This window comes from Gluconobacter sp. ESL1110 (assembly GCF_058107395.1).
This window is the reverse complement of sequence record NZ_JBYLUK010000006.1, coordinates 223,926-265,017: the sequence shown is the minus strand read 5'-3', so window position 1 is coordinate 265,017 and position 41,092 is coordinate 223,926. Positions and strand designations below refer to the sequence as shown.

General features: G+C 53.3%; 41 protein-coding genes, 1 tRNA gene and 2 pseudogenes (1 of these 44 running past the window's edge). 24 read left to right on the top strand and 20 right to left on the bottom strand.

What is annotated here, in order from left to right; all coding sequences use genetic code 11:
• Positions 1-1,424 (bottom strand): TonB-dependent receptor plug domain-containing protein (locus tag AC3B6F_RS04100; RefSeq protein WP_489823463.1); only part of this gene is annotated, 1,424 nt, incomplete at its 3' end.
• A 245-nt stretch (positions 1,425-1,669) separates the two neighbouring features.
• On the opposite strand from AC3B6F_RS04100, the gene AC3B6F_RS04095 reads away from it, so the two are divergent.
• From AC3B6F_RS04095 to AC3B6F_RS04035, 13 genes are all read left to right on the top strand, one after another.
• Positions 1,670-2,293: a biliverdin-producing heme oxygenase gene (locus AC3B6F_RS04095; protein ID WP_489823462.1), complete on the top strand. Its 624-nt coding sequence runs from the start codon at positions 1,670-1,672 to the stop codon at positions 2,291-2,293.
• Positions 2,294-2,325: 32 nt separating this feature from the next.
• Positions 2,326-3,282 (top strand): heme/hemin ABC transporter substrate-binding protein, encoded by a 957-nt coding sequence (locus AC3B6F_RS04090; RefSeq protein ID WP_489823461.1) that lies wholly within the window; start codon positions 2,326-2,328, stop codon positions 3,280-3,282.
• A complete protein-coding gene (locus AC3B6F_RS04085) occupies positions 3,279-4,307 on the top strand; it encodes a FecCD family ABC transporter permease (RefSeq protein WP_282860823.1) in 1,029 nt (342 codons plus the stop codon). The genes AC3B6F_RS04090 and AC3B6F_RS04085 overlap by 4 nt, the downstream gene beginning before the upstream one ends.
• Positions 4,304-5,146, top strand: a complete 843-nt coding sequence (locus AC3B6F_RS04080) for a heme ABC transporter ATP-binding protein (protein ID WP_489823460.1) — start codon at positions 4,304-4,306, stop codon at positions 5,144-5,146. The genes AC3B6F_RS04085 and AC3B6F_RS04080 overlap by 4 nt, the downstream gene beginning before the upstream one ends.
• The gene (gene hmuQ / locus AC3B6F_RS04075; RefSeq protein WP_023943402.1) at positions 5,131-5,442 is read left to right on the top strand and encodes a heme-degrading protein HmuQ; all 312 of its coding nucleotides are present in this window, start codon (positions 5,131-5,133) and stop codon (positions 5,440-5,442) included. Before AC3B6F_RS04080 ends, hmuQ begins: the two co-directional genes overlap by 16 nt.
• A gap of 32 nt (positions 5,443-5,474) precedes the next feature.
• Positions 5,475-6,188 (top strand): tonB-system energizer ExbB, encoded by a 714-nt coding sequence (exbB, locus tag AC3B6F_RS04070; protein ID WP_489823468.1) that lies wholly within the window; start codon positions 5,475-5,477, stop codon positions 6,186-6,188.
• 8 nt (positions 6,189-6,196) lie between these two features.
• Positions 6,197-6,688, top strand: a complete 492-nt coding sequence (exbD, locus tag AC3B6F_RS04065) for a TonB system transport protein ExbD (protein ID WP_489823459.1) — start codon at positions 6,197-6,199, stop codon at positions 6,686-6,688.
• On the top strand, positions 6,639-7,502 hold the full coding sequence (locus AC3B6F_RS04060; protein WP_489823458.1) for a TonB family protein: 864 nt from the start codon (positions 6,639-6,641) through the stop codon (positions 7,500-7,502). The genes exbD and AC3B6F_RS04060 overlap by 50 nt, the downstream gene beginning before the upstream one ends.
• 429 nt (positions 7,503-7,931) lie before the next feature.
• Positions 7,932-8,396 carry a helix-turn-helix transcriptional regulator gene (locus tag AC3B6F_RS04055; protein ID WP_489823457.1) on the top strand — a complete coding sequence of 155 codons (465 nt, stop codon included), beginning with the start codon at positions 7,932-7,934 and terminating at the stop codon, positions 8,394-8,396.
• The gene (locus AC3B6F_RS04050; RefSeq protein WP_489823456.1) at positions 8,396-9,379 is read left to right on the top strand and encodes a toll/interleukin-1 receptor domain-containing protein; all 984 of its coding nucleotides are present in this window, start codon (positions 8,396-8,398) and stop codon (positions 9,377-9,379) included. The genes AC3B6F_RS04055 and AC3B6F_RS04050 overlap by 1 nt, the downstream gene beginning before the upstream one ends.
• Positions 9,380-9,600: 221 nt before the next feature.
• Entirely contained in the window at positions 9,601-10,791 is a 1,191-nt protein-coding gene (locus tag AC3B6F_RS04045; RefSeq protein WP_489823455.1) for a replication initiation protein, read from the top strand.
• A gap of 580 nt (positions 10,792-11,371) precedes the next feature.
• The gene (locus AC3B6F_RS04040) at positions 11,372-11,707 is read left to right on the top strand and encodes a plasmid mobilization protein (protein WP_489823454.1); all 336 of its coding nucleotides are present in this window, start codon (positions 11,372-11,374) and stop codon (positions 11,705-11,707) included.
• A complete protein-coding gene (locus tag AC3B6F_RS04035; protein WP_489823453.1) occupies positions 11,697-13,655 on the top strand; it encodes a hypothetical protein in 1,959 nt (652 codons plus the stop codon). Before AC3B6F_RS04040 ends, AC3B6F_RS04035 begins: the two co-directional genes overlap by 11 nt.
• 97 nt (positions 13,656-13,752) lie before the next feature.
• Here AC3B6F_RS04035 and AC3B6F_RS04030 read toward each other — a convergent pair whose 3' ends face one another.
• From AC3B6F_RS04030 to hisB, 10 genes are all read right to left on the bottom strand, one after another.
• Positions 13,753-14,532, bottom strand: coding sequence for a site-specific integrase (locus AC3B6F_RS04030; RefSeq protein ID WP_489823452.1), 780 nt, complete (start codon positions 14,530-14,532; stop codon positions 13,753-13,755).
• Entirely contained in the window at positions 14,495-14,896 is a 402-nt protein-coding gene (locus AC3B6F_RS04025; RefSeq protein ID WP_489823451.1) for a hypothetical protein, read from the bottom strand. Before AC3B6F_RS04025 ends, AC3B6F_RS04030 begins: the two co-directional genes overlap by 38 nt.
• Before the next feature lie 96 nt (positions 14,897-14,992).
• Positions 14,993-15,068, bottom strand: a tRNA-Glu gene (locus AC3B6F_RS04020).
• A gap of 50 nt (positions 15,069-15,118) precedes the next feature.
• Positions 15,119-15,484, bottom strand: a complete 366-nt coding sequence (locus tag AC3B6F_RS04015; RefSeq protein ID WP_023943393.1) for a histidine triad nucleotide-binding protein — start codon at positions 15,482-15,484, stop codon at positions 15,119-15,121.
• Between the two features lie 13 nt (positions 15,485-15,497).
• Complete coding sequence (locus AC3B6F_RS04010) at positions 15,498-15,872, bottom strand: phosphoribosyl-ATP diphosphatase (protein ID WP_034880569.1); 375 nt, start codon at positions 15,870-15,872, stop codon at positions 15,498-15,500.
• A 4-nt stretch (positions 15,873-15,876) separates the two neighbouring features.
• The gene (gene hisF, locus AC3B6F_RS04005; RefSeq protein WP_099213110.1) at positions 15,877-16,638 is read right to left on the bottom strand and encodes an imidazole glycerol phosphate synthase subunit HisF; all 762 of its coding nucleotides are present in this window, start codon (positions 16,636-16,638) and stop codon (positions 15,877-15,879) included.
• Positions 16,632-17,981, bottom strand: coding sequence for a 1-(5-phosphoribosyl)-5-[(5-phosphoribosylamino)methylideneamino]imidazole-4-carboxamide isomerase (gene hisA, locus AC3B6F_RS04000; RefSeq protein ID WP_489823450.1), 1,350 nt, complete (start codon positions 17,979-17,981; stop codon positions 16,632-16,634). The genes hisF and hisA overlap by 7 nt, the downstream gene beginning before the upstream one ends.
• The gene (hisH, locus tag AC3B6F_RS03995; protein WP_489823449.1) at positions 17,978-18,616 is read right to left on the bottom strand and encodes an imidazole glycerol phosphate synthase subunit HisH; all 639 of its coding nucleotides are present in this window, start codon (positions 18,614-18,616) and stop codon (positions 17,978-17,980) included. The genes hisA and hisH overlap by 4 nt, the downstream gene beginning before the upstream one ends.
• Positions 18,601-18,993 (bottom strand): hypothetical protein, encoded by a 393-nt coding sequence (locus AC3B6F_RS03990; protein WP_489823448.1) that lies wholly within the window; start codon positions 18,991-18,993, stop codon positions 18,601-18,603. Before AC3B6F_RS03990 ends, hisH begins: the two co-directional genes overlap by 16 nt.
• Positions 18,968-19,603, bottom strand: a complete 636-nt coding sequence (gene hisB / locus AC3B6F_RS03985) for an imidazoleglycerol-phosphate dehydratase HisB (protein WP_489823447.1) — start codon at positions 19,601-19,603, stop codon at positions 18,968-18,970. Before hisB ends, AC3B6F_RS03990 begins: the two co-directional genes overlap by 26 nt.
• A gap of 176 nt (positions 19,604-19,779) precedes the next feature.
• Here hisB and AC3B6F_RS03980 point away from each other — a divergent pair.
• The 3 genes and pseudogenes from AC3B6F_RS03980 to AC3B6F_RS03970 all read left to right on the top strand — a co-directional run bounded on the left by AC3B6F_RS03980 (position 19,780) and on the right by AC3B6F_RS03970 (position 22,668).
• Positions 19,780-20,413: pseudogene (locus AC3B6F_RS03980) on the top strand (nitroreductase family protein).
• A 5-nt stretch (positions 20,414-20,418) separates the two neighbouring features.
• Positions 20,419-21,638 (top strand): annotated as a pseudogene (gene ubiM, locus AC3B6F_RS03975) (5-demethoxyubiquinol-8 5-hydroxylase UbiM).
• A 19-nt stretch (positions 21,639-21,657) separates the two neighbouring features.
• Entirely contained in the window at positions 21,658-22,668 is a 1,011-nt protein-coding gene (locus tag AC3B6F_RS03970; protein ID WP_489823446.1) for a zinc-binding alcohol dehydrogenase family protein, read from the top strand.
• A 56-nt stretch (positions 22,669-22,724) separates the two neighbouring features.
• On the opposite strand, the gene AC3B6F_RS03965 is transcribed toward AC3B6F_RS03970, so the two are convergent.
• From AC3B6F_RS03965 to AC3B6F_RS03955, 3 genes are all read right to left on the bottom strand, one after another.
• Positions 22,725-23,210: a hypothetical protein gene (locus AC3B6F_RS03965; protein ID WP_062503182.1), complete on the bottom strand. Its 486-nt coding sequence runs from the start codon at positions 23,208-23,210 to the stop codon at positions 22,725-22,727.
• An 86-nt stretch (positions 23,211-23,296) separates the two neighbouring features.
• The gene (locus tag AC3B6F_RS03960; RefSeq protein WP_489823445.1) at positions 23,297-25,675 is read right to left on the bottom strand and encodes a DUF3772 domain-containing protein; all 2,379 of its coding nucleotides are present in this window, start codon (positions 25,673-25,675) and stop codon (positions 23,297-23,299) included.
• A gap of 175 nt (positions 25,676-25,850) precedes the next feature.
• A complete protein-coding gene (locus tag AC3B6F_RS03955; protein ID WP_489823444.1) occupies positions 25,851-26,924 on the bottom strand; it encodes a quinone-dependent dihydroorotate dehydrogenase in 1,074 nt (357 codons plus the stop codon).
• 103 nt (positions 26,925-27,027) lie between these two features.
• On the opposite strand from AC3B6F_RS03955, the gene AC3B6F_RS03950 reads away from it, so the two are divergent.
• The gene (locus tag AC3B6F_RS03950) at positions 27,028-27,243 is read left to right on the top strand and encodes a hypothetical protein (protein WP_489823443.1); all 216 of its coding nucleotides are present in this window, start codon (positions 27,028-27,030) and stop codon (positions 27,241-27,243) included.
• Between the two features lie 2 nt (positions 27,244-27,245).
• Here the strand turns inward: AC3B6F_RS03950 and AC3B6F_RS03945 are convergent, their stop codons facing one another.
• Positions 27,246-28,091: a sugar phosphate isomerase/epimerase family protein gene (locus AC3B6F_RS03945; RefSeq protein ID WP_489823442.1), complete on the bottom strand. Its 846-nt coding sequence runs from the start codon at positions 28,089-28,091 to the stop codon at positions 27,246-27,248.
• Between the two features lie 4 nt (positions 28,092-28,095).
• On the bottom strand, positions 28,096-28,905 hold the full coding sequence (locus AC3B6F_RS03940; protein WP_489823441.1) for an alpha/beta fold hydrolase: 810 nt from the start codon (positions 28,903-28,905) through the stop codon (positions 28,096-28,098).
• Positions 28,906-29,033: 128 nt separating this feature from the next.
• Between AC3B6F_RS03940 and dusB the strand changes: the two genes are divergently transcribed.
• From dusB to hflX, 6 genes are read left to right on the top strand one after another with little or no spacing between them, the layout of a single operon-like run.
• Complete coding sequence (dusB, locus tag AC3B6F_RS03935) at positions 29,034-30,125, top strand: tRNA dihydrouridine synthase DusB (protein WP_010502322.1); 1,092 nt, start codon at positions 29,034-29,036, stop codon at positions 30,123-30,125.
• Positions 30,126-30,170: 45 nt separating this feature from the next.
• Positions 30,171-30,899, top strand: coding sequence for a sigma 54-interacting transcriptional regulator (locus AC3B6F_RS03930; RefSeq protein ID WP_489823440.1), 729 nt, complete (start codon positions 30,171-30,173; stop codon positions 30,897-30,899).
• A complete protein-coding gene (locus AC3B6F_RS03925; RefSeq protein ID WP_489823439.1) occupies positions 30,896-33,262 on the top strand; it encodes a sensor histidine kinase NtrY-like in 2,367 nt (788 codons plus the stop codon). Before AC3B6F_RS03930 ends, AC3B6F_RS03925 begins: the two co-directional genes overlap by 4 nt.
• Positions 33,252-34,658 (top strand): nitrogen assimilation response regulator NtrX, encoded by a 1,407-nt coding sequence (gene ntrX / locus AC3B6F_RS03920; RefSeq protein ID WP_010502315.1) that lies wholly within the window; start codon positions 33,252-33,254, stop codon positions 34,656-34,658. The genes AC3B6F_RS03925 and ntrX overlap by 11 nt, the downstream gene beginning before the upstream one ends.
• A 54-nt stretch (positions 34,659-34,712) precedes the next feature.
• Positions 34,713-34,970 carry an RNA chaperone Hfq gene (hfq, locus tag AC3B6F_RS03915; RefSeq protein WP_489823438.1) on the top strand — a complete coding sequence of 86 codons (258 nt, stop codon included), beginning with the start codon at positions 34,713-34,715 and terminating at the stop codon, positions 34,968-34,970.
• Positions 34,967-36,274 (top strand): GTPase HflX, encoded by a 1,308-nt coding sequence (gene hflX, locus AC3B6F_RS03910; RefSeq protein WP_489823437.1) that lies wholly within the window; start codon positions 34,967-34,969, stop codon positions 36,272-36,274. The genes hfq and hflX overlap by 4 nt, the downstream gene beginning before the upstream one ends.
• Here hflX and AC3B6F_RS03905 read toward each other — a convergent pair.
• From AC3B6F_RS03905 to AC3B6F_RS03890, 4 genes are all read right to left on the bottom strand, one after another.
• Positions 36,247-37,413 carry an OpgC family protein gene (locus AC3B6F_RS03905; RefSeq protein WP_489823436.1) on the bottom strand — a complete coding sequence of 389 codons (1,167 nt, stop codon included), beginning with the start codon at positions 37,411-37,413 and terminating at the stop codon, positions 36,247-36,249. The genes hflX and AC3B6F_RS03905 overlap by 28 nt on opposite strands.
• Positions 37,414-37,595: 182 nt before the next feature.
• The gene (locus tag AC3B6F_RS03900) at positions 37,596-38,021 is read right to left on the bottom strand and encodes a cupin domain-containing protein (RefSeq protein ID WP_211568372.1); all 426 of its coding nucleotides are present in this window, start codon (positions 38,019-38,021) and stop codon (positions 37,596-37,598) included.
• Positions 38,018-38,644 (bottom strand): cupin domain-containing protein, encoded by a 627-nt coding sequence (locus AC3B6F_RS03895; RefSeq protein ID WP_489823435.1) that lies wholly within the window; start codon positions 38,642-38,644, stop codon positions 38,018-38,020. The genes AC3B6F_RS03900 and AC3B6F_RS03895 overlap by 4 nt, the downstream gene beginning before the upstream one ends.
• 85 nt (positions 38,645-38,729) lie before the next feature.
• On the bottom strand, positions 38,730-40,184 hold the full coding sequence (locus AC3B6F_RS03890; RefSeq protein ID WP_489823434.1) for a SulP family inorganic anion transporter: 1,455 nt from the start codon (positions 40,182-40,184) through the stop codon (positions 38,730-38,732).
• Positions 40,185-40,370: 186 nt separating this feature from the next.
• On the opposite strand from AC3B6F_RS03890, the gene AC3B6F_RS03885 reads away from it, so the two are divergent.
• Positions 40,371-41,092 carry the 5' portion of an SDR family oxidoreductase gene (locus tag AC3B6F_RS03885; protein WP_489823433.1) on the top strand. It continues 142 nt past the right edge of the window, so 722 of the gene's 864 nt are visible here — the first part of the coding sequence; its start codon is at positions 40,371-40,373; its stop codon lies beyond the right edge, outside the window.

Sequence of the window (41,092 nt, the reverse complement as noted above, 5' to 3'; positions counted from 1 at the left end):
GCCGCATTGTTCGCATAAGTTGCCGTGTATTGTGGGCTCCGTTTGTAATAGTCAAAGCGGAACCCGGGAGTGATATGAAGCCACTCCATTTTCCCTACCCCAATACGATCCTGTACAATTGCGCCAAGGTCCGTGCCATGGACATCCGGCATATCCGACTGATTAACATGCAGAAATCTGCATGAGTAAATGGTTGCAGTACAGTTATCCAAGCCCCCGGCGTACTGACTGGTATCAGTGATGTATGCTTCACCGCCCAGCGTAATGACGTGGTGAAGGCGGCCTGTAAAGATATTTGAAGTAATTGACCCGGTCGTACCATAGGATTGAACGGCGAGATTACTGTTTCGGTCATACTCGCCGATCGGGGCAGTAAGACGATTAGCGGCGGTATCGTTGATCATGTTGACTTTCTGCCAGTAGGCAATGAGATGCGCCTCGCTGATGAATGCAGAAGGGTGTTCAGCCTTGTAATCGTAGCTACCGGAAACACGGGACCGCTTGCTCTCTTCCAGCGTGTGATAACGGCTATAGGTGGAACTGATGCTGCTCAATGTATTTTCGTTGTAATTGCGATCAAAGACTTCTCCGGTCAGACCGAAGCGATGGCCACCTTCGACATATTGATGAATTTTCCCAAGAAAATTACCCTGTGTGTAAGAAGCGGGATCTTTGTCAGAACGTGTTGTGCCTACACCGCCGGTGCCGCCCATATTTCCAGTTTGGCTTCCTGTTTGATAGCCACCCTGAACAAGAATCATTGTGTTATGATAACGTCCAGCGAGAGCTTGATTGAGGTATCCGCTTTCGCTTGAGCCGTCATAGGTGAGTTTTGTCAGACCGCCGAAAGCCTTATTTCCCGTTAGGATATCTTCCGGATCCAAGGTTTTGAGGGAGACGACACCACCGAGAGCACCCGTTCCGAAAAAGCCGGAATTTGCGTTTTTGACAATGTCGATCGAACCAAGCGAATTAAAATCGTAAGATGATACGCCGCCATCTACACCACGGGCGCCGTCGTTGGCCCAGATTGTCCGGATACCGTCGATCGTGGTGAGGATACGGTTCTGATCCAATCCACGCATGTTAATACTGAGATTGTTGTTGTTGTAATTTATCCCGGCATCCACACGCCGTGCATAATCTGAAATACTATCGATCATGCGCGACTGAAGCGTTTTTAACGTCACCGTTGTCGTCATGACACGAGGCTTTCCGACAGCGCTATAGTCAGCGTCCGGATCAACTTTCATCGAATTGATAACATCTGCTGACGCCTGTCCGCGCACATGAAGCGGGCGGAGTTTGATCGTTGGGGGGGGGCTTGTTTCCACGATTGGTGTTTCGTTGATGGGTGTTGGTGTCTGGGCGTGCGCAACAGGAATGGCAGCCATTCCCCAGGCAAGAGCAGATGTTGCCAGCATTGTCTGGCGCCTGTGACGTATCAGAGCCGGGATATGTCGAATCATTTTCAGCCTCTAAATGAGAATTGTTCGCATTAAATCGTTCAGAGTTTATGTAGCGTCAATCCAATTGATATTGATTCTCATTTTCATTGAAGTGGGGATGCAAATCTGCCACATAGAAAGTGAACTGACTCTTCAAATCTAACGACAGAGCCTCGGTTTTTGAGGTTATGATGTTGAAAGACAAAAGGAAAACACCAGTTATGTGTGCTTTTTTTTCGGAAAATACGCTGTCGTTTGCATTGCGTGAAAAGACAAAGTCCATTCATGACCGAATAGATCATCGGATCATGTCGATGGGACTGTTTTCAAGCCTGAACGGTTACAGAATGTTCTTGATATCACAATATATTTTCCATCGTGATGTGATGAAAATTTACGAAGATGTAACATTGCGTCGTCTTCTTCCTGATCTGGAAGCGCGTAACCGCTTTGCATACATAGAGGCAGATATGCAGGATCTTGACCTGCCACAACCTCCAGTCAGTGGTGGGGATGTGATCCCATTTAATCCCTCGGTCGCAGTTGGTTGGCTGTATGTTGCGGAAGGGTCGAAGCTTGGTGCCAATATCCTGTCTCGCATGTCATTGGCGTTGGGTTTGACAGAGAGCTTTGGGGCACGACATCTTGCCTCGGCTCCAGAGGGACGTGGTCAGTCATGGAAGGTGTTCAAGGCTGCGATTGATGGAGCCGAACTTGACCGGAATATGTGTGTAGCTGCGGCAGAAGAGGCTTTTACACGCTTCTCGAGGTGTCTGGATCTCGCCCAGAAGCTGGGGGCAGAAGCTGGAGCGAACGAGAAGGTGAAAGGTCGGGTTGCGTTTTAGTTGAGAACGAATATCATTATCATGAATGACATATGAGATGTTGTTCGTTGTTGAAAAAAGGAAGAGCAGGCGTGAAGAGTAATCGTGACCTTGGTCGTCGTGGTTTTTCTGTTCTGCTTTTGGCTGCGGCACTTGTGCCCGCTGCTGGTTGGGCGCAGCCCCGCCTCATAACGGATTGTCGTGGACGTTCTGTTTCAGTGTCAGGAGCGTCTCGTATTGCCTGCATTGGAGGCACCATTACCGAAACGCTTTATCGGCTTGGTGTATCTGAACGCATTGTTGCCGTTGACACTACTTCGACCTGGCCGGAGAGCGCGCTTAAAGAGAAGAAATCTTTAGGGTATATGCGCGCCATTTCTGCAGAAGGCGTGTTGTCCGTTCGGCCAGACCTCATTCTGGCTATGAATGCGTCAGGGCCGGCTGATGCGATGGATCAAATTGTTGCATCCGGTATTCCAGTCGTTTTCGTTGATTCTACATCGTCACCGGATGCCATTCTGAAACGAACGAAATTTCTGGGCACAGTGGTGGGACGCGAGCGGGCCGCAGACGAAATGTGCCGGGATATTCAAAGCCATTTCGATGCGCTGGAGCGGTGGCGGGCGAGTCATTCTGGTGCTCCCAAAGTTCTGTTTGTCATGCGAATGACCAATAACCGACCGATGGTTGCCGGTCAGGGCACTGCGGCTGATGCCGTGATCCGACTTGCTGGTGGCATCAACGTCGGAGCCGATTTGCAAGGATACAAGCTGCTCAACACGGAATCTCTCGTAACCCTTCGACCGGATATCATCCTGACAATGAGTCAGGGAGGAGCAGAAATCCGGCAGGCTCTTTTGAACGATCCGGGTTTTAGCATGACACCCGCAGGTCAGAAGAAAGCAATCGTGGAAATGGAAGGCGAACGACTTCTGGGCTTTGGGCCTCGCACTCCTGAAGCTGCTCTCGATCTGGCTCATATGATAGCCAAAGCAGGAAAACCAACATGATGAACGTGCGACGGCACGTGAATTTGTGGCTTCTGGTTCTTGTTCCAGTTCTGGCACTGGTAATGCTGTGTGCTCTGGACGTTGGGGCCAGTGGCATCGGAATTGGCTCATTGCTCCACGGTTCCGAGGGCGCAGGACAGTCATTATCCTGGATGGTCATGGCGCATATCCGTGCCCCACGGGTTGTTCTCTCTGCAATGGCAGGCGCAGCGCTTGGAACAGCAGGAGCCATTATGCAGGGCCTGTTTCGGAACCCATTGGCCGATCCTGGTCTGATTGGTGTGTCTTCTGGTGCGGCGTTGGCTGCAGCCTGTGTCATTGTTTTGGGCGTTGATATCGCCCAGCCAGGGTTTCTCAATGGATGGGCGGTTCCGATCGCCGGAATGGCAGGGAGCTTTCTGGTCACGATCCTGCTGTATGTATTTGCAACCCGGGCAGGCATTACCTCCGTCACGACAGTTCTGCTGGCTGGTGTTGCTTTCGGGGCTTTTTCCGGAGCTTTGACGGGCATCCTTATTTTCCGTGCCAATGATACGGCGTTGCGGGATTTGACATTCTGGACGCTCGGGAGTTTTTCCGGTGCGAACTGGGAGCGTATCGGACTCCTCACGCCTTTTCTGCTTGTTTCAGGGATTATTGCTACCCGTATTGCCGCCCCCTTGAATGCGATGTTGTTGGGGGAGGCCGATGCCGCGCTGATGGGGTATCCCGTTGAGCGTACCAAGCGGCTGTCCATGTTGGCTGTTGCTGCGTCCATTGGGCCAGTCGTTGCGTTTGTTGGTGCCATCGGATTTATCGGTGTTGTCGTTCCGCATCTGGTGCGACTGGTAGCGGGACCGGATCATCGCTTTGTCCTTCCAGGAAGTGCTTTGCTTGGAGCGATCCTTCTCACTGCGGCAGATACGGTATCCCGCGTTATTGCGGCACCGGCAGAACTGCCGGTTGGCATTATAACGGCAGCTCTTGGAACACCGGTTTTCGTCTGGCTTCTTAGTCGCATTCATGGAGCGGATATTCCGTCATGACGCTTGAAATCCAGAATGTTTCCACGTCCGTGAACGGACGAAGTCTTGTCCGGAACCTCGACCTGTCACTGGCTGCCGGAGAGATTGTTGCCGTCATCGGACCGAATGGAGCGGGGAAAAGCACGCTGCTGAAACTGGCCTGCGGGTTGATGCCCTTGCAGCGGGGCTCTGTGAGTTTCGGGGGAAAGAACATTAATCTTCTCTCAAATGGCGAGCTTGCAAAGCGTCGGGCGTTATTGCCACAGGACTGTCCCATGCGGGTAAGGTTTACAGCGCTTGAGCTTGTTCTGATGGGAACGGCCATTTCGGGTCAGTCTCGACAGGCTTCGGAGAGGGGCGCGGCTGCGTTGGCTGCGCTGGAGCATGTGGGGCTTTCTGCGTTTACCGCCCGTGACGTCATGACACTATCAGGTGGCGAAAGACAGCGTGTTCATCTGGCGCGTGTGCTGGCCCAGCTTGAGATTGCCACACAGGATAACGTACCGGGGTTTCTTCTGCTGGATGAGCCCCTGTCAGCACAGGATATGGCGCGTCAGAGGCTGGTTCTTCAGATTGCGGGAACACATGCGCGGCGAGGGGGTGGAGTTCTTCTTGTCCTGCATGATCTGAATTGGGCTGCCGCCTGTGCTGACAGGGTTGTTGTCATGCACCAAGGCGAGATTCAGGCGCAGGGTACCCCTCAGGAGGTCATGACCCCGCAGTTGCTGAACGACGTTTTCGGAATTCCGGACGGTTGTATTCATCATCACGACAGTTCCGGCCGACCCTATGTTGTCCCTCATGATCTTGTCATGTCGGGCAGGGCATCAAACAAGGAGACATCATGTATATTGCAATGAACCGTTTCAAGGTCCGGCCAGACAGCGAAGAGGCTTTCCGCAAGCGTTGGCTGGAGCGCGAAGTTCTGCTCAAGACAGTACCGGGCTTTGTCAGCTTCCAGTTTTTGCAGGGACCCAACCGGGAGGATCATATTCTCTATGCCTCTCATACCGTATGGGAATCTTATGACGCCTTTGTCGGATGGACGCAGTCGGAACAGTTCCGTGCCGCTCATGCTGGTGCGGGGCAGGGGAAAGTACTGACGGTCGGGCCGCCAGTGTTCGAGGGGTTTCAGGTTCTTCAGAACATTGAGTGAGGACTCTGATTATGGCCCAGACAGGTGCATTGATGTCTCTTACGGTTTCTCCCTGGCAGATGTTCCTTGGCGCCGGGCCGGTGGTCCGCTGCGTGATGACGCTTCTGGCTGCTGCGTCTGTCGTCACATGGACGATTTTTATTGCCAAGACTGTGGAACTGGTTCGCTTGCGTGCACAGCTCAAAAAATCAGAAACGGCGCTGGAAGACGCAGACACGCTGTATCTGGGAGAAGAATGGATGCGCGATGGTGCGGGTATCGCTCATGCCATGGTGCTGGCCGCAGAAACGGAGCGCCGCCGCTCGGAAGATATTCCTGCTGATCGTGACGGCATCAAGGAGCGGATTGTCCTGCATCTTGAGCGCCTGGAAGCTGCTGAAGGCCGTCGCCTGATGAGAGGGACTGGCGTGCTCGCCACGATTGGTGCGACGTCGCCCTTCATTGGCCTGTTCGGAACAGTGTGGGGCATCATGTCGTCCTTCACGGGCATTGCTGCTGCTCATGCGACCAGTCTGGCCGTTGTTGCTCCAGGCATTGCAGAAGCCCTTTTGGCCACGGCGCTTGGTTTGGTCGCTGCTATTCCTGCAGTGGTGATCTACAATCATCTGGCCCGTCAGACGGCGGCCTGTCGTGCCTGCGTCGCGGATCTGACGTCGCTTGTGATGCGTCTGGTCTCCCGTGATCTGGCCCGCGCGACGCTTACAGCAAGCGGCAATGTCGTTCGCTTCATGGCTGCTGCGGAGTAATCGCGGGAATGGCTATTCATATTCGCCATGCCGATGAGGCGGTGCTGGAAGCGCACGAAATCAACGTGACGCCGTTTATCGACGTCATGCTCGTTCTGCTCGTGATCTTCATGGTTGCTGCGTCTCTGACGACGGTCAACGTCCCTGTTGATCTGCCATCTTCAACTGAAACACCAGCTCCACGTCCGGATGAGCCGGTTTTCCTGACCGTTAAGGCCGATCATACGCTGGCTTTGGGCGAAGATGCCGTTAGTTCGGATCAACTCGTTGATGCACTCGGTAAAGCCAGTAAGGGGAACAAGGAAGAGCGGATTTTCCTGCGGGCGGACAAAACCGTTGATTATGGAATGTTGATGGACGTGATGGGGCAGCTTCGGAAGGCCGGTTACCTCAAGGTTGCGCTTGTCACGCTTCAGGGGCAGGAGGCTGGGGAAGGGCTGGGGAAGGGCCGTGAATTCTTCACACGCGTCTATCCCCAGGACCTTCCGGGACTGGTATAAGGGGTATCAGAAGACCGCAGACCAGCTTAGCGTCCGTATCTGGGGCCTGTCTGGTGCTGCTGTAACTGTTCTGACAGGCGCGGCACTCTGGTGGGCTGTGACCCATGTGCCAGCACAGGTTGTGGCCCCAAGTGCTGCACCGCCTCCGGCTATTGCGATTGACATGTCCCCTATGCCGACACCTGCGCCCGCTCCTCCACAGGAGGTTGATCCCGGGCCGCAGCAGATGGTCACGCCGCCGGAACCGCAGCCGGATACGCCTCAGCAGGTCGATGCGCCGCCGTCTCCGGCGTCACATCCGCCCGTGCCTGTTCCGAAGGTGAAGAAGGTCAAGGTTCATAAGAAGACAGCAAAGAGCGCGCCGCAGCCTGTAAAACCGGTCCCGATGCAGGCTCCTGTTGCCGAGAAGATGACGGCGCCTCCTGCTGCGGACAATACGCTCTCCCAGAGCAGTGCGGACAATACGCTCTCCCAGAGCAGTAGCGCGGCCTCCGTGTCCTATGCCAGTCGTTCCAGCAATGCCCCCATAACCTGGCAGGGCGATATTCTGGCGCGCCTCGAACGCTTCAAGCGGTATCCGGCAGAAGCTTTGGCCGAGCATCAGGAAGGCACACCCATTCTGTTCTTTGTCATGGATCGACGAGGGTATGTTCTGTTTGCAAAGGTTTGGAAGAGTGGAGGCTTTGCATTGCTTGATAAAGAAACCCTGGCCGTTGTCCGGCGTGCAGAACCGTTCCCGCCGCCGCCTGAAGAGATTGCAGGGGCGACAGTTTCGCTGACGGTGCCTATCGAATTTTTGATCGAGGGTCAGTAAGTGAAGAAGTTGAAACGAGTACTTTTTTGAAGCGTAGCGAGAAATTCCACCAACGTAATGGATCGCTAAAAACCCTGAAAACATTGAAGCGGTTTTACCGGAAATTCGCCCCGCCATATCTTGTGCGAAGTAGCAAACGGCTCTTCTCTTTAGTGGTCCAAATGGACCATTACGCCGAATGTGAATAGCTTAATTTGGGGCAGGTTCCCTTGGCGTCCCATAGGGGATTCGAACCCCTGTTGCCGCCGTGAGAGGGCAAAAAAAGTTTAATTCTATCCATTCTTTATTCTCCTAAGTGGTTCAAACTAACTACTATTATATCCCATGATATCACTGTTTGTCACGTGTCTTCACCTATAAAGTGGCGCAGAAATGGCGCAAGATTGGCGCAGACTGGCTTAGAACCTATGATAATGATATCGTTGGCAAATGTCTGATGTTCCTGTTTTGTCCGGGTTAACCCCTGCTGTGCTGAATTATGAGTCAGCGGCGGCTTATCTTGGCATTAGTCCAGGCAGACTCAGGAATCTGATGTGGTTGGGTATTGGTCCCCGTAAGATATCCTATGGAAAGAGGGACGTAAGATTCAGGGTTCAAGACCTGAATGAGTTCATAGCCTCTAAGGTGCAACAATTCCCGAACAACGAAGGAATTAAGAGACCGAGGGGCAGACCCAGAAAGGTGCCTATGCCTCCTGTCCATGAAATGGATGGTGGAGATGTGACGTGGTTCTTTGAGGTTCAGGGTACTTTGACGATGATGGGCAAAATAACGTATTGGGATATCGTCTGGCGATCAATTTATTTATCTATATTTTTTTTGGGTTTTCTTCTTTTAGTCCGTGTTACAATTTCAATATTTGGTGGAAAACGATCTTTCTTTGGGATTGAGTGATGGAAGTCTTTATCAGTTGGAGTAAACCAAGAAGCAAAGAGATAGCTAACGCTCTTAGAGATTGGCTTCCTTTGGTGCTTCAGTACGTGTGTCCTTTTGTCTCCGATAAAGACATATCTGCCGGAGAACGTTGGGCTCAGGCTATTGCGGGGAAACTACAAGAAGCAAATTTTGGTATCATATGCATCACTCCAGAAAATATAACCTCGGAATGGATTCTATTTGAGGCTGGCGCTTTATCGAAATCTATGACAGACGGAAAGGTAATACCTCTCCTATTTGGATTAGAACTTAGCGACCTCAGTGGCCCACTTTCTCAATTTCAAGCGCAAAAAGCTGATGAGGCCGGAATTTTTGAGATAGTAAAGGCAATCAATAGTATTTCCGAAAAGCCAGTACCAGATACCATAATTAATCGATTAGTTCCCAGTCTCTGGGCAAATTTAAGAGATAGATTAGTAGAAATTTCTGCACAAAAATCTGTGGACAAACACAAAAGACCGCAAAACGAAATCCTTGAAGAGTTGGTAAAGGATGTTAGAGGGCTTGGTTCATCCTTGCGCGAAATTCGGATTGAACAGAATGAAAAAGAGCCTTCAATTCGCCGAAGGGTAGCTAAAATTTCGCCCGAAATATTGCACATAGTCGAAATATCGACACGAAACTCGTCTGATCCGTCTCTGCCGTTTCTAATGCTTGCTTCCTTTCTGAGGGAGGACGCGCTCCCGATATCTGAAATTTTATTAACTATATACAGAGAAATTAATACGCCGCGATTCAGTAATATAAACCCAGCGCGGAAAAGCACTCTTCCGAGTTCTGTACTTGGATCTATCAATAATTTAGAATTGTTAATAGAAAATGGTATGATGTTTGAGCTTGGAATTATCTCTAAAAATCTTTACGGGACCATAAAGGAATTACCTATGTATTTGAGGCATTTAGTAGAAACAAACAGTAAATTCGGGAAAAATGAATTGTAAATAATTAAAAATTTTGAAAATTATCGAAATATCCGGTATGATATAAAAACACCTTCGCAAGTTAAAGCTTGCGAAGGGTTTAAAACTTAATTTGGATGCGCTAGGAACACATTCAAACAATTTATACTGGACATTTTTATATTAAATCATATAAAGTATTTAGTCAAGAAAAAAGTTAAATGTTTGAATAATTTTTAGCCATTCTCAAAATGGAGAAAATTATGAAAGCATTAGACTTAATAAAATTGCCAAATTGGCACGATAAAAATGATAAGATTATTGATAAGTCCTTGAAGCAATCTCGCAAGATTGCACCGCATCTTAAAAATCTTGCAAATAATCTTATCATCACTTTGCCTCGAATGGTTCGAGCTTCTCAAAATCTGAAATCAATCAGCATTGAGAAATCAAGCCATCTTTTCAGGCTTGATAATGCTATTAGTCTGCCTTGGATATCGTTCAATACAGATAAAGCCATTAACTGCCTGTTGCTGGATATAGACCATGATGAAGGCTTGGCTATGTGGGAAGACCTCCCAGACAACATAAAGCCCCACCTTGTCATTGACCCTTGGAGTGGCAGAAGTCTGGCAATTATTCAGCTTGCTACGCCTGTTTTAACAGGTGAAGGCAGTAGGCTCGGGCCACAATTTTTAGCAAATCTTGCTCATGAAATGATGGCATCCTATTTTGAGGCCACAGCCTTGCCACACAGCAACGTTGTTAAAAATCCGTGGGGATTATCGAGCAACATCATCGGAACGCTATCCAGACGCTCACAGCAGCCTTCTACTGGCATCCTATGGGATACACACCAGCAGATTAATCCCGACTTGTGCTGGCATACGGTTCCAGGAAAATATGAGATTGAATTACGTGATATCATCGACGTATTTAAATCTTACTATGAAAATTATGCCTCTAAGAGCACAAAGAAGAAATTTATAAACAGGGGAGAACCTTCAACGCTTGGCAAAAATTGCCTGATATTCGATTTGTTAAGATTCTGGTGTTACGACCATAACGAGTCAGCTTTTCAGGTGATTTACCAAAAATGTATTGAGTTAGATTTTCAAGAAAATACCAATCTTCCGAAATATGATCTCAAATCCATTTCAAAATCTATATCCAAATTTATGAACACCAGATTTAATCCACGCACAAACCTAGATTCCAGAAGAGGAATTATGGGTTTGAAGGGTTCTGATTTTACTGAACAAGAGCGCCAGCGCATATCTGCCAGACGTACAAACGACATTAGGAACTGCAAAACAGAAGAGCGTATTAAATGGTGTCTGGAAAACTATCCAAATGATATAAGGCTGTCTCAAAGAGAATTCTCAAAATTTGCGAAACTATCCAAAAGGACGGTTGAAAAGTACTGGGAGGTTATCAGGAATGGCAGGATATAAAACTGCCCTACTACGGTGCCCTATCAGGTATTACAGATTTTAAAAAAATCAGACATGGAAATCTTAGCCATATCTACAGGAACCCTACATCTTTGAAATTGGAATCCTATATAACCCCAGAGTCATCAAAATTTTTTTCGCTGAGCCTATTAACTGCGTTGAAGGGTCACTTTGACCAACAATCAGCCATTTATGGCGCTACGCAGTTCCCCTTCCTGGAAGTACGCCAGGAAGGGGTTAGGGGATGGTTTTGTGTATTTGTAAGCATTTTTAAACTGCTACTCGAAACAACAAAAATATTATTCTGTTATCTTGGAAATAATAAAACGATAATGCATAAATATTTTTGCATTTATCACGGTTATAAAATCACGATATACTGTCGCGTTTCTTTTTTCATAAAAACAATGTATTTTAATTACATCTTAGTCTGTTTTTCTTCCGTTTTTTTCTCTCTCTTATTATAATTATTATACATTCTTTTTATAATAGCCAGTCATGGGAGGCGTTGCCCCCCAATTGGCAAGGGGCTCTGCCCCGTTGACCCCGAAGAATGGAGAAACATAAGGAGGAAAGGAAAATGGCGACAGCACAAAGAGACAGATTTTTTATAAAATTAAATCCTGATGAAAAGGAAAAATGGAAGAAACACGCTGAAGAAATTGGATATAATAATATTTCTTCCATGTTGCGAGAAATGGTTCGTGAAAGCATTGCCAGCGGAACAACTGGAAATGAATTAAAGGACGAACTTCTAAAAATCAGGCGTGAGATTTCAGCAATTGGCAATAATATTAACCAAATTGCGAAGCACTCAAACCAGACAAAAACAGCACATGACATTCCTGATTTGTCCAAAATTAAAAAAAATATTGCACGAGTTGTTCAGGCAATGAGGGGCAGAATTGATAATTAAAGGCGGGGCTGTTTCGTGCAAATCTGGCACATCAAAGACAGCATCCCATATTTTTGAAGGACCAACCAACGAGCAAATAGAAGCCCTTCAGGGCAACCCTGAAGACATGAAAGACATGCTAAACGACGCACGTCAGCAGGGTTTAAAATATGCTTTTGAGCACTTTAAAATCTCTCCTGAAAAAGAGATTACAAGAGCCGAGGCTTATAAAGACTTTCAAGCAATCGCTGATGAATACGGCTTTAATCTTTCTGATTCTGTAATTGTTGAACACCGCAAAGCCCGCCAGAACGACGAAAACAGCCCCATACATTGGCATATGATAGCGCCTTATCTGAATCCAGAGACAGGCAAAGCTGTCGATTTGAAAAATAATTTTGCCAGAAATGAGAAACTAAGCAGATTATCAGAAATCAGAACAGGGCAGACTTTAATCAAAGGTCAGCACAATGAAGCGGTATTTTTTGCCCTTCAAAAAGAAGGAAAAATATCAGAAGCCAACCAGGTTAAGCACCTGGTTGAGGGTGATTTGCCTAGCCCTTCATATAGCCAAGATAGCCATCAAAGAGCAGGAAGAAGAGGAACTAATCTTCCTTCGGAAAAGAATAATATCAAAGAGATATATAAATTATGTGATGGTATGAAATCTTTTAAAAGTGCTCTTTCACAAAAAGGTTATTCCATAAAAGAGGGCAATAAAGAGGGTATTTATATTATAGAAAAAGATGGTGTTCTAATTGGCTCTGCCAATAGATTATTATCTATGAAAAAAGAAATATTTAAAAAGGAGTTTGAAAATGCAACAACAAGGAAAAAACTCAGGTTCAACAAAGCCAACGATACAACAAGCGACATACAGCCAAGCCAAGAAATCAGCCCAGAACACAGCGGAAATAATAGAATTACTGACAGAACAGCCAGCAGAAGAATCACCAATCCAGCAAATTCTCGAATTGCTCCAAGATATTCAAAGCCAGCAAAAAATGTTGCTCAAAACATCCGAGCAAACAGCAAAAATACTTCATATGCTGTTGCAAAGGCTCGCATAAATTCTTCTCGAATTGCTTCTGTAAAAATTGAAAGTGATGACAAAACAGCTTCAGCCGCTGGAATCAGAGCAGCAAATGCTATTATTGAAGAGTGGAAAAATCTCGAAAGATTAAATAAAGACATTGATGAATATTTTAAAAATATTGAAAAGATGAATAAATTAAATAGGATTTCAAAAGAAAGATTTCTTAAAAAATCAGCACTGAAAAATGTCAATTCTTCCTTAAAAGAAAAATATGAAATTTTGAAAAACAGACCGAGAGTCCGAGGATGGAAAGATATTAAATATGATTTAGAAAATAAACCTTTCCAAGATTATTTAAAGTCTAAAAAAGAAAAAGAGCAATGTGAAGAAAAAATAAAAATTCTTGAAAATAAAAAATATGGAATGTTTAAATCTTTCAACAAAGAGTATAAAAAAGATGTTAAAACATTATCAGAATTAAAAGAATTTCTTCCAGAATTATCCAATAAAGAAAACAATTTATCTGACAAGTATGATACTAAGTTGCGTATTTCTTATGATGAAGCAAAATATATTCAAGATAAACAGAAACGAGACCAAGAAGATTATGACAAAAAACATGACATTGAAAAAACAAGAGATGATTTTGAAAAATTGAAGAATATTAAAGAAGATATTTTAAACAATGATAAAGATATAATTGAAGATATTCATAAAAATGGTCCTGAAAATGAACTCAAAAAACGCCAAGAAGAAGAGCAAAAATTGTTGCTGGAAGAGCAACAAAAGAAAGCCCGCGAAGATGCAGATAATAATGCAAAATTGCTTACAGCACGAACAAATGCAAAGTTGAAAAAAATGAATAATCCCAAGAAAGATATAAGCGAACTAGAAGCCGAAGAAATGAATGCAGTTGGATATAAGCCCCGCTAACACAGGACAAAACCATCCCCTAACCCCTTCCTGGCGTGCTTCCAGGAAGGGGAACTACGTAGCGGAGCAAGCTCCTTGTTGTTGGGCACAGAGCCCATCAATCTTCTTTATATGCAATTCTCAATATTTTTTCTTGTTCTTCTGCGAAATTAGCCAAGTCTTCAAGGATTGGTTGGTAGTATCTGTCCAGAGATTTTAAATCTCTGTGACCCGTGACGCGACACAAGTCTAACGGATTGGTGAAGATTTTAGCCAATCGTGAAGTTGATTCGTGTCTAAGGTCGTGAAAAGTCAGGTCTTTTAATCCTGCTTTTTTAACATAACGACTATATCGAACAGAAAAAGCATCTTCGGTTCCAACATTAAAAATTTTGTCTGTTGGCTTTGGTTCATGTTCATAAGAGGCAAGCTTTTCAATCAAGAGGCGACGAGCCCCAGGCATCAGAGGGCGCTTTTCTGGTCCATGTTCTTCTCTATGTTTCTGGTTTTTCGTTCGAGCCAGTGAGATTGTCTTGCCATCAAGGTCAACATCTCCCCACGTCAGCGACAAGGACTCACCACGCCTACACGCTTGCTCAATTGACCACTTTACAAGCCAGATATCATCAGGACAGACAGAATCCGCCATACATTCAATCAGGCGATCATATTCCGATTTTTCTGCATTAACGTCATTAAGACGACGATTCCGCTTCTTGTCCGCGCCTGCTGGACGCTTAACGATTCTACCAGAGGCGGGGTTTTGGGTTAGCGGTATATCCCATTCGCTTATTGCGTGCTGAATGATTGACGCTAATAAATTGAGTCGTTTGACGCACGTGGAAGGGGCTAGCCCCGATTCAAGCATTCTGTCCCGAAATTTGAGAGCCTTGCACATCTCCCGAGTTCAGCTTTGAGAGCCTTGTTTGTGCAATTTCATCGCGCAGGATGGCGGGAACGTGTCCAATCCTGTCTGTAGTCCTATTTTGCATATGGTCATCACGAAAGCGTGAGACCAACGATTCAACAGTATGTTTGTCTAGTGGGGACGTATCTCGAAAGAGTCCCAATTCAGCTTCGGCGGATTTCTCATTAATCCAGCGTTTGGCGATAGCAGCGGACTCAAAAGTCTTAATGACACGTTTGCCATCTATCTGCTTGCGAGCCTGATACTGTTTTGGGGCTCGATAGTAGATTCCCTTTGGTAGGGTTCTGCCTGTTGCAGGGTCTCGATTCTCAGGTTTTGAAGTTGCTTCAGACATATCTTTCACCCCTACCATTTTTACAGGAGTGGCGCAGAAATGGCGCGAATAATCTGATTTTTAAGCCTGATTTCTTGGAAAACCCAATAAAATCAATGGCGTCCCATAGGGGATTCGAACCCCTGTTGCCGCCGTGAGAGGGCGGTGTCCTAGGCCTCTAGACGAATGGGACTAGGGCGAGGGGGTTAATAGAAGACCCCCTCAGGCTTGGCAAGCGTTATTTCAGGATTTTTTGGAGAGTAGCGGGCCAAGGGTGGTGCCGCCGAAAAGATGGACGTGGAAGTGCGGGACTTCCTGGCCAGAATTGGCACCCGAGTTGCTGATGAGACGGAAGCCTTCTCTCGTCAGGCCTTCATCTTCTGCCACTTTCGCGACGGCACGCCAGAAGCCGGTGATCTCGTCAGCAGAGGCTGTCGCGCTGAAATCTGCGATCGACACATATGGCCCCTTAGGGATGACCAGAACGTGGATTGGAGCCTGCGGTGCAATATCGTGGAAGGCCAGCGCGTAATCGTCTTCGTAAACCGTGCGGGACGGGATTTCTTTGCGCAGGATGCGGGCGAAAATGTTGCTGTGATCGTAGGTCATGCCAGCGCGTCCTTCAGCTGATTTTTTCTTTGGGGCGGGAGGCTTTTTCGGCAATGCCGCTGGTGCCTTCGCGACGTTTCAATTCCGCCCAGACATCTTCCGGGGATACACCTGCGTCCACCCACATCACAATAAGATGGTACAGAACGTCAGCACTCTCTCCGATAAGTTCCTTGCGATTGCCATTCACGGCTTCAATCAGGCACTCGACGGCTTCTTCGCCAAATTTCTGGGCAATTTTGTTCCGCCCGCGTGCCATCAGCCGTGCGGAATGGCTTAACGTCGGGTCTGTACCACGGCGGGACTGAACTGTTTCGAACAGGCGTTCCAGCACATGTTCTCTTGCCAGAGGTGCTTTACGCTCTTCCGGTTTTGCTGCCTTTGCCATTGCCTTATTCTCCAAGTCTGACCGGAAGGCCGGCCTCATTCAGTGCCTGTTTGACGTCCCCAACGCGGAACTGTCCAAAATGGAAAACGCTGGCAGCCAGCAGGCCGCTTGCGCCAACCTGCGCGCCTTCAACGAAATGATGCAGTTCGCCAACGCCGCCTGATGCAACAACAGGGATGGTCACTGTACCACAGACAGCTCTGAGCAGATCCAGATCGAAACCGGACTTCGTACCGTCACGGTCCATGCTGGTAAGCAGGATTTCGCCCGCACCCAGATCCTGCATTTTCTTGGCCCATTCCACCGCATCCAGTCCGGTAGGTTCGCGGCCGCCCTTGGCATAGACTTCCCAGCCGCCGCGACCATTCGAGCGCGCGTCAATGGCGACGACTACGCATTGGCTGCCAAAGCGCTGCGAGGCTTCGCGGATCAGTTCCGGACGCGTAATCGCCGCAGAATTTACGGCGCACTTGTCAGCACCAGCCAAAAGCAGGCGCCGCATGTCTTCACAGGTGCGAACGCCCCCGCCCACCGTCAAAGGAAGGCAGATGGCTTCAGCCGTCCGGCGAACGACATCGAGAATGGTATCCCGGTTCTCGACGCTGGCCGTGATGTCCAGAAACGTCAACTCGTCGGCACCAGCGGCGTCATAGAGTTTTGCCTGTTCAACCGGATCGCCCGCATCACGAAGGGAGACGAAGTTTACCCCTTTGACGACGCGGCCGTCCTTGACGTCCAGGCAGGGAATGACGCGGAGTTTCAGCATGAACCGAGAACTTCCAAGGCGTCCTTAAGGGCAATGCGGCCATCATAAAGCGCACGGCCGACGATGGCTCCCGAAATGCCAGGAACCGTGCGAGCGATTTCACGCAGGTCCTTCAGGTGATCCAGCGTGCCAACACCACCACTCGCAATTACGGGAATGGAGAGGCGGCGGGCCATATCGGCGGTCTGTTCCAGATCCAGACCGGCCAGCATGCCGTCACGCGTGATTTCCGTGAAGATGATGGCAGCAACGCCTGCGTCTTCCATGCGAAGGGCCAGATCATTGGCTTCCAGTTCGGACACCTCCGCCCAGCCTTCCGTTGCCACGCGCCCCTGCCGGGCATCAATGCCGGCAACGATCTGCCCGGGGAATGCGCGCGCTGCCTGACGGACAAGTTCCGGGTCCTTGACGGCGACGGACCCTAGAATGATGCGAGACACGCCAGCTTCCAGCCAGCGTTCGATCGCAGCCATATCCCGGATGCCACCACCAAGCTGCACGGGTAGGCTTGTGGCTTTCACGATGGATTCAATAGCGGGAATATTCGTGGATTTTCCAGCGAAAGCGCCGTTCAGATCCACAACGTGAACGTGACGACAACCCGCTTCTTCAAACAGGCGTGCCTGTGCGGCCGGATCATCAGAATAATGCGTGGCATCTTCCATCTCACCACGACGCAAACGCACACACGCGCCGTCTTTCAGATCAATGGCGGGATAGAGTGTCAGGCCGTGTGTGGCTTTTGCGGGCGCTTCGGACGGTGCAGGTGCGCCACCGGCGTCTGGCGCAGCAATGCTGGATTGCCAGCGCGCAGCTTCATGTTCACCGGCGAGAAGTTTGGAGAAGAAAAGTCCGCGCACCGTCTGACCTCCGATCCGTGCATAATAGGGGTGGGTTCCCCAGTGCTCGAAGTCGAGCGACCGGAACAGCCTGATAGCAGCGTCATGCGTCTCACGCACGTCGCAGTTAATAACCTTGCAGCCCATGGCTTTTGCACCCTGGATCATGGCGTTGGCCAGCGCGCGACCAAGGCCGCGACCACGCGCGTAGGGGGCTACGAAAAATCCCGTCAGATTGACGGTGGCGGCATGGGCTTCATAACTGGAGGGTGGTCGAGCCAACTGGCCCGCACCACAGATCATGCCCTTGTCACGAACAACATAAAGACTGCGTTCCGGAACGAGGAGCATGCCTTCGAAGTAGCGTTCCAGTGCCTGAGAGCCGGGTGGTTGCAGCCACCCGAAGCCACCGCCATCGAGAATAGCGGCTGTTACGGCTTCACATAGGGCTTCCATGTCATCGGGAGACAGGGACGACATGACGCGTTCACAGGTAACGGTCATGATGTCCACCGGAGGAAGTTGCCCATGATGGTGAGGCCGACAGCCTGACTTTTTTCAACATGGAACTGCGTTCCACAGCGATTGCCGCGAGCGACGATGGCCGGGACCGAAGAGCCATATTGTGCGGTTGCGACCAGTTCGTCAGGGTTGCCGTCATGCAGGGCAAAAGAATGGACGAAATAGCCATGCACGCCCGCTTCCAGCCCTTCTGTTAGAAGATGCGCGCCGGGCGTAAAGTCCAGAGTGTTCCAACCCATATGGGGCAGGCGCAGACCGGCATCGGCGGCTTCGTCCATGCGGCGGATATTACCGGAAATCCAGCCCAGGCCTTCTGTGCGACCATGCTCCAGACCATATTCGCTCATGAGCTGCATGCCGACGCAGATGCCGAGAAAAGGTGTGCCATTGGCGGTTGCTGTTTCCAGCGTATTGCGAAGGTCGGTGCCCAGTCCTTCGGCGCAATCCGCGAAAGCACCCTGACCCGGAAGGATAAGACGATCGGCATTCAGGATCGCATCGGCATCGCGGGTGATGGTGACGTCGGCGTCGATGCCACGAAGGGTGGCGGCCTTGCGGGCAGCCTGAGCGGCCGAGGCAAGATTGCCACCATTATAGTCAATTACGACGACGCGCATGGGAACTCCGGGAGTGAAACGGAAGAAGGCTGCCGATCCGCCCAGCGGAGCAGCGCGATATCCTTGCTGGGGGCAGCAATCGGCGCACCGATCTTGCGCCCGTTAAGGCGCATTTCCCACAGACGGATATCGGACGTGAAAGTGGCCAGAGCGGCATGCAGGCTGACGATGAGAGCCATTTCCCATCGAGCAGTCACCAGAAGATGGAGCAGGATTGAAGCAGCCGCTGCCATCATGGCTGAAATCCAGCTGCCGTAAGTCAGGAGGCCCAGCCAACCGAAAAAAAGAACGCGCCACGAAAACCCGTCCTGCACCATGACGGGCAGGCCGAGCGGTCGGGATGAATTCGGGTCAACACAAGGTGTGAATAGCTTCACAGGACGCCCTTGGTGGACGGGATGGCCCCTGCCGCACGATGGCCCCTGCCGCACGCGGGTCCATGGAGACGGCCACGCGTAGGGCGCGTGCTACGGCCTTGAAGCCGCTCTCCGCGATATGGTGGGCATTGGTGCCAGCCTTGCAGGTCAGGTGCAGGGCGATATGGGCTGACATGGCGAAAGCACGGAAGAACTCTTCGAACAGTTCCGTATCCATCGTGCCGATCTTTTCACGCGGGAACATGACGTTCCAGGCCAGATAGGGGCGGCCGGAAATATCCACTACGGCTTCACATAGGGCTTCATCAAGCGGAACCAGCGCATGACCGAAGCGCTCGATGCCGCGCTTGTCGCCGATGGCCTGACGGAATGCCTGACCGAAAACGATCCCCACGTCTTCAACCGTGTGATGCCCGTCGATATGCAGATCACCCTTGGCCATCAGCTCAAGATCAAAGCCGCCATGCTTGGCGAGCGCCGTCAGCATATGGTCGAAAAAGCCGATGCCGCTGTCCACGGTGGAGCGTCCCTGGCCGTCGAGAGACAGGGCCAGAGTGATGTCGGTTTCGCTTGTCGCGCGGTGCAGACGGACGTGACGGGTTTCGGTCATGGTGGTTCTGCTACACCAGCGTGAGGGTTATTTCCACGCTGTCCCTGAAATGAGTGATGGAAAAGGAGGCTCATAGAGTGCCGCAGAACAGGGTTTCTGTCACCTCTCTTCAAGAGTTTGAGCAAGACTCTGCAAGCCTCTTGGCGGATGCGGTCGATCGCGCCATATCTGAACCTATGGCACATCATCATGCATCCCTCGAATTCCTTCTCTCCCGCGCCTCGACGGATAATCTCGTGGAGCCGCCCCCCAAGGGAGATCAGCTTCGCGATATCCTGTCCGCAGCGCTGCGAGCGCCGGATCATGGTCGTATGCGCCCCTGGCGTTACACGGTTATCAAAGGAAAGCACCGTGAGGCATTCGCTCAGGTGGTGCTTGAAGCTATGGACCGTCAGGAGCCGGATGCTCCCGATGCCAAGAAGGCCAAGCGCCGGGATCGCCGATGCCAAGAAGGCCAAGCGCCGGGATCGCTTTTCCAGCATGCCCATGATTATCGCTCTGGGCATGCATATTGAGCCCGATGGCAAGATCCCGGTCATCGAACAGGAAATGTCTGTGGCCGCGGGGGCCATGAACGTTCTCAACGCCCTTCATGCCGAAGGCTTTGGTGGCGTCTGGGTGACGGGTGCTTTTTCGGAAGACCGTGCTCTACTGGAAACGCTGGGTCTGAAGGAGCCTCATCGTCTGGCTGGCTTCCTCTTTGTAGGAACGCCGGAAAAGCCGGTCGAGGGACGCAAGCGGGCCGACGTTGATGACTACATGGCCATCTGGAAAGGTGAGCCGGTTACATTTGGCGCAGACGCAGGCTGACACGCATGACGTATGATGTGATTGTGGCGGGCGGTGGCCCGGTCGGGCTTGCCTGTGCCATTTCTCTGGCTCGGGATGGGCGGAAGGTTTGCGTTGTTGAACGGTCTCCACTCTCCGTTCTTGCTGATCCGCCCTTCGACGGTCGCGAAATTGCCCTGACACATCATGCGTCCAACTGGCTGAAGGACACGGGGGCCTGGGACGAAATTCCAGCAGAGTCCATTTGCCCGATGCATACGGCCCGCATTGAAACCGGGGCTGTGGGGAGTCCTCCGCTTCTGTTCGATGCACCGGCTGAGGGACCTGATGCGCTGGGTCATCTGGTTGCCAATCATCTGATCCGCCGTGCGCTGTATCGCGTGGCCGCTCGCACGCCTGGTGTTGAAATCCGTGCGGGCGAGGGGATTGAAACGGCACGGCATGATGCGCGCTCCGCGAGCGTAACCCTGACAGATAGTACAAAGCTGGACGCGGACCTTCTGGTCGCTGCTGATGGTCGCTTCTCGAAACTGCGGGACGCTGCGGGAATTGGCGCGATTGTTCATGATTTCGGTCGGAGCATTCTGGTCTGCCGCATGCATCACCCCGAGCCTCATGCCCACACGGCACTTCAGTGGTTCGATGAAGGTCAGACCACACGGCACTTCAGTGGTTCGATGAAGGTCAGACCATTGCTTTGCTGCCAATCGCGCCTGATGGGCGGGAAGGGGCTTCGTCCTCACTGGTTCTGACGTTGCCTGATGAAGACATTGCTCGGCTCAAGGCCCTTGAACCGGAAGCATTCAACGCGGAGATCACGGAGCGTACACACGGCCGCATGGGGCCGATGACGCTTGAAAGCCCGCGCTGTTCTTATCCGCTGAAAGCTGTGTATGCCCATCGTTTTCATGCGCCACGCTTCGCGCTGATCGGGGATGCTGCGGTCGGGATGCATCCGATTACCGCTCATGGGTTCAATCTTGGGCTTAAGGGGCAGGAAACGCTGGCTCGGGCTATTCATGACGGTCCGGGTGATGCAGGGGCAACATCGGTGCTGGCAAAGTTTGCCCGGACGCATCGTCTGGCGACGGCGCCCCTTTTTGCAGCCACCAATGCGATTGCCACAGTTTATACGCGCGACGAAGCGCCATTTCTTGCCGCTCGAAAGCTTGGGCTGGCTGTGGCCAACCGTCTGCTGCCCTTCAAATCTGCGGTCACCAATATGCTGATGGATCGTCATTCCTGAGACGTTTGCGGAGTTCCCCATGAAAGCCTTTGGACATACACGTGCCACCCGTCTCGACGAGGCAGATGCATTGGTGGAACTGGATATTCCTACTCCTGAACCGGGCCCCAGAGACGTCGTCGTTGAGATTTCGGCTGTTTCCGTTAACCCGGTTGATACGAAGCTGCGCTCTGTCGCCCCTCCGAACGGAGAAGCCCGCGTTCTGGGGTATGACGCTGTTGGAACCGTCGTTGCGACAGGGGGGCAGGTTCGGGGCTTTCGAGCCGGAGACCGGGTGTTTTATGCAGGAAGTAGTCTGCGTCAGGGCAGTAATGCGCGGTTTCAGGCTGTTGATGAGCGTTTGATTGCGCGTGCTCCTGAAAGTCTGACCGATGAGGAAGCCGCGGCTCTGCCGCTGACAGCTCTGACGGCCTGGGAACTGCTGTTTGACCGGCTGGGATTGCGGGCGGGTGAAATGGAAAGTCCCGATGCACTCTTGATCGTTGGTGGAGCGGGCGGTGTCGGGTCTATTCTGACACAGATTGCCCGTCGTCTTACGGGGCTTGAAGTCATTGCGACGGCTTCCCGGCCGGAGACGGTCGAGTGGTGCAAGGCCATGGGCGCGCATCATGTGATCGATCATCGGCGGCCTCTGGATCAGGAACTGGCCCGTATTGGCATCCCGCATGTACGGTATGTGGCTGGTCTGACAGCGACAGGTCAGCACAAGGAGGCCATTGTTCGAGCACTGGCTCCACAGGGCGCGCTGGCCATGATTGATGATCCGGGCGAGTTCGACATTATGCCGTTCAAGCGCAAATCCCTGTCTGTTCATTGGGAATACATGTTCGCGCGGCCTGTTTTTGATACGCCCGATATGGCGGTACAGGGTCGTATTCTGGGGCAGGTGGCATCTTTGGTGGATGCCGGCCTTTTGCGGACGACCTTGAAGCAGGTGATCGGACCGATCACGCTGGAAAACCTGCGTAAGGCCCATGAGCTTATGGAGAGCGGCAAAGGGATTGGAAAAGCCGTTCTCTGCGGGTTCTAGGGAAGAGAGAAAGCACCGTTAGAGCCTGGTTATGTGCTCTAACGGTGCTTAAGATTTCAGTTGAAGTGTGTCCGCAGAAGTGGCGTGGGTGAAATACACAGCAGAATGAAACCAAAAATGATCATGACCTTCAGAACGAAGAAGATCATATGGTGAGACATTTCCCCGGCCGTGGCCATCATCATGAAGGGATCAGGTGAGGGCAGATCTGCCCGTCGGTCCGTTTGCAGGTGCTCCAGAACGGCGTTGCGCTGGTTGGCGCGTTCCGCGCGGCGGCGCACTTTTTCAGTCCCTGAAATATCTGCTTTTTCATAAAGGACGGAAAGATATGTCTCCAGATCTTCCCGTCTGTAAGCGGGACGTCCATCCGGCGTATGTGTCCGTTCTGGGCCTGCTCCCAGAATGGCGAGAGTTTTGAGGCGGCGCAGGGATAATCCAAGATAAACGGCAGCTTCCGGGACATTCAGCAGTCGTGAGCGTAAAGGCAGGTGGAAGACCTGCCCTGTGGAAGAATGCCCGGAAAGATGTGACGGCGGAGTCATGGTCCGTGTCCCGACAGTGCAGACAGAAAGACGGTAATGGCTGGCTGCCGGAAAAGCGAGATTTTCCGGCAGGGTATTGAACCGCCTCAGGCTGTTGTGAGCGTGATGTTCTCTGCGCCAAAACGGCGGAAAACATCAAACAGGATGGCATCCTGAACGCCACCGCCATCGCGTGCAGACATGATGCGAACGCTCAGGCTCATCGTCAGGTTGAAGTTGGACAAGGCGCTGACCTTTACGGACGGAGCCGGATTTGACAGCACTTCGGGACGCTGTGCCGCGACCTCGATCAGCAGGGACTTCACCTTATCCAGATCGGCCGTACTGGGCACCTTGAAGTTCAGGGTCAGTACGCTTGTCGAACCGGAAGTGGTGCAGTTCTTTACGCTGGAGGTGATGAACTGGGAGTTTGGCACGATAAGCGTAGAGCCATCGCCCAGGCTGATATCGGTTGCACGGATACTGATGCGTTTAACGTCTCCCTTGGCACCAGCAATCTCGACCAGATCTCCAACGCGAACAGGGCGCTCTGCCATCAGGATCATGCCGGATACGAAGTTCTGGACGATAGACTGAAGACCAAAACCGATACCGACAGACAGAGCACTCACCACCCATGTCAGATTCTGGACGGACAGGCCGGCAATCGAAAGAATGCCGAGGCCGACGAGGATCCAGGAGCAGTAGGTGAAGATGCTGAGAATGGATGTGGTCGCGCCAATATCCAACTGCGTTGTTGGCAGAAAGCGATCCCGGATCCAGTGCTTTGTCTGGCGGATCAGATAGTAGGCGACAATCACCAGACCGACACAGAGAACAACGGTGTCGAGCGAGATTTTAACGCCATGGATCGTGTTACCGACGAACAGAAGCTTCAGCCGGTTTCCGATATCGCCCATGCTGAAGCTACCATCGGTCTGTGCAATCGAGAAAAGCAGCAGAAGCAGCAGGACGTTGCCCAGTCCGGACAAAATGACACTGATCTGGGTCAGGCGGCGGGATGAAAGGCCAAGCGCATGAAGGCGAACACTGAAGCGCCCTTCCGACTCAAAAACATGATCCAGCACGCTTCGCCAGCACAGGCCAAGCAGAACGACGACGGCCAGACCCGTACCGATTGAGAGCAGCCAGCCGTTCAGGGAGAAGGCAAAAGATACATAGCCCAGCAGAATGGCGACCAACGAGATACCGAAGACCAGAGACGATAGTCCAAGCGATGTGGGGGCGAATGTTTTCGTATCGTCCTGATTGCCCAGGCGTCTGAAAACATCAATTGCGCACAGACCAACCCCTAGGGAGAAAACAATTTCCAGCAGCGTCTGAAGGGTTGGGCCGAAAACGTCCTGCGCCTGAAAAGCCCGAAGAAGGTTCAGAGACAGAATACTGAGTGCCAGCATCCAGTCCACGCCCCGAAGCGCTTTCCGTTCTCCGGGGTTTCCTTCTGCCAGAACACCCTTGCGGCCAAAGACAGGAAGGCCAGCGCCGATGATAAAGCCGCAGACAGGAAGGCTCTCCCCAAGTGTCAGGGCAATTGGACCGCCTTCCGTATCAAGAGCCGCTGCACTCCAGATGAGCCAGACAATGCCGCTAAAGACCGCGCAGAGAATGCCGTTGAGCGTAATGGCGAGAATACTGCCGGCCAGTGCGTCTTTCACACCGTTTTCGGCGGACGTGCGGAATTTTGCTCCGGCACGGGAAAGGGCTTTTAACGTAAAAGGCGAGATGACCCCGATCAGGATTAGACTTCCGATGCTGCCGATGAGGAGCATCATCCAGTCTGCCAGAACGCCATCGGCATGGAGGGATGACCGGTTTTCAGGGCGTTCGGTCAGAAGCGCATGCCAGAATTTTGGTGCGGCTGGAGAAACGGTGCGTTCTGACAGGGCTGCCTGTTGCAGGCGGGTACGCCGTGTGGCCACAGCCGAATTCAGTTGCTGGGCCTGTAAGTTATAGAGCTTAGCGCGCATTAATGCTGATTTGACCGCCTGCGAATTCTGCTGAAGGCGTGTGCGCTGGGCTGTGACGGAACTGTCTTCGTTGTCCGCAGCCTTGGGGCCAAGAATCTTGAGATAGGAATCCGTGATGTCGTCATACGACTGGATCTGGTTCAGGGCGTCCTGTGTGTTCTGTTGAACGCGCTGGGTTCGAGCCGCAAGATTGTCGAGTTCGCTACTGCCAATATTGGCGTCGGCGCGGTTGAGTGTGGCGAAGATCTGCTTGAGAGTTGCAGAACTGTCTTCAAGTTGCCGATTGATCGTGTCTGAAACAGCACTCCATCCGAGGCCACCATTCGTGTCAGCTGGGATTTTCTGTGGTGTGGTCTGCGCTACCGAAGGAGGCGCTGCCTGGGTGTCAGAAGGCAGAAGAGGCGTGCCACAAAAGAGCGTTAGGGCAAGGAAGGCACCATTGCGGGTCAGGCGAGTTCGCCCGGTTTTTCTGGGCCTTATGGGTCTATGCTCTTTCATGTGGCGCTTTCACTCCTGGTGTGGATGGTCATGTCAACGATCTGAAGGGGGCAAGGTTCAGGAAGGGCGTGTATCCGTTCTGATTTGTCAGCGTTTTTCGACGACAAAACAGAAAACGCCCCCGTTACAGAAAACAGGGGCGCTGGAAATGACTGGCGGTCAGGAAAGGGCTGTATCAGGCTGGTCTGGAAGAGCCATGTGCATCAGAAATCGTCTCGAAACCTTTGCGGCGCATGGCTTCGAGAAGTTCCGTCTTCAGGCGTGCCAGAATGCCGGGGCCTTGGAGCACGAAGGACGAATAGATCTGAACCATATCGGCGCCTGTGCAGATGCGGTCGAGAATATCGTCTCCTGTCTCGATGCCACCGCAGGAAATCAGAGCGATGCGTCCTTCGTTAAGGCGCGAAACGACTTTCAGGACTTCCCGGGAGCGAGGGGCTAGCGGGCGTCCGGAAAGACCGCCTGTTTCCGTCGCGTAAGAGCTGTGAAGTCCAGCGGGTCGAGCGATGGTTGTGTTTGTCAGGATCAGCCCTTGCGCTCCGCCCGCGATGGCCGCTTCGAGAATGGGTTCGTAAGAACTGTCATCCATGTCGGGGGCCAGCTTGACCAGAAGGGGCAGACGGTCCGGATTGCGGGTGTTGATCGCTGCCAGAAGATCCGTGAGCATCTGGGCGGATTGAAGATCCCGCAGGCCCGGTGTGTTGGGGGACGACAGGTTCATCGTCACATAGTCCACATATGGACTGACGCGGGAGACAAGTTCCGGGTAATCCCGCAGGGGTTCCGCGCCGATTTTGTTAATGCCGATATTCGCGCCCAGAGGCACGGTCGCACCGCGTGTGCGGCCATTGGGCATTGGGCGATGCAGACGTGCGAGGTTGCGGCAGAACCGATCAATCCCGCAGCCATTGAATCCCATACGATTGATGATGGCTCCGTCTTCCGGCAGGCGGAACAGGCGTGGCTGCGGATTACCGGACTGCGGACGTGGTGTCACGGTTCCGGCTTCCACATGGCCGAATCCAAGCTTGGCCAATGGACGTACGGCGCGTGCATTTTTATCAAAGCCTGCTGCCAGGCCGATCGGGTTCGGAAAGCGAAGACCAAATGCGCGGGTCGCGAGGGCCGGAACGTCTTTCGGGGCAGCCCCCCCGAGGCCGAGGGCCATGGAGTTTATGGCAAGCTCGTGCGCCGTTTCCGGGTCAAAGCGATGCAGGAGGGGCGTGGCCAGTTTTCCAAGATCAATCATGGGTCTTTTCCTTACCGCAAACTGCCGGGTGGTGCACAGGGGCGGGTAGAACGTGATGCCAGAGGGCTTGGCGGCAGCGTGGGGACGCGATAGACGCGGAACAATGTGGGACGAACCCTATCTCGAAACGTGCTGTCGCTCGACACTGCATCGTCTGCTTCTTTGCGGCGATGCCGGACGCCCAACGGGGCTACGTGACCAGCCCTGCCTGGAGCGTCTTGAGCGCATGGGGTTTGTGCGGTTGCGTGATGATGGTCGGTTCGTGATTACGGAAGCCGGTCTTGCGAGGCATCGGCTGGAAATCGGCCCCACAGGCTGAGGTCAGCCTTTTTGCCATGCCTGCTCCAGCCCCTCCCGAGAGGCTGCAATCAGATCATTGAGGTCTCCATCATAGAGACTGTCCGGCACATCGGATGAGAAGATTTCGACTGTGCAGGCCCCGCGGAAACCGGCCTCCCACGTGGCATGAAGCAGATCGTGCAGCGGGATCAGTCCGTCACCGGGGATCAGGCGGTCCATAGTGGAAAAAGGTGTGCGCCAGTCACTGACCTGAAGGACGTTGATCTTGTCTCCGGCACGGTAGATGGCGGAGCAGACGTCATCCTGCTGCCAGATGTTCCAGTAATCGAGACATAATCCCATGGCCGGATGACCGACACCGTCAATGATGTCCATTGCCTGATCAATGGTCCAGATAGCGCTTTCGATATTTACAGAGGTCGGATTCAACGGCTCCAGCGATAGAGAAACGCCAAGATCGGCTGCCAGAGGGCAGAGGTCTCGCAGATATCGGACAGTTTCATCCATGACACGATGCATGTTGCCGTCTGGTGGTGCGCCCGTGTTGGTGACGAAGACGGTGCCCGGCGCATAGGGCGCGAGCGTCTCAATGCTTTTTCTGAGACGTGCAACCCTTTGGGCTGGCTCGGAGGGTTTGGGAGCCATTCGGCTCTCAAAGAATGTACGAACTGACGGCTGAATTGCACTGATGACCATTCCGCTGCTGGCGGCCAGGGTCATCTGTTCATGGATGCGCGCAGGATCCAGTTTCGCTTCACAAATCTCGAGGGCCTGAACGCCAGCGGCTTTGTAATACGCAACGTCTTCTTCGAAAGACCAGGGTTGGGTGGTGAATTCGTTCATACCGAACAGGAAAGGCAGGGTCATGGGATCAGCCTTTCAGGAACTCGATGACGGTTCGGTTGAATTTCTCCGTTTCATCAATGAACACCATATGGGCGCTGTCCTTGAAGAAGACGGCTTCACAGTTTGGCATGTGATCTGCCACCCAGGCAGGGCCGCCAGCAGAAAGAATCTTGTCTTTCTCGGCGACCATCATAAGGGACCGCAGACTCAAATGCGGCAACACATCCCGCCAGTCCTGCGTCGTATGATCGGCCATCATGGCGGCACGAGCGTAATCGGGGCTTGCTGCCATTTCTCGCAGGAGGAAGGCTTTTTCATCCTGGGGGATTTCGTGGCTCAGGCAGTCTGCCAGATTGGTCTGGTCAAAATTCTCGGAATCAAGAAAAACCTGCTGCTGAAGGTATGTCAGCCCGGCTTGATCGTAGCAGGTGGCATGGCCGAGCTTCCATTCCGGAGAATAGTACTGTTTCGGTGTCTGCTGTACGAAGATGGCGCTTCGGAGCCGGTCCTGCCCGAACAGTTCCAGATAGGACCAGATGATCGGGCACCCGATGGACCAGCCTAAAACCGTGGTGTCCTGAAGATTCAATGTTCCGATGAGGTCCCGCAGATCAGCAGCAAGACGGGCGATACGGTAGCCATGTTTCGGTTTGTCTGAACGGCCATGACCCCGCAGGTCCATGGTAATGACACGCGCATGTTCTGCCAGGGCTTCTCTGTTGCGGTGAAAGAACCGTCCGGAAAATGTCCATCCGTGAATGAGGACGAGCGGCCGACCGTGCCCCTGCTCGTCGTAGTAAATACGGGTTCCGTCACTGGCAGTAATGTGCGGCATGGAAGGCTCCGGCCCCGCCTTGCAGGGTATGAAAGGGGTGTGAGGCCATAGCGTTTCAAGGGTATTGACGGTTTCGTGGTAAAGGAGCGTTTGCGCTTGCGTGGACGCATCGGTAAATTGGCAGTGTCATGACAGCTTCCTCTCCTTCCGTTCCCCCGAACCGCGTTCTTTCGCCGATTGATCTTGGCCAGGGTGTGGTGATCGAAGACCCGGTGATCCTCGCTCCGCTTTCGGGCGTGACGGATCTGCCGTTTCGTCAGCTTGCGCGCGACCTGGGCGCCGGGCTTGTGGTGTCTGAGATGATCGCGTCTTGGGCGATGATCCGGGAAAACGAAAATACCATGCGTATGGCGCGTCCTGCTGATAATGGCCCGAATGCCGTACAGCTTGCGGGCTGTGATCCGGAAGCGATGGCGCAGGCTGCAAAGATTGCGGTTGATGGAGGGGCTAACCTCATCGACATCAATTTCGGCTGCCCCGTGAAGAAGGTTGCGATCGGGCAGATGGCTGGTTCGGCCCTGATGCGTGATGAAGTGCAGGCCGGAAGAATCCTTGAGGCGACGGCACGCGCGGTCAATGTTCCTGTGACGCTCAAAATGCGGATGGGCTGGGATCACAACTCCCTGAATGCGCCACGGCTTGCGAAAATCGCGGAAGAGAGTGGAATCAGGCTCGTGACGGTACATGGGCGTACGCGTCAGATGTTCTACAACGGGACGGCCGACTGGCGTTATGTGAAGACCGTGAAAGATGCTGTCGGTTTGCCGGTGATCGTGAATGGGGACATCAATTCGATCCGCGATGCGCGTGAAGCGTTGCATCAGTCCGGGGCGGATGGCGTGATGATCGGGCGCGGGTGTTATGGGCGGCCGTGGTTCACGGCTCAGGTCGCTCAGTCCCTGAAAACGGGGCAGGATGTCCCTGATCCGGATCTGGCGACGGAAAAATCCATTGCTTTGCGCCATTACCGGATGATGCTCGATCACTTCGGAGAACGTCCCGGTCTGCGGCTCGCTCGCAAGCATGTTTCCTGGTATTCCGCCGGGCTTCCGGGCTCTGCGACATTCCGGTCTGCCATTAATCGCGTGGATAACGCGCCGGAAGCGATCGGGATGATGGAAGAGTTCTATGATCGGCACATTGAGGCTGGCGTCGTAAGGGATCGAGAGAATGGTCCTGCGGGGAGTATGCCGCGTGATGGATGCAGTGAGGCAGCCTGAGGTCGTGAGGCATCTCTTGTCTGATCGTTGCCTTGATCGTCAGGCATGATGACGCAGGTTGAACCCCTTCTGGCGGATGACGCCTGTCGGCCGGTTTTTCTTTATGGGGCCTCTCGGCTGGATCGGCAGGATGTGGCGCGCCGTCTGCATAGCCACAGCCGTAGAGCCCGGAAGCCTTTCATTGTCGCTGCGTTGACCGCCACCCCCTGCGCTTTACGGGAAGAAGCCCTGTTCGGGGGGCGTGAATCGGGATGGTTTGCGCAAGCCCAGGGCGGCACTCTGCTTGTGGATGAGATCGATTGTCTGGATCCGGCTTTGCAGGCTCGGTTTATTGAGGAAATCGAACGTCTGGAATCGGATGTCAGAATTATTGCTGCCAGTCGGCATGACCTGACCCTGTTGTTGCGGCAAGGTGGTTTTCAGGCCGGATTGCATCGTTGGCTGACGGCATTCGAGCCATCCCAGCGTCTTGGGCCAGAACGGATCAGTGCTGTCTGTCGGCTTCCCGGAGCTGGAAATGATCGCCCTCGGGGATTGGCCAGAGCTCTGGAGCGCCCGCTGACCGAGTATTTTGAAACCGGTCTTGAAAATGATGCAGGCGATCTGCATGCCAGCGTGATTGGGGAAGTGGAGCGGCCACTCATCACCATGGTCCTTCGGCGCACAAGCGGTAATCAGCTTCGGGCAGCGGCCATGCTTGGTCTGAACCGGAACACCCTGCGCAAGAAGATCAGGGAACTGGATATCACGGTTCCAAAGGGAAGTGACGAGTGAGTGTTTTGTTTCCGGGGCGTTTGCTGAGACGACTGACAAGCGCCAACGGGGTGGTTCTCCTGACCGTGATGGCGCTGGTTCTGGCGTTTGCGACCTTTGTTGTTCTTGCAGGGGGAATGTCTCTAGCGCATCGCCCGCAGGTTCAGGCGATCATTTTCCTGCTCGATTTCATCATGCTCATGCTCATCACGGCAGCGGGCGTGGTGCAGATCGGGCGGATGCTGGCGGAGCGCCGGCTTGGATTGGCGGGCGCGAGGCTCCATGCGCGGCTTATCACGCTGTTCGGGATTGTGGCGGTTGCGCCAACGATCGTTGTGGGAGCTGTGGCAGCGCTGTTCTTCCACTATGGCGTGGAAATCTGGTTTTCCAATCGTGTCAGTAATGCGCTGACAGAAGCGCGGTCTGTCGCTGCCGGATATTTGCAGGAACATAACGACAATATCCGTACGGAAGCGTTTGCTCTCGCCAACACGCTCATCCTCATCCAGAACGATGAACTGTTCACGCATGGAACGGATCTCTTCCATAATCCGGCGCGTCTTCAGGAACTCCTGGATGACGAGGTCTATGAGCGTGGCCTGACGGATGCAGAAGTTTTTGATCCCCTGACCAATAAGGTTCTGGGGGTGGGGGGACTTCTGGGTAACACCGACATGAACGCGCGACCTGCCTTGCCGCCCAAATCAGTTGTGGAAATGGCGCGTGCAGGGGACGTTGCCATTCTGGACCGACCTGATCAGCGGATTGTCCGTGCTGTGGTGTCGCTGGGTGGGAATTCCGGCCTGATGTTAGTTATTACACGGCCTGTCGATCCGGAGGTTCTGGATCACATGCGCCGCACGAATGAACTCGTGCAGGACTATCAGCGCATGATCGCCAACCGTGGCAAGACACAGGTCACGGTCGTGGTGATCTTTGGCCTGATGGGGCTGCTGGTTCTCGCGGTTGGTATGCTGACCGGTCTTGCCCTGGCGAACCGTATTGCCAACCCGCTGGGTCTTCTGATTCTTGCTGCGACGCGGATTTCTCAGGGGGATCTGGGTGTCCGCGTCCCGGTTCCCGCAAAATCCAGTCGGGAAAAGGATGATGAGGTTGTGGGCCTGTCCCGTGCCTTCAACCGGATGACGGATCAGCTTGAGAGCCAGCGTTCGGAATTGATGCAGGCTTATGATCAGATCAATGAACGTCGCCGCTTTACGGAAACTGTTCTTGCGGGTGTGTCGGCGGGTGTGATTGGTCTGGATCGTGGGCAGGTGATTGAACTCCCAAACCGTGCAGCATCTGTTGTGTTGCAACGGGATCTGAAGCCTGCCATCGGCACGAAGCTTTCTGTGAGTGTTCCAGAGTTCTCCGCTCTGCTTGACAAGGCCCGTTTTGCGCCCGAGCGCGTGCATACGGATGAAATTCAGGTAGACACGGACGGTGCGCAGCGCCCCGGGGGACCGGGTGAAGGTGGCGGTGCTGGAGCGGGCCGGACACTTCTGGTCCGGGTTGTGGCAGAACTGCGTGGCACGGATGTTGCGGGCTATGTTGTCACCTTTGACGATATTACCGCCCTTCAGTCAGCACAGCGTAAGGCCGCATGGGCCGATGTCGCACGTCGCGTTGCTCATGAAATCAAGAATCCTTTAACGCCGATCCAGCTTGCCGCAGAACGGCTCAAAAGGCGGTTCCTGAAGGAAATCCAGAGCGATCCGGACACTTATACCCAGCTTGTGGACACGATTGTCCGGCAGGTTGGCGACATCGGCCGGATGGTCGATGAGTTCTCAGCCTTTGCGCGCATGCCGCAGCCTGTCATGCAGAATGAGGATTTTTCGCGGATCTGTCGTGAAGCTCTCGTTCTTCAGAGAAATGCCCATCCGGACATTGTGTTTGAAACGGTCGATCTTCCGCCTTCCGGGCCTATTGTGCGGTGTGATCGGCGACTCATAGGGCAGGCGCTGACAAATCTGCTACAGAATGCTGCCGATGCCATTGTTATGACAGGCCGCGGAAAACCGGGAGAAAATGGTCCTGAGGGGCTGGTGCAGCCAATTGGTCACATTGTGGTGGGCTTGCACATTCGGGACGGGCATGTCCTGCTAGGGATAGAAGATGACGGGATCGGTCTGCCAGCGGGGGAACGCCACCGGTTGACCGAGCCCTATGTGACACACAAGGCAAAGGGCACGGGCCTCGGTCTTGCGATTGTCAAAAAGATCATGGAGGACCATGCCGGGATGCTTCAACTCACCGATCGGGACCCTGATCCGTCCAATGGGCGGCGCGGGACGCTCGTCACGCTGTCTCTGCCTCTGGCGGAGCCGGACGGTGCGGGAGAGAAGGAAGGCCGGATCATGAGGGTGACAGATGGAACATGAGATTCTGATCGTCGATGACGAGCCGGACATCCGGTTCCTGATCGAGGGTATCCTGAACGACGAAGGATACGCGACCCGTACGGCCGCGAACTCCGATCAGGCTCTGGAGCTTTTCAGGGCTAACAGGCCGTCTTTGGCTATTCTGGATATCTGGTTGCAGGGTTCAAAGCTGGATGGTCTTGAACTGCTCAAGACCATGCGGGCCGAAGAGCCGGGAATGCCTGCAGTCATGATTTCGGGCCACGGGACGATTGAAACGGCTGTGGCCAGTCTCAAGCATGGGGCCTATGACTTCATCGAGAAGCCGTTCCAGTCGGACCGGTTGCTGGTTGTGGTGCAGCGTGCCCTCGAAGCTGCGCGTCTTCAGCGGGAAAATGCAGAACTGAAGCTGAGGGCCGGCCCGGAAACGACGCTTTCTGGCGAAGGTGCAGCCATTTCGGCAGTTCGTGCTCAGATCGAGCGTGTAGCTCCCACCAATTCCCGGGTGCTGATTACCGGTCCTGCTGGTTCCGGCAAGGAAGTGGCCGCGCGCATGATCCATGCACGGTCCCGCCGTGCGGAAGGTCCGTTCGTTGCCCTGAACTGTGCCACACTGGCTCCGAACCGCTTTGAGGAAGAACTTTTCGGCCTTGAGGGTAGCGATGGGCAACCAGCGCGCCGGGGCGTTCTGGAGCGTTCTCATCGGGGGACATTGCTCCTTGATGAAGTGGCCGACATGCCTCTGGAAACGCAGGGCAAGATTGTCCGTGCCCTTCAGGATCAGACGTTTGAACGGATTGGCGGGAATACGCGCATCAAGGTGGATGTTCGTGTCATCGCAACGACCAACCGGGATCTGCAGTCTGAGATCATGGCGCATCGGTTCCGGGAAGATCTGTATTACCGTCTGGCTGTCGTGCCGCTGCGTATTCCGTCGCTGCGCGAGCGTCGGGAAGATATTCCGGGTCTGGCCAAGCACTTTCTTGAGCGCTGTGCACAGTCTTCCGGACTGCCAATCCGTGAGCTTTCCGTAGATGCGCTGGCTGCCTTGCAGGCCTATGAATGGCCGGGCAATGTTCGCGAATTGCGGAACCTGATGGAACGTCTCCTGATCATGATGCCGGGTTCGGGGAGTGATCCCATTCGGGCTGATATGCTGCCCTCCAGCATCAGTCAGGGGGCACCTTCCATGACACGACTGAACTCAGGGGCAGACGTCATGAGCCTTCCGCTCCGCGAAGCACGCGATCTGTTCGAGACCCAGTATCTTCAGGTTCAGCTGATGCGTTTCGGCGGCAATATTAGTCGGACAGCCAATTTTGTCTGCATGGAACGAAGTGCCTTGCACCGCAAACTCAAGCAGTTGGGTGTGACGACACAGGAAGATCGCTCTACTTCTCCTGCCGTCGGGAGTTGAGCACTCTGTGACCTTATTCCCTTTTCTTTTCAGGACCGGCGAGACACCCGCATCGTGACGTCAGAATCTTTCAATTCTTCCGCCGGAACACAGACCGTGCAGGAGGTTTTTCTCCAGCATCTTCATCAGACCGAAGCGCCGGTGACGGTGTTTCTGGTCAATGGTGTGAAGCTTCAGGGGGTTGTGGCACAGTTTGACAACCAGACCCTTCTTTTGCGTCGTGATGGGCACGTTCAGCTCATTTACAAACATGCCATCAGTACAATCATGCCGGTGGGAGCGCTCCCACGCTTTGCGGAAAATGAACTTTGAGCGGATTTGATACCAAAAAGCCTGCAACACGTGCTGCGGTCATTCTTCCATGGGAAAAGACTGGACCGCAGGAAGATATTCGCGCTGCTGATGCCCGGCTGGAAGAGGCGGTCGGTCTTGCTGCTTCCATCGGTCTTGTCACTGTTCGTCAGGCCGCGATCCTGCTGCGGGCACGTCGTCCGGCAACATTGCTTGGGAGCGGGCAGGTGGAGCAGCTTGCCGAGGCTGTGAAGCTCGATCAGGTTGATGTTGTCATCGTCGATGCGCGCCTTTCGCCGGGTCAGCAGCGCAATCTTGAAAAAGCCCTTGGCTGCAAGGTCATGGACCGAACGGGACTCATTCTCGATATTTTCGGTGCGCGCGCGGCGACGCGGGAAGGTGTGCTTCAGGTTGAACTGGCGCATCTGGAATATCAGCGTTCACGACTGGTGCGCCTTTGGACCCATCTTGAGCGTCAGCGCGGTGGCTTTGGCTTTCTGGGTGGCCCAGGTGAAACGCAGATGGAAGCGGATCGCCGGATGCTGGCCGAGCGGATTGGCAAGATCAAACAGGAACTGGAGAAGGTACGGCGGACACGCGGCCTGCATCGAGATGCCCGCAAGCGTGTTCCTTTCCCGATTGTGGCTCTGGTTGGGTATACGAACGCGGGTAAATCTACGCTGTTCAATGCTCTGACAGGCGCTTCCGTTCATGCCCAGGATCAGCTTTTTGCAACGCTTGATCCGACTATGCGCGCGCTTCGCCTTCCGTCCGGGCGGAATGTCATTCTGTCCGACACTGTAGGCTTCATTAGTGACCTGCCGACAGAACTCATCGCGGCTTTCCGGGCGACACTTGAAGAAGTGTCTCAGGCGGATGTTATCCTGCATGTGCGTGACATCGCCCATCCGGATAGTGCTGCGCAGCGTGCGGATGTTCTGAATGTTCTGGACGGCATGGTACGTGATGGCATGCTGGATGCTCAATGGTCGGAGCGGACGATTGAGGTTCTGAATAAGGCCGATCTGATGGGCGGTGTTGAAGCTGTTCCAAAGCGGGAAAACGCGGTTGCAATTTCCGCCATCACTGGCGATGGCATTCCGGATCTTTTTGAGACGCTGGACCAGTATCTGACACAGGCCATGCTCGATATCCGTGTCCAGCTTTCGCTCCAGGATGGTTCAGCTCTTGCCTGGCTCTACCAACATGGTGAGGTGGTGGAGCGTCTGGATCATGAAAATGGAATGGACGTGTTTGTGCGTCTGTTTCCCATGGACCGGGAACGCTTTGAGCTCAGTTATCCCGGGCGTACGGTCGCTGCCTGAAGAGTCGCTTTGGCTCTGGCCGCTTTCGCCTTCTGGCGGGAGCGGTCCAGCGGAACAGCCAGAGCGAATGTCAGAATTAGTCCTAAAACATTAATGATAATCTGAAGTCCGAGGCCCGTGCCAAAGCTGCCAAGGATGAGCCGCCCCAGCAGATCAAGAACTGTACCGAACGAGAACACTTCCAGCGAGTTGCGGCCCAGAAGGGCCAGAACCTGTCCCAGTTTGTCTGCAGAAAAGCGCCGCAACAGGCTGGAGGATTGTACCAGATAAAAGATCGACATGATGTCGAACAACCGCCAGATGGCGAGAGTGGATTTGCCATTGTTCGGCGGCGCAGGAAACAGCCTCAGGTCACCGAGATGCCAGTATTCGTATGGGAAACACAGGATAAACGCGCCGATCAGGTAGCCGCCGCAGAGCACTTTTGCCCAGGTTCTGGCGGGAAGATCGCCATGATGCCGTGAAGCCCAGACGGCGCCTAATACACCCAGAATATAGAGAAACTGCCAGCCGAACGGGTTGAGATACCACCCATTCGGGTCCAGCCAGTTTGGAATGGTAATGCGCGGATCAATATTCGCGACGGCCCAGATCGCAGCACTGCCACCCAGCAGGAGCCAGACGCTCTTTTTGAGCACGGCATAAATCAGCGGGAAAAGCGCCAGAAGAACAATGTAGAGAGGCAGGATATTCAGGTAGCTCGGTAACGCATCGAACGTCAGGATACGCCAGAGCCAGCCATAGCCATGTGCGAGTTGTGGTTCGAGAATATATTCAGGCACAGGTTCATAGTGACGCCAGTGTCGGACGGTCCAGACGAACACAAGCGTCATGGCTGTTTGATAAAGGTATAATTTGGCGCATCGGGAGAGAATGCGCCGGATGCCGCTGCTCCAGCCTTCCCGGTCAATCAGGCGGCCATAAGCCAGATAAGACGCATATCCTGCCAGCATGACAAAGATTTCTGCGGCATCGGCAAATCCAAAATTTCGGATCGTGATGCGGTTGATGAGGTTATCTGGCACATGGTCTGCCAGCATCATCAGCAGGGCAGCCCCTCGCAAAGCATCCACGCGATGATCACGAGTATGCTTGCGCGGTAAAGATTGCGCATCGGATGAAGAGGCGGGCAACTGCATGGGGTTTTAATACAGTTTTCGCTTAACCAAAGTATGGAGGTTTGCTTACCGCAACATTAAAGATTGTATGGAAAACCGAAGAGGCGGGATGCATTCACTCTTATCATCTGTTTTCTGAGCCCGCGCGACAAAGGTTTTTAATGCTGGAGTTCAATCAGAACTATTAAATTTTTTGAAGGAAATCAGTGACGCTGGGTTTGTACATAATCATTGGCTGTAAAAGGCGGGGCAGAAATTGCGTAAAAGGTGAGGGATGAATCTTCTGCCGCCGCGATATGGTGTCTGAGGCGGGGGCTGATGCGAACAATATCTCCGGCCTGAACAGAGGATTTATCTTCTCCAAGCCAGACCGTGCCTTTGCCTGAGTGGATGAGATAAATCTCTTCAGAAGCTTTATTGTAGCTCTCGGGGTAGGCGGTTCCAGGGGCTAGAGTGAACAGGGCAATGCTTTGATGGGTCGACAGCAGAACTGAACCGATCCCTACAAATTCCTGTAATGTGCTTCCCGGTGCTGGATACATGGCAGGAACATGTTCGGGGTGCACGACTTGTGCCGCAGCAAGGCCAGGTGCAAACAGAAGTGCAAAAATGCCGTATCTCAGATTCATTGAGGCTGGTCTTTCGTGCGGGTCAGGGTCGTAATCTGTTTGCGGAATGCGGGATAACGCTGACTGAGGATCTTGCGTTCGCCAAGCTGAAAATCTTCCTGAATAAAGCCGGGCGCCATTGTGGTTCCAACAAAGGACCAGCCTGCTGGCCCTACGGGAGAAGAACCCTGCCAGACATTCTCCGGGACAACATAGGCAGGATGATCGTGGTCCAGAACGACGTTTTCTGCGATGCCATCTGGATGCAGGAGAAGGAGATGAACGGGGTCGCCGGAATAGAAATGCCAGATCTCGGCGGTCTTGAGTTTGTGAAGCGCAGAAAAATCCTGGCGTGTTTCGACAAAAAGGATTGCTGTTGAGAGAGGGTGGGCAATGCCGTCATAGCGGTCTGGGAGAGCTGACCCCGGAATGGTTTCGGTTGCCCGCTGGAGTTGCGCAAACCATCCCCCTTCTGCGGGGATACGCTGCATCTTGTAGTGTTTGATAAGCGCCTGAGCCGCAGCAGGAATTGGGGTTGTCGCACTCGATGAGGTTAGGGCAACCGGACGTGCTGTTGCGACGGGAAGAAAACCTGCGACAAGCAGGCCGCCGCACAGAAGGCAGGCATTCAGAAAGCGTAGCATCCGGAAGGAGTATCCTTTGGCGGTCGCGGGGCCTGTATTGTGTACCCCGCTTCCGGTAGAGATGCGATGGGGCCTGTCAGGGGAATTACATTGCGAGCAGGGCGTTGTCAGACTGCGACGCAATGATGCTGTGCTGGTCCTGCTTCAGACCCACCACTTCTACCGTTCGCCCATGGTTGCGCAGTTTCTCCAGTGTCTTTTCGAGGACCTGAACAGACGTCACATCCCAGAAGCGGGCATGGGTCAGATCCAGAATAACAGTGTCTGCATCTGTCAGATAATCGACGGCTTCATAGAGGCCATCGGCTGACGCAAAGAAAACCTGTCCCGCGACTGTATAGATTTCTGTCAAACCATCGCGATGGGTACTGATAGTCAGGAGTGCTGCGGCTCTCCAGGCGAAAAAGACGCCCGACAGCAGGACGCCAGCCAGAACGCCTGCTGCAAGGTCATGTGTCAGGACGACAACAACAACTGTGATCAACATGATCAATGTTGAGAGTTTTGGCTGGCGAACCATGTCACGCAGACTGGACCATGAGAACGTACTGATGGACACCATGATCATGATGGCTACGAGCGCGGCCATAGGTACCTGGCCGACCCAGTGATGCAGCAGGACCATCAGGGCTAAAAGAAACGCACCGGCAGTGAAGGTCGAAAGACGGCCGCGGCCACCATAGCGCAGATTGCCGACGGTCTGACCGATCATGCCGCACCCCGCAATTCCGCCAAAAGCGCCAACGAGAATGTTGGAAATTCCGAGCCCTGTGCATTCCATGCGCTGGTTGCCGTGCGTATCTGTCAGATCGTCGACGACTGAAGCCGTCATCATGGATTCAAGTAGTCCAACCGCTGCCATGGCGACAGCATAAGGCAGAACGGTCGATACTGTGGCCCAATCGAAGCTGATATGGGGGAACGTCAGGTGAGGAAGGCCTGTTGGTAGTTCGCCAAGATCTGACACTGTATGAACCGGCATCGGATGTAGCATGGTGATGGCTGTCAGCAGGACGATACAGATCAGGGGAGAGGGAATGGCATCCGAGATTTTCGGAAGCAGATAAATAACGACCAGTCCCAGAGCAATAAGGGCGTATGTTTCCCAGCCTACACCGAGCATCTGTGGCACCTGTGCAGAGAAAATCATGATGGCCAGCGCATTGACGAAGCCTGTGCGGACTTCGGCTGAGACAAAGCGCATGACGGTTTGCAGCCTAAGTAAGCCAAAAGCAATTTGCAGGGCTCCTGCGATCAGGGTCGCGAGGATCATGGCCTGTACGCCATGAGCATGGACGAGGGGAGCCGCAACCAGAGCAACCGAGCCCGCGGCTCCGGAGATCATGCCAGGTCTGCCTCCAAAAATCGCGATCGATATCGAAATGACGAAAGAGGCGAAGAGGGAAACAGCCGGGGAGACCCCTGCGATATAAGAGAAGGCAATAACTTCTGGAATGAGGGCAAACGTGCCGACCATGCCAGCCAGAACCTCACGCAGCGGGTTTTCATCCCACTGACGGCGGTAGAGAGCGGGTGTCATGTCAGTCCTTTAAGGATGCAAGGTCAAAAGGGTTGCGACGTATTCGGGCCCGGCGCGGCAATGAGACATTCAGTGTAACGCGACTTGCTTTCTGAATGAAGCGTTTCTGCCAGAAAATGGCAGGTGGTGATTGAACACTCCGTGTTGCCAGGACGTTGGCGTTTCACTGACTATGAGGAGCGTTCCATGAGTGACTATCCGAAACCCCCGTTCGACACGCCTTTGCAAGACCGTATTCCCGGTCAGACGTCCGAGATGACGCCAAAGCCTGATCACGGAGAGCAGAGCTACGTCGGGAGTGGGAAGCTGCGCAGGAAGGTCGCCATTATTACAGGCGGTGATTCTGGAATTGGTCGTGCGGTCGCTATTGCGTTTGCTCGTGAAGGGGCTGATGTCGCGCTGTCATTCCTTCCGGAAGAAACAGAAGATGCCCGTGAGACAGCACTCTGGGTTGAGAAAGCGGGGCGTAAAGCGTTGCTTCTGCCGGGGGACATCAAAGAGCGTTTTGTTTGTAAGGAAATCGTGGACAAGACTGTCGCCGAGTTTGGCGAGGTCAATGTGCTGGTCAATAATGCTGCGTTTCAGATTGAGCGGGACTCTTTGGACGAAGTCAGTGAAGATGAGTGGGATCTGACGTTCGATACCAATTCGGGTGCTGTCTTCCGATTGTCCCGTCTTGTCGTTCCGCATATGCCATCGGGTGGCGCGCTGATCCACACGGTCTCGGTCAATGCTGATCGGCCCAAGCCGAAGCTGCTTGCCTATTCAGCGACTAAAAGTGCCATTTTGAATTTCAGTGGTGGACTGGCAGAACTTCTGGCTGAAAAGGGTATTCGGTCCAATACGGTTGCCCCGGGTCCGATCTGGACACCTTTGATCCCGGCGACAATGGATGGCGAGCATGTTCG

Excerpts from the sequence above, each read along its gene's own strand:
- AC3B6F_RS04095 (WP_489823462.1), top strand. The coding sequence starts at position 1,670 with ATGTGTGCTTTTTTTTCGGAAAATACGCTGTCGTTTGCATTGCGTGAA.
- AC3B6F_RS04090 (WP_489823461.1), top strand. The coding sequence starts at position 2,326 with ATGAGATGTTGTTCGTTGTTGAAAAAAGGAAGAGCAGGCGTGAAGAGT.
- AC3B6F_RS04085 (WP_282860823.1), top strand. The coding sequence starts at position 3,279 with ATGATGAACGTGCGACGGCACGTGAATTTGTGGCTTCTGGTTCTTGTT.
- AC3B6F_RS04080 (WP_489823460.1), top strand. The coding sequence starts at position 4,304 with ATGACGCTTGAAATCCAGAATGTTTCCACGTCCGTGAACGGACGAAGT.
- hmuQ (WP_023943402.1), top strand. The coding sequence starts at position 5,131 with ATGTATATTGCAATGAACCGTTTCAAGGTCCGGCCAGACAGCGAAGAG.
- exbB (WP_489823468.1), top strand. The coding sequence starts at position 5,475 with ATGTCTCTTACGGTTTCTCCCTGGCAGATGTTCCTTGGCGCCGGGCCG.
- exbD (WP_489823459.1), top strand. The coding sequence starts at position 6,197 with ATGGCTATTCATATTCGCCATGCCGATGAGGCGGTGCTGGAAGCGCAC.
- AC3B6F_RS04055 (WP_489823457.1), top strand. The coding sequence starts at position 7,932 with ATGTCTGATGTTCCTGTTTTGTCCGGGTTAACCCCTGCTGTGCTGAAT.
- AC3B6F_RS04050 (WP_489823456.1), top strand. The coding sequence starts at position 8,396 with ATGGAAGTCTTTATCAGTTGGAGTAAACCAAGAAGCAAAGAGATAGCT.
- AC3B6F_RS04045 (WP_489823455.1), top strand. The coding sequence starts at position 9,601 with ATGAAAGCATTAGACTTAATAAAATTGCCAAATTGGCACGATAAAAAT.
- AC3B6F_RS04040 (WP_489823454.1), top strand. The coding sequence starts at position 11,372 with ATGGCGACAGCACAAAGAGACAGATTTTTTATAAAATTAAATCCTGAT.
- AC3B6F_RS04030 (WP_489823452.1), bottom strand. The coding sequence starts at position 14,532 with ATGTGCAAGGCTCTCAAATTTCGGGACAGAATGCTTGAATCGGGGCTA.
- AC3B6F_RS04025 (WP_489823451.1), bottom strand. The coding sequence starts at position 14,896 with ATGTCTGAAGCAACTTCAAAACCTGAGAATCGAGACCCTGCAACAGGC.
- AC3B6F_RS04015 (WP_023943393.1), bottom strand. The coding sequence starts at position 15,484 with ATGACCTACGATCACAGCAACATTTTCGCCCGCATCCTGCGCAAAGAA.
- AC3B6F_RS04010 (WP_034880569.1), bottom strand. The coding sequence starts at position 15,872 with ATGGCAAAGGCAGCAAAACCGGAAGAGCGTAAAGCACCTCTGGCAAGA.
- hisF (WP_099213110.1), bottom strand. The coding sequence starts at position 16,638 with ATGCTGAAACTCCGCGTCATTCCCTGCCTGGACGTCAAGGACGGCCGC.
- hisA (WP_489823450.1), bottom strand. The coding sequence starts at position 17,981 with ATGACCGTTACCTGTGAACGCGTCATGTCGTCCCTGTCTCCCGATGAC.
- hisH (WP_489823449.1), bottom strand. The coding sequence starts at position 18,616 with ATGCGCGTCGTCGTAATTGACTATAATGGTGGCAATCTTGCCTCGGCC.
- hisB (WP_489823447.1), bottom strand. The coding sequence starts at position 19,603 with ATGACCGAAACCCGTCACGTCCGTCTGCACCGCGCGACAAGCGAAACC.
- AC3B6F_RS03970 (WP_489823446.1), top strand. The coding sequence starts at position 21,658 with ATGAAAGCCTTTGGACATACACGTGCCACCCGTCTCGACGAGGCAGAT.
- AC3B6F_RS03965 (WP_062503182.1), bottom strand. The coding sequence starts at position 23,210 with ATGACTCCGCCGTCACATCTTTCCGGGCATTCTTCCACAGGGCAGGTC.
- AC3B6F_RS03960 (WP_489823445.1), bottom strand. The coding sequence starts at position 25,675 with ATGAAAGAGCATAGACCCATAAGGCCCAGAAAAACCGGGCGAACTCGC.
- AC3B6F_RS03955 (WP_489823444.1), bottom strand. The coding sequence starts at position 26,924 with ATGATTGATCTTGGAAAACTGGCCACGCCCCTCCTGCATCGCTTTGAC.
- AC3B6F_RS03950 (WP_489823443.1), top strand. The coding sequence starts at position 27,028 with ATGTGGGACGAACCCTATCTCGAAACGTGCTGTCGCTCGACACTGCAT.
- AC3B6F_RS03945 (WP_489823442.1), bottom strand. The coding sequence starts at position 28,091 with ATGACCCTGCCTTTCCTGTTCGGTATGAACGAATTCACCACCCAACCC.
- AC3B6F_RS03940 (WP_489823441.1), bottom strand. The coding sequence starts at position 28,905 with ATGCCGCACATTACTGCCAGTGACGGAACCCGTATTTACTACGACGAG.
- dusB (WP_010502322.1), top strand. The coding sequence starts at position 29,034 with ATGACAGCTTCCTCTCCTTCCGTTCCCCCGAACCGCGTTCTTTCGCCG.
- AC3B6F_RS03930 (WP_489823440.1), top strand. The coding sequence starts at position 30,171 with ATGATGACGCAGGTTGAACCCCTTCTGGCGGATGACGCCTGTCGGCCG.
- ntrX (WP_010502315.1), top strand. The coding sequence starts at position 33,252 with ATGGAACATGAGATTCTGATCGTCGATGACGAGCCGGACATCCGGTTC.
- AC3B6F_RS03905 (WP_489823436.1), bottom strand. The coding sequence starts at position 37,413 with ATGCAGTTGCCCGCCTCTTCATCCGATGCGCAATCTTTACCGCGCAAG.
- AC3B6F_RS03900 (WP_211568372.1), bottom strand. The coding sequence starts at position 38,021 with ATGAATCTGAGATACGGCATTTTTGCACTTCTGTTTGCACCTGGCCTT.
- AC3B6F_RS03895 (WP_489823435.1), bottom strand. The coding sequence starts at position 38,644 with ATGCTACGCTTTCTGAATGCCTGCCTTCTGTGCGGCGGCCTGCTTGTC.
- AC3B6F_RS03890 (WP_489823434.1), bottom strand. The coding sequence starts at position 40,184 with ATGACACCCGCTCTCTACCGCCGTCAGTGGGATGAAAACCCGCTGCGT.